Origin of the sequence: Campylobacter canis (genome assembly GCF_045504005.1) — a bacterium.
Lineage (GTDB): Bacteria > Campylobacterota > Campylobacteria > Campylobacterales > Campylobacteraceae > Campylobacter_A > Campylobacter_A canis.
This window is the reverse complement of record NZ_JBJJXH010000006.1, coordinates 115,343-173,013: the sequence shown is the minus strand read 5'-3', so window position 1 is coordinate 173,013 and position 57,671 is coordinate 115,343. Positions and strand designations below refer to the sequence as shown.

The 57,671-nt window shown below is 38.5% G+C and carries 54 protein-coding genes and 1 tRNA gene (2 of these 55 running past the window's edge); 16 read left to right on the top strand and 39 right to left on the bottom strand.

Annotated elements, in window-relative coordinates:
- The 4 genes in view from ACHJH3_RS07800 to thiE are tightly spaced (each overlapping or abutting the next) and all read left to right on the top strand, a layout consistent with a single transcriptional unit that may run on beyond the window.
- Window positions 1-129: the final stretch of a basic amino acid ABC transporter substrate-binding protein gene (locus ACHJH3_RS07800; protein WP_407064327.1), read on the top strand. 588 nt of this gene lie to the left of the window's left edge; 129 of the gene's 717 nt are visible here — the last part of the coding sequence; its start codon lies off the left edge, out of view; its stop codon occupies window positions 127-129.
- Complete coding sequence (locus ACHJH3_RS07795; RefSeq protein WP_407064326.1) at window positions 126-734, top strand: hypothetical protein; 609 nt, start codon at window positions 126-128, stop codon at window positions 732-734. The genes ACHJH3_RS07800 and ACHJH3_RS07795 overlap by 4 nt, the downstream gene beginning before the upstream one ends.
- The gene (locus tag ACHJH3_RS07790) at window positions 731-1,468 is read left to right on the top strand and encodes a hydroxymethylpyrimidine/phosphomethylpyrimidine kinase (protein ID WP_407064325.1); all 738 of its coding nucleotides are present in this window, start codon (window positions 731-733) and stop codon (window positions 1,466-1,468) included. Before ACHJH3_RS07795 ends, ACHJH3_RS07790 begins: the two co-directional genes overlap by 4 nt.
- Entirely contained in the window at window positions 1,461-2,063 is a 603-nt protein-coding gene (thiE, locus tag ACHJH3_RS07785; protein ID WP_407064324.1) for a thiamine phosphate synthase, read from the top strand. The genes ACHJH3_RS07790 and thiE overlap by 8 nt, the downstream gene beginning before the upstream one ends.
- A 264-nt stretch (window positions 2,064-2,327) precedes the next feature.
- Here thiE and ACHJH3_RS07780 read toward each other — a convergent pair whose 3' ends face one another.
- Window positions 2,328-3,440 carry a tetratricopeptide repeat protein gene (locus tag ACHJH3_RS07780; protein WP_407064323.1) on the bottom strand — a complete coding sequence of 371 codons (1,113 nt, stop codon included), beginning with the start codon at window positions 3,438-3,440 and terminating at the stop codon, window positions 2,328-2,330.
- 169 nt (window positions 3,441-3,609) lie between these two features.
- Window positions 3,610-4,929 carry an aminotransferase class V-fold PLP-dependent enzyme gene (locus ACHJH3_RS07775; protein WP_407064322.1) on the bottom strand — a complete coding sequence of 440 codons (1,320 nt, stop codon included), beginning with the start codon at window positions 4,927-4,929 and terminating at the stop codon, window positions 3,610-3,612.
- 282 nt (window positions 4,930-5,211) lie between these two features.
- On the opposite strand from ACHJH3_RS07775, the gene ACHJH3_RS07770 reads away from it, so the two are divergent.
- The 3 genes from ACHJH3_RS07770 to ACHJH3_RS07760 are packed head-to-tail and all read left to right on the top strand — an operon-like array spanning window position 5,212 to window position 7,555.
- A complete protein-coding gene (locus tag ACHJH3_RS07770; protein WP_407064321.1) occupies window positions 5,212-5,868 on the top strand; it encodes a DUF234 domain-containing protein in 657 nt (218 codons plus the stop codon).
- Window positions 5,861-6,859, top strand: coding sequence for a sensor histidine kinase (locus ACHJH3_RS07765; protein ID WP_407064320.1), 999 nt, complete (start codon window positions 5,861-5,863; stop codon window positions 6,857-6,859). Before ACHJH3_RS07770 ends, ACHJH3_RS07765 begins: the two co-directional genes overlap by 8 nt.
- Before the next feature lie 24 nt (window positions 6,860-6,883).
- Window positions 6,884-7,555, top strand: a complete 672-nt coding sequence (locus tag ACHJH3_RS07760) for a cysteine hydrolase family protein (RefSeq protein ID WP_407064319.1) — start codon at window positions 6,884-6,886, stop codon at window positions 7,553-7,555.
- Between the two features lie 49 nt (window positions 7,556-7,604).
- Here the strand turns inward: ACHJH3_RS07760 and ACHJH3_RS07755 are convergent, their stop codons facing one another.
- The 5 genes from ACHJH3_RS07755 to ACHJH3_RS07735 form a co-directional block, all read right to left on the bottom strand.
- Complete coding sequence (locus tag ACHJH3_RS07755) at window positions 7,605-8,111, bottom strand: GNAT family N-acetyltransferase (RefSeq protein WP_407064318.1); 507 nt, start codon at window positions 8,109-8,111, stop codon at window positions 7,605-7,607.
- 3 nt (window positions 8,112-8,114) lie between these two features.
- Window positions 8,115-11,726 carry a DNA polymerase III subunit alpha gene (gene dnaE / locus ACHJH3_RS07750; protein ID WP_407064317.1) on the bottom strand — a complete coding sequence of 1,204 codons (3,612 nt, stop codon included), beginning with the start codon at window positions 11,724-11,726 and terminating at the stop codon, window positions 8,115-8,117.
- A 43-nt stretch (window positions 11,727-11,769) separates the two neighbouring features.
- Complete coding sequence (locus ACHJH3_RS07745; protein ID WP_407064316.1) at window positions 11,770-12,681, bottom strand: glutamate--tRNA ligase family protein; 912 nt, start codon at window positions 12,679-12,681, stop codon at window positions 11,770-11,772.
- 91 nt (window positions 12,682-12,772) lie between these two features.
- The gene (locus ACHJH3_RS07740) at window positions 12,773-13,015 is read right to left on the bottom strand and encodes an RNA recognition motif domain-containing protein (RefSeq protein ID WP_172200173.1); all 243 of its coding nucleotides are present in this window, start codon (window positions 13,013-13,015) and stop codon (window positions 12,773-12,775) included.
- Between the two features lie 110 nt (window positions 13,016-13,125).
- Window positions 13,126-13,674, bottom strand: coding sequence for a DJ-1 family glyoxalase III (locus tag ACHJH3_RS07735; protein WP_407064315.1), 549 nt, complete (start codon window positions 13,672-13,674; stop codon window positions 13,126-13,128).
- A gap of 90 nt (window positions 13,675-13,764) precedes the next feature.
- Between ACHJH3_RS07735 and ACHJH3_RS07730 the strand changes: the two genes are divergently transcribed.
- Window positions 13,765-14,013 carry a SelT/SelW/SelH family (seleno)protein gene (locus tag ACHJH3_RS07730; RefSeq protein ID WP_407064314.1) on the top strand — a complete coding sequence of 83 codons (249 nt, stop codon included), beginning with the start codon at window positions 13,765-13,767 and terminating at the stop codon, window positions 14,011-14,013.
- Between the two features lie 329 nt (window positions 14,014-14,342).
- On the opposite strand, the gene efp is transcribed toward ACHJH3_RS07730, so the two are convergent.
- From efp to pheS, 9 genes are all read right to left on the bottom strand, one after another.
- A complete protein-coding gene (efp, locus tag ACHJH3_RS07725) occupies window positions 14,343-14,909 on the bottom strand; it encodes an elongation factor P (RefSeq protein WP_169940415.1) in 567 nt (188 codons plus the stop codon).
- 134 nt (window positions 14,910-15,043) lie between these two features.
- Window positions 15,044-15,274 carry a hypothetical protein gene (locus ACHJH3_RS07720; protein WP_407064313.1) on the bottom strand — a complete coding sequence of 77 codons (231 nt, stop codon included), beginning with the start codon at window positions 15,272-15,274 and terminating at the stop codon, window positions 15,044-15,046.
- A gap of 51 nt (window positions 15,275-15,325) precedes the next feature.
- Window positions 15,326-16,903, bottom strand: a complete 1,578-nt coding sequence (gene serA / locus ACHJH3_RS07715) for a phosphoglycerate dehydrogenase (protein WP_172200178.1) — start codon at window positions 16,901-16,903, stop codon at window positions 15,326-15,328.
- Window positions 16,900-17,382 carry a hypothetical protein gene (locus ACHJH3_RS07710; protein WP_407064312.1) on the bottom strand — a complete coding sequence of 161 codons (483 nt, stop codon included), beginning with the start codon at window positions 17,380-17,382 and terminating at the stop codon, window positions 16,900-16,902. The genes serA and ACHJH3_RS07710 overlap by 4 nt, the downstream gene beginning before the upstream one ends.
- A 6-nt stretch (window positions 17,383-17,388) precedes the next feature.
- A complete protein-coding gene (locus ACHJH3_RS07705; RefSeq protein ID WP_407064311.1) occupies window positions 17,389-19,062 on the bottom strand; it encodes a 30S ribosomal protein S1 in 1,674 nt (557 codons plus the stop codon).
- 185 nt (window positions 19,063-19,247) lie between these two features.
- On the bottom strand, window positions 19,248-20,081 hold the full coding sequence (locus ACHJH3_RS07700; RefSeq protein ID WP_407064310.1) for a 4-hydroxy-3-methylbut-2-enyl diphosphate reductase: 834 nt from the start codon (window positions 20,079-20,081) through the stop codon (window positions 19,248-19,250).
- Window positions 20,071-21,345, bottom strand: coding sequence for a 3-phosphoshikimate 1-carboxyvinyltransferase (gene aroA / locus ACHJH3_RS07695; protein WP_407064309.1), 1,275 nt, complete (start codon window positions 21,343-21,345; stop codon window positions 20,071-20,073). Before aroA ends, ACHJH3_RS07700 begins: the two co-directional genes overlap by 11 nt.
- A complete protein-coding gene (pheT, locus tag ACHJH3_RS07690; RefSeq protein WP_407064308.1) occupies window positions 21,342-23,675 on the bottom strand; it encodes a phenylalanine--tRNA ligase subunit beta in 2,334 nt (777 codons plus the stop codon). Before pheT ends, aroA begins: the two co-directional genes overlap by 4 nt.
- Window positions 23,672-24,664 carry a phenylalanine--tRNA ligase subunit alpha gene (pheS, locus tag ACHJH3_RS07685; protein ID WP_407064307.1) on the bottom strand — a complete coding sequence of 331 codons (993 nt, stop codon included), beginning with the start codon at window positions 24,662-24,664 and terminating at the stop codon, window positions 23,672-23,674. Before pheS ends, pheT begins: the two co-directional genes overlap by 4 nt.
- A 134-nt stretch (window positions 24,665-24,798) precedes the next feature.
- On the opposite strand from pheS, the gene ACHJH3_RS07680 reads away from it, so the two are divergent.
- Entirely contained in the window at window positions 24,799-25,152 is a 354-nt protein-coding gene (locus tag ACHJH3_RS07680; RefSeq protein ID WP_407064306.1) for a histidine triad nucleotide-binding protein, read from the top strand.
- A gap of 272 nt (window positions 25,153-25,424) precedes the next feature.
- Entirely contained in the window at window positions 25,425-25,757 is a 333-nt protein-coding gene (locus tag ACHJH3_RS07675) for an SMR family transporter (protein ID WP_407064305.1), read from the top strand.
- 81 nt (window positions 25,758-25,838) lie between these two features.
- Here the strand turns inward: ACHJH3_RS07675 and ACHJH3_RS07670 are convergent, their stop codons facing one another.
- Both ACHJH3_RS07670 and argH read right to left on the bottom strand, forming a co-directional pair.
- Complete coding sequence (locus ACHJH3_RS07670) at window positions 25,839-26,300, bottom strand: GNAT family N-acetyltransferase (protein WP_407064304.1); 462 nt, start codon at window positions 26,298-26,300, stop codon at window positions 25,839-25,841.
- 177 nt (window positions 26,301-26,477) lie between these two features.
- Window positions 26,478-27,866, bottom strand: a complete 1,389-nt coding sequence (argH, locus tag ACHJH3_RS07665; protein ID WP_407064303.1) for an argininosuccinate lyase — start codon at window positions 27,864-27,866, stop codon at window positions 26,478-26,480.
- Window positions 27,867-27,995: 129 nt separating this feature from the next.
- Here argH and ACHJH3_RS07660 point away from each other — a divergent pair, with 129 nt between their 5' ends.
- Entirely contained in the window at window positions 27,996-28,553 is a 558-nt protein-coding gene (locus tag ACHJH3_RS07660; protein ID WP_407064302.1) for a hypothetical protein, read from the top strand.
- A gap of 45 nt (window positions 28,554-28,598) precedes the next feature.
- Here ACHJH3_RS07660 and ACHJH3_RS07655 read toward each other — a convergent pair whose 3' ends face one another.
- The 8 genes from ACHJH3_RS07655 to ACHJH3_RS07620 form a co-directional block, all read right to left on the bottom strand.
- Window positions 28,599-29,972: a CAP domain-containing protein gene (locus ACHJH3_RS07655; RefSeq protein WP_407064301.1), complete on the bottom strand. Its 1,374-nt coding sequence runs from the start codon at window positions 29,970-29,972 to the stop codon at window positions 28,599-28,601.
- Window positions 29,941-31,518 carry a phosphoenolpyruvate carboxykinase (ATP) gene (gene pckA, locus ACHJH3_RS07650; protein WP_407064300.1) on the bottom strand — a complete coding sequence of 526 codons (1,578 nt, stop codon included), beginning with the start codon at window positions 31,516-31,518 and terminating at the stop codon, window positions 29,941-29,943. Before pckA ends, ACHJH3_RS07655 begins: the two co-directional genes overlap by 32 nt.
- Before the next feature lie 62 nt (window positions 31,519-31,580).
- Window positions 31,581-33,422, bottom strand: a complete 1,842-nt coding sequence (locus ACHJH3_RS07645) for a biotin/lipoyl-containing protein (RefSeq protein WP_407064299.1) — start codon at window positions 33,420-33,422, stop codon at window positions 31,581-31,583.
- A gap of 92 nt (window positions 33,423-33,514) precedes the next feature.
- A complete protein-coding gene (locus ACHJH3_RS07640) occupies window positions 33,515-34,945 on the bottom strand; it encodes a DUF4139 domain-containing protein (protein WP_407064298.1) in 1,431 nt (476 codons plus the stop codon).
- Window positions 34,946-35,039: 94 nt separating this feature from the next.
- On the bottom strand, window positions 35,040-36,362 hold the full coding sequence (locus tag ACHJH3_RS07635) for a TRAP transporter large permease (RefSeq protein ID WP_407064297.1): 1,323 nt from the start codon (window positions 36,360-36,362) through the stop codon (window positions 35,040-35,042).
- Entirely contained in the window at window positions 36,359-36,886 is a 528-nt protein-coding gene (locus ACHJH3_RS07630) for a TRAP transporter small permease subunit (RefSeq protein WP_407064296.1), read from the bottom strand. The genes ACHJH3_RS07635 and ACHJH3_RS07630 overlap by 4 nt, the downstream gene beginning before the upstream one ends.
- The gene (locus ACHJH3_RS07625) at window positions 36,887-38,227 is read right to left on the bottom strand and encodes a sodium-dependent transporter (protein WP_407064295.1); all 1,341 of its coding nucleotides are present in this window, start codon (window positions 38,225-38,227) and stop codon (window positions 36,887-36,889) included.
- A gap of 3 nt (window positions 38,228-38,230) precedes the next feature.
- Window positions 38,231-39,565 (bottom strand): sodium-dependent transporter, encoded by a 1,335-nt coding sequence (locus ACHJH3_RS07620; RefSeq protein ID WP_407064294.1) that lies wholly within the window; start codon window positions 39,563-39,565, stop codon window positions 38,231-38,233.
- A 292-nt stretch (window positions 39,566-39,857) separates the two neighbouring features.
- Between ACHJH3_RS07620 and ACHJH3_RS07615 the strand changes: the two genes are divergently transcribed.
- The 4 genes from ACHJH3_RS07615 (at window position 39,858) to ACHJH3_RS07600 (ending at window position 42,218) form a co-directional block, all read left to right on the top strand.
- Window positions 39,858-40,157, top strand: a complete 300-nt coding sequence (locus ACHJH3_RS07615) for a F0F1 ATP synthase subunit C (RefSeq protein ID WP_407064293.1) — start codon at window positions 39,858-39,860, stop codon at window positions 40,155-40,157.
- A gap of 49 nt (window positions 40,158-40,206) precedes the next feature.
- A tRNA-Leu gene (locus ACHJH3_RS07610) sits at window positions 40,207-40,291 on the top strand.
- A gap of 277 nt (window positions 40,292-40,568) precedes the next feature.
- Entirely contained in the window at window positions 40,569-41,885 is a 1,317-nt protein-coding gene (locus ACHJH3_RS07605; protein ID WP_407064292.1) for a sulfite oxidase, read from the top strand.
- A 3-nt stretch (window positions 41,886-41,888) separates the two neighbouring features.
- A complete protein-coding gene (locus ACHJH3_RS07600; RefSeq protein WP_172200231.1) occupies window positions 41,889-42,218 on the top strand; it encodes a cytochrome C in 330 nt (109 codons plus the stop codon).
- A 226-nt stretch (window positions 42,219-42,444) separates the two neighbouring features.
- On the opposite strand, the gene ACHJH3_RS07595 is transcribed toward ACHJH3_RS07600, so the two are convergent.
- The 12 genes from ACHJH3_RS07595 to ACHJH3_RS07540 all read right to left on the bottom strand — a co-directional run bounded on the left by ACHJH3_RS07595 (window position 42,445) and on the right by ACHJH3_RS07540 (window position 55,927).
- Entirely contained in the window at window positions 42,445-43,293 is an 849-nt protein-coding gene (locus tag ACHJH3_RS07595; RefSeq protein ID WP_407064291.1) for a universal stress protein, read from the bottom strand.
- A 17-nt stretch (window positions 43,294-43,310) separates the two neighbouring features.
- The gene (locus ACHJH3_RS07590; protein WP_407064290.1) at window positions 43,311-45,515 is read right to left on the bottom strand and encodes a polyribonucleotide nucleotidyltransferase; all 2,205 of its coding nucleotides are present in this window, start codon (window positions 45,513-45,515) and stop codon (window positions 43,311-43,313) included.
- Entirely contained in the window at window positions 45,500-46,210 is a 711-nt protein-coding gene (locus ACHJH3_RS07585; RefSeq protein WP_407064289.1) for a sodium:proton antiporter, read from the bottom strand. Before ACHJH3_RS07585 ends, ACHJH3_RS07590 begins: the two co-directional genes overlap by 16 nt.
- The gene (locus ACHJH3_RS07580) at window positions 46,210-48,378 is read right to left on the bottom strand and encodes an LPS-assembly protein LptD (protein ID WP_407064288.1); all 2,169 of its coding nucleotides are present in this window, start codon (window positions 48,376-48,378) and stop codon (window positions 46,210-46,212) included. Before ACHJH3_RS07580 ends, ACHJH3_RS07585 begins: the two co-directional genes overlap by 1 nt.
- Window positions 48,368-48,820: an RDD family protein gene (locus ACHJH3_RS07575; protein ID WP_407064287.1), complete on the bottom strand. Its 453-nt coding sequence runs from the start codon at window positions 48,818-48,820 to the stop codon at window positions 48,368-48,370. Before ACHJH3_RS07575 ends, ACHJH3_RS07580 begins: the two co-directional genes overlap by 11 nt.
- Window positions 48,817-50,070 carry a phosphoribosylamine--glycine ligase gene (gene purD / locus ACHJH3_RS07570; RefSeq protein ID WP_407064286.1) on the bottom strand — a complete coding sequence of 418 codons (1,254 nt, stop codon included), beginning with the start codon at window positions 50,068-50,070 and terminating at the stop codon, window positions 48,817-48,819. Before purD ends, ACHJH3_RS07575 begins: the two co-directional genes overlap by 4 nt.
- A 235-nt stretch (window positions 50,071-50,305) precedes the next feature.
- Window positions 50,306-50,941 carry a uroporphyrinogen-III synthase gene (locus tag ACHJH3_RS07565; RefSeq protein WP_407064285.1) on the bottom strand — a complete coding sequence of 212 codons (636 nt, stop codon included), beginning with the start codon at window positions 50,939-50,941 and terminating at the stop codon, window positions 50,306-50,308.
- Window positions 50,938-51,756: a PIN domain-containing protein gene (locus ACHJH3_RS07560; protein WP_407064284.1), complete on the bottom strand. Its 819-nt coding sequence runs from the start codon at window positions 51,754-51,756 to the stop codon at window positions 50,938-50,940. Before ACHJH3_RS07560 ends, ACHJH3_RS07565 begins: the two co-directional genes overlap by 4 nt.
- 21 nt (window positions 51,757-51,777) lie before the next feature.
- On the bottom strand, window positions 51,778-52,872 hold the full coding sequence (locus ACHJH3_RS07555) for an AAA family ATPase (RefSeq protein ID WP_407064283.1): 1,095 nt from the start codon (window positions 52,870-52,872) through the stop codon (window positions 51,778-51,780).
- Between the two features lie 77 nt (window positions 52,873-52,949).
- Window positions 52,950-54,464, bottom strand: a complete 1,515-nt coding sequence (locus ACHJH3_RS07550; RefSeq protein ID WP_407064282.1) for an ABC transporter permease/substrate-binding protein — start codon at window positions 54,462-54,464, stop codon at window positions 52,950-52,952.
- Window positions 54,461-55,186, bottom strand: a complete 726-nt coding sequence (locus tag ACHJH3_RS07545) for an ABC transporter ATP-binding protein (protein ID WP_407064281.1) — start codon at window positions 55,184-55,186, stop codon at window positions 54,461-54,463. Before ACHJH3_RS07545 ends, ACHJH3_RS07550 begins: the two co-directional genes overlap by 4 nt.
- A 99-nt stretch (window positions 55,187-55,285) precedes the next feature.
- Window positions 55,286-55,927: a cupin domain-containing protein gene (locus ACHJH3_RS07540; protein WP_407064280.1), complete on the bottom strand. Its 642-nt coding sequence runs from the start codon at window positions 55,925-55,927 to the stop codon at window positions 55,286-55,288.
- 237 nt (window positions 55,928-56,164) lie between these two features.
- On the opposite strand from ACHJH3_RS07540, the gene ACHJH3_RS07535 reads away from it, so the two are divergent.
- On the top strand, window positions 56,165-57,010 hold the full coding sequence (locus ACHJH3_RS07535; protein WP_407064279.1) for a restriction endonuclease: 846 nt from the start codon (window positions 56,165-56,167) through the stop codon (window positions 57,008-57,010).
- A gap of 76 nt (window positions 57,011-57,086) precedes the next feature.
- Here ACHJH3_RS07535 and guaA read toward each other — a convergent pair whose 3' ends face one another.
- Window positions 57,087-57,671, bottom strand: the 3' portion of a protein-coding gene (gene guaA / locus ACHJH3_RS07530; RefSeq protein ID WP_172200273.1) for a glutamine-hydrolyzing GMP synthase. It continues 951 nt past the right edge of the window; the window shows 585 of its 1,536 coding nt (coding positions 952-1,536); the start codon falls outside the window, past its right edge; the stop codon is at window positions 57,087-57,089.

Below are 57,671 nucleotides of genomic sequence, written 5' to 3'. Positions count from 1 at the left end.
GAAGGATTTTCTATAGCTTTTGATAAAGATAAAAATTTAGATCTGATAGAGAAGATAAATGCCGCTTTAAAAGAGCTTAAACAAGACGGCACTTACGATAAATTACTAGAAAAATACGATCTTAAATGATGACCTCTCACGCAATTTTTAAACTCAAATTTAAAAGTTGCGTGGCTCTTTTTGTTTTTTTATTTATTCCTACTTTCGCTTTAGCCGATCAAAAAGTAATCGCAACCTTTGTCAAAAAGATAAACGAGGATACTTTTGTTTTTAAGATAAATCCTATAAAATCAGCTCCGTGCAAGCTTTACGGTATCGAAATTTATAAGCCAAAAAAATGCATAGACGACGAAAAACAGCTAGAAGAATTTAATAAATTTTACGAAGATGAAATTTATAAATTTATAAAACCCGGAAGAAATTTTTACCTTGAAGCCAAACAAAATTTAGGCGATAGATGGCTTTGCGAAGTAAGCGATAATAGTAGAATTTTAAACAAAACTCTAGTAAAAAACGCTCTAGCCAAACCAAAAAACAAAGAATATAAGAAGATAAAGGTAACTTCAAACAAGATAAAGGATAAATTTCCCGAAATTTTCGAGTGCTTCCAAAGCGGCAAGAAGCCCGAAGCAAAACCAAAAGAAGATAGCGAGCAAGAGATATTGTGGGACGAAACACAAGAAGAAGAGGAAAAACCAAAAATTCAAATAGAGTTTAAAGAGGCAAATGAATGAAAAACATACTTATCATAGCAGGATCTGATAGCGTCGGAGGAGCCGGTATTCAGGCTGATATCAAGACCTGCGAAGCCTTTGGCTGCTACAGCGCAACGGCGATTACTGCTCTTACTGCGCAAAACACCGATGGAGTAAGCGCTATCAGTGAGGTTTCGGGCGAATTTTTAAACGCACAGCTTAAAATGATAACCGACGAGCTTAAGATAGATGCAATCAAAGTCGGAATGCTCTTTAATAAAGAGCTTATCTTGTGCGCTAAAGGCTGGATAGAGCGTCTTAATGTGCCAACGGTTATTGATCCTGTCTGCGTTGCAAAATCGGGAGCAAAACTACTTAAAGATGACGCAATAGGCGAGCTAAGAGAGCTTTTAAATCTGGCAACGATAGCCACTCCAAACATATACGAAGCGCGTGTTTTAAATATCGATACTTCAAATTTGCCATGCGACATCATCTTTAAAAGAACTGTAGCCGATGAAATTTGCCAAGATACCTTGCACACAAAAGCCGGCGAGATAATTAAATTCCAAGAGGAGTTGATAGAGCCAAAGATAATGCATGGAGCCGGATGCAGCTTTGCCAGTGCGCTTGCTTGCGCTCTTGCTTTAGGAAAGGGCACAAAAGAATCGATAAAGATCGCTAAAAAATTCATCTTAAACTCTATAAAATCAGCACACACAAGCAAATTTGGCGTGAGAATTTTAAATCACAAAGCAGGATTTAATGGCTGAAATTTATGCGATTAGCGATGATATTTTAACTCCCGATGATACTATCTTAGAGCAAACTCGTGAAATTTTAGAATGCGGGATAAAACATTTTCAATATAGAAGCAAAAAAGCCGTTAAAGATGAAAATTTAGCACGCAAGTTGCTAACGCTTTGCGATGATTTCGGAGCGAAATTTATCGTAAACGACGATGTGACTTTTGCTAAAAAAATCGGAGCAAAATGCGTTCATATCGGTAAAGAGGACGGCGACATAAAAGCCGTGCGAGAAATTTTAGGCAAAGATGCATTTATCGGTGTAAGTTGCTATGACGACGTAAATTTGGCTCTTAAGGCACAAGACGCAGGGGCAAGCTACGTAGCGTTTGGGAGCGTCTTTACAAGCTTAACAAAACCCGCTACTAAAAGATGCTCACTTGAAACGATAATGCAGGCTAAAGAAATTTTAGATATACCAATCTCCGTAATCGGCGGTATAAACGCTCAAAATATCGATAGAATTTTATCTCTTGAAATAGATCTTATCGCCGTTATCTCAGCCCTTTACAGGCCTGAAAGCATAAGCGAAAATTACAGAAATTTAAGCAGATTTTTGTAGTTTTAATCTTTAAACTAAAGTAACAAAGAAAGTTTTACCGATTTATGCATTAAGGCAAGCTAATTTAATTAGGCATTAAACGCAGTTTAGTTCAAATTTGGAGCGCGTTCGCAAGGTCAAAAAACCTTGAACATATATTAAAAAATCCCAAGAAGCAGTATTTTAAGCCGATATTTGCAAAACGATGATGCAAGCAAACCTATTTAACATCATTTTACCAAGCCGAATGTCAAATTTAGCAAACGGCTTGGAACGAGGTTAAATTTACCTACTTTGTTTCATCTTATCACGCCAACTGCAAATTTCTTTATTACCTTCCCTGCAAGCCTTTCCGACGATATCCTCAAAAGTAAAGCAAGCCTCTCTATTATTTAGCTTGCAAGCTTTATATATATATTCCATAATTTTATTGTCATATTTTTCCACAAGAGGCAAAGCCTGCAAGCAACCATTGCTATATCCGTATTCGCAAGCTTTATCATAATAATAAAGCATTTTTTTAGGATCGTTTTTATGAGCGTTCGCAGCCATATAGCAAGAGTGCGGATCTTTGTTTTCGCAAGCTATCTCCTCGCTTGTGGTTTTGCCTAGCTTTTCGCAAGCCTTGCTTTTTCTGTTGTGTTTGCAAGCGATAGAAAATAGCTCGCTTGCCTTTTTCTCATCTTTCATGCCGTATTTGTCGCTTTCATAAAGCTCTCCTAAGCTGCCGCAAGCTTCCGGATACTTATCAGGGCAAATTTTCTCTAAAACTTCTTTGCCTTTTTTGATATCTTTTTTCACACCTATACCATCGGTGTAAAAAAAGCTCACCGTAGGGCACATACCATACACTCCTCTTTCACACAAGCCGTTATAGACCTCAAACGCCTTTTCATAATTCTTCTCTACGCCCTGACCGTAGTAGTACATATAGGCAAGATATGTGCAAGCATCCTCGTCCTTGCCGAGTTCACAACCCTTTTTTGCGTACTTAAACGAAGCTTCAAAGTCCTTTTTGTCATACGCAGAGACTGCGAGCTTACCGCAACTTGCAGCGTCATTCGCCTTGCAAGCCGCTTCACGTTTTTCTTTAAGCTCTTTTACATAACCCTTTTCGCAGCACATTTTGTCTTGATCATTTAAGTCGCAACACAATCTATAATACATAATAGCCTTTTGCGGATCGCTTGCTATGCCCGGTCTTCCGAAATCATAATGAGAGCCAAGCTGTTTGCAAGACGACCAAACCTTATCCTTTACGCAAGCTTCGTGCTCAAACGGGATAGACTCTCTAAATTTACTGTCTATTCTTAACTCGTTTGCTATTGATGCGTTAGTTCTTGCATGAGCCGATAGTGCAAGAAGTGCGGCAAAAACGATAAAAACAACTTTTCTCATGACAGCCTCCTAGTATGAAATTTCTCTATCACAATTATACTAGACTTTGTCTAAAAATATTAATATAAATAATTTTTTTACCTAATTTTATATAGTTACATTAATTTTAGTAACAATATTTAGAGTTTGAAATTATCGTTATTATTGAGCGAATTTAAAATTTTTAGGCTTAAATTTTACCCGCAAATATCGAGTGAAGCGCAAGCTCCTCGCCCCAAACGTTTTTATGCTTCTCAATACTTTTTTTAATGGCGCTTATAAGATAAAACACATCGTCTTTAGTATGCGTATAGTGCAAGCTCACTCTAACCCAGCCGGGCTTTTTGTCAAATGTTTGATTGTCTTTTAAATTTAGCAAATCATGCCCGTAAGGTCCTGCACAAGCACATCCTGCTCGGGTTTGTATGCCATAGTCATTGCTAAGAGTTGCGGCAAAATCATAAGGCGAAACGCCTTTAACATTAAACGCAAATATCGGCACGCGAGCCAAATTTTTAGGCAAGTAGCATATCACGTCATCGATACTTGCAAGCTCTTTTGAAAAAAGCTCGTTTAATTCATCTTCACGCTCTTTAATGCGCTCAAATCCGATCTCGTTTCTAAGCTTATAGGCCAAATTTGCCCTTATCATCTGAATTATCCCAGGAGTGCCGCCCTCTTCTAACTGCTCGAAATTCTTTACAAACTGATGACTTGTCCTGCTTACGTAAGCCACCGTTCCGCCTGCTGCAAAAGTAGGCTCACAGCTATCTATGAGCGATTTTCTAATCGCCAAAAGCCCGCAGCTTCCGACCCCGCCAAGCAGTTTGTGCGGAGCCAAAAACAGCGCGTCAAAGTAATTGCAATCCACATTGGCATAAGCGCTAATGCTTGATGCATCAAGCGCAAGTACTCCGCCATGAGCTTTAATCATCTCATAAATTCTTTTGTAATCGCTAATAACGCCCGTAACGTTTGAAGCTGCGCTAAAAGAGGCGATGATCTCGCGGTTTTTATTCATCTCAAGCACACGCTCAAGCATTTTAAAATCAACTCCGCCGTCTTCATCAAGCCCTATTCTAAGGACATCGCACATCCCTTCGCGAAAGCTAACTTCGTTTGAATGGTGTTCGTAAGGCCCCACGATAACTAAAGGCAAATTTGAAATCGCTTTTATATTGTATCTTTTGCGAGTATTTGGCGGTATATAAAGCCCCATGATCTCTTGAAATTTCTTGATAGCAGCACTTGCTCCGCTTCCGCAACCGACGAGATAGAACTCATCGTTAAGAGCGAGTAAATTTTTAAGCTCGCTTCTTGCATTTTCGTATCTGCGCTGGGTTAAAATGGCGTTTGAGGAGCTGTCAGAATGTGTATTAGCATAGGTTTTTAGAAATTTTAAAACTTCTTTTTCAATAGGCTCATAAGCAAGCCCCGAAGCGGTATAATCAAAATAATAAATTCCGTCTTTTAAAATGATATTTTTTCTAACTTCATCCAAATTCAGCACACTATCGCCTTAGTTTTTAAAAGTGATTATAACCAAAAGTGTGCTAAAATGGGCTAAAAAGGAGAACAAATCCATACGTTAAAATCCTCTTATAAACGCTTCAAACACCTTGATATACATGAGCTTATAAATTTCCATTGCGTTTTTGACGCTTATGATATAAGCCCAAATTTTTACGATGTTTTTGAGGCGATTGAGGTTTGTATAGTAAGAGAATTTCAAAATTTAAAACCAAAATTTAGCTTTAACACTCCGCTTAAAAACGAACTTAGCCTTGCACTAATGCGCCTTGCAAAAAGCGATAGAAAGCGGTTTAATATCCATAAAATTTTCTCCCAACAAGTTGCCAAACGAGTTTATAAAGAGCTTTTTGAAAGAGAGCTTATAAGTGTCGAAAAGAGCCTTGAAAAGCCTATAAAAGCGCCAAAAGGACAGCTTTTAAAAAAGCATTTAAGAAGATATCAGGTAGAGGATAAAATACGTTTTAGCGATAACTTCACTAGATTTTGGTTTAGATTTATAGAGCCGAATTTAAGCCTGCTTGAAGAGGCTAAATTTGATAACGTTATGCGAGATACAAGGGCGAATTTCGATGATTATGCGAGCTTTGGGTTTGAGCTTGTTTGCAGGGAGCTTTTGGCGCACAAATTTGGCGTAGAATTTGATAGAGTAAGCAGCCTGTGGACAAGAGAGGTTGAGATCGATCTGTTTTTAAAAATCAACGAGCAGATCATAGTCGGAGAGGCGAAATTTAAAGAGCATAAGATATGCAAAAATGTGCTAAATTTGCTTGCTAAAAAATGTGGCAGACTGCAGCTTGAACCGTATAAATTTGCGCTTTTTTCAAAGAGCGGCTTTAGCAAAGAGCTTGAGAGATTAAAAGACGAGCGAGTAATGCTTTTTGATATGAAAGATTTTGAGGAGCTGATAAATGGATGAAAAAACAAGCATACAAGATGGGTTAAAAAGCCTGATAGAGCAGACTTATCTAATCGAGCAAGAGTATAAAAACCTCACGAATTCATACTCAAATTTGCAAAATTTCATAAAAGAGATCGTGGAAATTTTGCCCACCGCCATATGGGTCATAGACGAAAAGGGCGAAATTTTCTTGCAAAACTCAGAAGCGCTTAAAATTCCAAAACTTTTAAATTTAATCGATGAAAACAGCGAAGAGATAGAGCTACACGGTCAAATTTATCTCATAAAAACTACTCAAAAAAACGGCAAAAAAATCATCTCGGCAACAGACATCACTAAAGAAAAACGCACGGAACGACTAGCCTCTATGGGACAGGTTGCCGCTCACTTAGCTCACGAGATAAGAAATCCCATAGGTTCGATCTCGCTTCTAACCTCAACACTTTTAAAGCGAGCCGATGAAAAAACAAAGCCCATAGCAAGCGAGATTCAAAGAGCCATTTGGCGAGTAGAGCGTATCATCAAAGCAACCCTGCTCTTTACAAAAGGTCTTAGCATAAATCCTAGCGTGTTTAATTTTAACGAATTAAAAAGCGAATGCGAGGAAGCCATAGCCCATTACGCTTATTCCAAAGATATAAATTTCAACTTAAATTTTCCAAACGCTTACTATAATGGCGACAAAGACTTGCTTGCGATAGTCTTTCAAAACATGCTTTTTAACGCGATTGACGCTATCGAGCAAAGCGATGATGAAAGCGGGGAGATAAGGCTTGAATATGAAAAAACATCCCAGGAACATCGCTTCGTCATATTTGATAGCGGAGTAGATATAGCAAATGCGCAAATCGTCTTTGAGCCGTTTAAGACGAGCAAGCTTAAAGGAAACGGGCTTGGGTTGCACCTGTGCTTGCAGATCATAAACGCACACAAAGGAAGCATCGAGATCATGCTAAATCCGAAGCGATTTTGCATAAATTTGCCTATTTATAAGGCAAAAAGCGAGTAAATTTATAAAATTTGAAAGGCAAAAATGAAACTTGATAGAAAAATTTTAGACGAAATAGAAATTTGGCACGAAGAGCTAAAGCCACTTAAGATGAGCGAGCTTTTTAAAAACGGCGGCAAAAATATCGCCTTTATAAGCGTAGATATGATAAACGGCTTTTGCTGTGAGGGCGCGTTATCTAGTCCAAGAGTGGATGCTATAGCTAAAAATTTGGCAGATACATTTAAAAGAGCGCACGATAAATTTGGCTTTAAAAATTTCATCTTAATCCAAGATAATCACGGTGAAATTTCAAGCGAATTTGACGCTTTCCCGCCACATGCAATAGCAGGAACGAGCGAGGCTGAGACGATAGAAGAGATTAAAAATTTAAGCTTTTTTGATGAGATGAAAATTTATTATAAAAACTCGATAAGCTCGGCGTATTGCGACGGATTTAACCGCTTTTTAGAGCAAAATCCAAATGTGAATACTTTTGTCATCTTTGGCGACTGCACCGATCTTTGCGTTTATAACCTCGCCCTTCACATCAAGCTAAGCGCAAACGAAAAAAACATCAAACGCGAAGTCATCGTAGTAAGCGATCTGGTGCAAACCTACGACGCGCCTTGGCACAACGGCGATTTTTATCATCTAGTATTTTTACGACATATGCAAATAGCGGCAAATATAAAAGTTGTCAAGTCTCTTGAATAAATTTAGGTGAATCTAAACAAAACCGACCCGCAAGCCGCTTATTCTGGTCTTAAAGACGAATTTCAAAAAGGCTTACTTTAGCATTTTGATAATGAGCCGGTAAGCCTTTAGTATCCTTTATCTCGGTAAGTCCAAGGAAGCAAAATCCGCACTTTTGATAATGCTTAATAAGCCCTAAATTTTCACCTACCGTATCAAGCCTGATAAAATTTTTACTACTTTTTAGAGCATACTCTTTAGCCCAATTGACTATATGCAAAACTAAATTTTGCCCTCTAAAGCTAGGATTTACCGCTATACGATGTATATATATGGCGGCATCGGCACTTCTCTCTTGCCAAATTTGAGCGTCATCAAAGGCTATCGCCCAAACGCAAGCTATTGTGCCCTCTATTTTTATATTAAACTGCCTATTTTCTTTGATCTCGGTCTCTATAAACTCGCGACTAAATTTCGGCCAAGGAGCAGCACCTTTTATCTTTTGAAGCTTAACCGCCTCGTCATAAAGATATAAAATTTCGCCCACATCATCTTTTGAGCTATTTTGTATAGTCATTGTTTATCCTGCTAAGTTATTTACCTTTTCTTCAAAATTATCGCTTACTACAAATTCCGTGTTATAAACTAAAATTTGATTTTGCTCGGGGTTAGCTATCTTGATGATTAGACTTTTATTGTTCTTTTCAACCCCATTGCGGTGATCTTGCTGAGCTAGGCGGTAGATATTTGTTATCATATCCTTGCTAAGGCTTACCATGTCCAAATTTAGCTCAAGCGGGGTTAAATTTCTAGGCTTTTCTTTTAAATTTGAGCCGTTAGAGCCGTTTTGATAGCTTCCGTTGCCGTTAAAATTTCGCTTCTTAAAGGTTCGCGCCTTAAAATTCATATCCTTAGCGTCCTCAAGACTAACCATCTCTATAAGCCTTATGCGGTTAAACTGTCCGTCTCGAGAGAAATTTATCTTAAAGGCGTAAGGAGTCTCATAAACTGCATTTCCAAGCTTTTCAAGCTCGGCAAGTTCGCGATCAAATAGCGTTATTTCGATATTTCCGTGAAAATCAAGCACGTTTAAGGTGCCGATTTTCTTGCCGCTATTTTTAGCTATCCTCGTGCTGATATCTTCGATCTTTCCGACCACAAGTAGCTCCGCACTCTCGCCGACACTTTCAAATTCCGAGCTTAAAGTGTAGCTTATCTCGTCAATTTGCGCCTTAAAGTCCTGCAAAGGATGACCCGAAAGATAAATTCCTACGCTATCTCTTTCATATAAAAGCCTCTCTTTTAGCTCAAATTCCGTATCGTCCGCCAGCAAATTTACCTTCACGTTATTCATGCTCTCATCTTCACCAAAGAGGCTTTCTGCGCTATTTTTCTTAATCTGCGCAGCACTTTTGCAAGCTTCCATTATATTATCAAGGTTATTAAACATCATCTTTCTAGTAAAGCCAAAAGTATCAAAAGCGCCTGATTTTATAAGGCTTTCAACAACTCTTCTATTTACTCTAAAGCTGTCTATACGCGAAACAAAATCGTCAAGCTCTTTAAATTCTCCATTTTTACGCTCTTCAATAATATTTTCTATAGCTGCACCGCCAACACCCTTAATCGCTCCAAGACCGTAAATAATAGCGTCGCTTCCGTTTTCGCTAACAACGCTAAATTCTTGCATAGAACGATTTATGCAAGGCGGAAGTATGGATATGTTCATACGCTTTGTTTCGTCGATGTATTTTGCGATTTTATCCGCATTATCCTCCTCGCTCGTTAAAAGAGCCGCCATAAATTCGGCAGGATAATAGGTCTTTAGGTATGCAGTTTGAAAGATTATCATCGCATAAGCTGCGGCATGCGATTTGTTAAATCCGTAAGAGGCAAATTTCAAAATCATCTCAAAGAGCTCGTCAGCCTTTGTTCCGTTTAGCCCCTTTGTAATCGCACCTTCTACGAATTGCCCTTTAAGCCTATCCATCTCCTCTTTTATCTTTTTACCCATTGCACGGCGCACCAAGTCTGCACCTCCAAGACTAAATCCGCCTATGGTTTGAACTATCTGCATAACCTGCTCCTGATATACGATAACGCCGTAAGTAGGGGCTAAAATAGGCTCAAGTTCCGGGAAAATATATGTTATCTCGGCTTCTTTATGCTTCCTTGCAACAAAATCAGGAATAAGATCCATAGGCCCCGGACGATAAAGCGCAACCATCGCGATAATGTCATCAAAACAGTCAGGCTTTAGGCTAAAGCCAAGCTTACGCATACCCTCACCTTCCACTTGAAAGAGTCCTATCGCTTGTCCGCTTTGAATAATCTCATAAGTTTTTTTATCGTTTATATCAATCGTCTCCCAAATAATATCCTTACCAAAGCGATTTTTGATAAGCTTTATAGCGTTATTAATAACCGTTAGGGTTTTAAGTCCAAGGAAGTCAAATTTGATAAGATCCACATCCTCAAGATATTTTAGACTATATTGCGTTACGTAGTGATCTTCGGCACTATTTGGCTGGCGAAACAGCGGAGCTTTGTTCCAAAGCTCCTCGTTTGAGATAACAACTCCAGCTGCGTGCATGCCTGCGTTGCGGTTTAACCCCTCCAGATCAAGTGCAAATTTCCAAATTCTAGCCGCATTTGCGTTTTTATCGATGAGCTCTTTTATCTTTGGCTCTTTTTCAAAAGCACCCTCAAGAGTTATGCCAAGCTCATCAGGTATAAGCTTTGCCATCGCGTCAGCCTCGGCATAAGGCATATTGCAAACCCGCGCGACATCGCGGATGACGCCTTTGGCAAGCAATTTACCAAACGTTATAACCTGAGCTACGTTAAATTTACCATATTTTTCGATAACATAATCAATTATCTCGCCTCTTCTATCCTGACAAAAATCCACGTCAATATCGGGCATGCTTACTCGCTCGGGATTTAAAAACCTCTCAAAAAGCAGGTTATAAGGTATGGGATCGATATCGGTTATCCTAAGACTATACGCCACCAAGCTTCCGGCAGCCGAACCACGTCCCGGACCCACCGGCACGCCGCGCTTCTTAGCCTCCCTTATAAAATCCCAAACGATCATCATGTAGCCCGGAAAATTCATCTTATTTATGATATCTATCTCAACTTCAAGGCGCTTTTTATACTCTTCGTGCTTTTCTTCAGGCACAAATTTAAGCCGCTCGGCAAGACCGTTTCTACACTCATACTCAAAAAACACCGAGTCGTTTGCAAAGCTGTAGCGATTGTCAGGCTCCGGCAGACTTAGTCCTCGCTCGGCTGCGCATTCAAGAGTAAATTTAAAATTTGGCGGTGTCGCGTCGCCAAGCTTTATCTCAAGATTGCATTTTTCTGCAATCTCTTGCGTGTTTGCTATAGCTTCGGGAATATCGGCAAAAAGCTCGCTCATCTGAGCAGGAGTCTTAACGTAAAACTCATGCACGCTATGGCGCAAGCGGTTTGGATCATCAAGAAGTTTGTTCATCGCGATACACATGAAAACTTCGTGTGCGTCGGCTCTTTGCTGAAAAGTATAGTGTGTATCGTTAGTGGCGATTATCTTGATGTCAAGCTCTTTTGCTATACGCAAAATTTGATCATCAATCCTGCGCTGATCACCGATACCGTGGCGCATGATCTCAAGATAAAAGTCCTCGCCGAAAATTTCCTTATACTCGCGCGCCACTTCAAGCGCTTTTTCATATCCGCCCGCTCCGTAGCGCAAATTTCGTTCGCTTTCGTTTAGATGCCAATTCACCTCGCCTTGAAGGCAAGCAGAGCTACATATCACGCCTTCGCTATGCTCTCTTAATAGTTTTTTATTGATACGCGGATAGTAGTAAAAGCCCTCGATATAGCTCATCGAGCTTAGATACATCAAATTTTTATAACCGATCTCGTTTTTAGCAAAAAGACACAGGTGAAAGCGCTGCTTAGAGCTCTTATCTCCGACATCTTCGCTGTTGTGTATATAAGCTTCTATACCGATTATCGGCTTTATTCCCTCGCCCTTCATCGTCTTGTAAAAATCAATTGCACCAAACATATTTCCATGATCTGTTATTGCTACCGAGCTTACGCCTTGTTTTTTAAGCGTTTTGGCAAGCTCTTTTATCTTGTTGGCTCCGTCAAGCAAGGAGTATTCGGTATGCAGATGTAAATGTGTAAAATCGCTCATAATCATTCCTTTTATTAGGCTTGATTTTACAAAATAGTAGCTTTTAGAGCGCTTTTATATGGCTTATATTTTCTTTAAAGGCTTCGAGCAAATTTGATAAAGTATCGCATTTTGACTCGTTTAAGCCGAGTTTTTTAGATAGAAATTTATAGTGAATTTTTGCACCGTCTTTTAAATTCACAGCAGGCGCATTTGAAGTTTTTGATAGTTTTTTATCTCCGCTTTTAAGCAGGCTGTGATGGATGAAATTTGAGTTTTTGAAATTTAATCCGAGCAAATTTGCCGTATATTTTTGAGCGGCCGAACACTCAAGCAGATCATCTCCGCGCACGAGCAAATTTACTCCAAGCATCTCGTCATCAATAAGGCTTGCAAGGTTATAAGCGGCGGCGCCGTCTTTTTTATATATCATGAAATCACCCATGTCTTTAGCCAAATTGATACTTTTGCTTTGGTTTAGATTTGCAAGCCCAAATCTTGTGCCGTCATAGCCAACCTCTATCATCTCATCGCTATTTACGTGAAGTCTGACGCAGGTTTTACCCGGAGTAAATTTTAGATTTTTGTTTAGGCAAATTTGTTTATAGATGCCGTTTTCAAATGAATTTATCATCGAATGAGAGCACTCGCAAGCATAGCAAACTCCTAAATTTTTAAGTCTCTTAAGCGCGGTTTCGTAGTTTGAAGCTCTCAATTTGGAGCTAAATTTTGCCTCAAATTCAGCCACCGAACTAGCTCCGCCGTCAAAATCAATACCAAGCATATCAAGCACGCGAAAGATGTTTTCGGTATATTGGCTTTTGTATCTCACAAGATCGTAATCATCAATACGAAGGTGCAAAATTCCGTCAAAAGCACGTGTAAAAAGATAGGTTAAAAGAAAGTTATATACATTTCCGGCGTGAAGAAATCCGCTTGGAGTAGGAGCTATACGAGAGATAATTTGAGAATTCATATAGGATAGTCAAGACTTATGAAATTTTAAAAATAAAAAAGGAAAATTTAATCGCATAAATTCTAAAGCCGCCCAAGCGAGCGGCTAAATTTTAATCTTTCGGGCGAGCTTCATTGACTCTTAAAGTTCTACCGCCGATCTCTTTATCGTTTAGTGCCTCTATCGCTTTTGCGCCTGCAGCGTCATCCATCTCGACAAATCCAAATCCCTTTGAGCGATCCGTCTCGCGATCTCTTACTATCTTTGCGCGTTTTACTTCGCCAAACGGCGAAAAAGTATCCTTAAGCTCTGCCTCAGTCATGCGATATGACAAGTTACCGACGTAAATATTCAAAGTAACATTTCCTTAAATTCAAATTTCCGATAAAATCGGTTGTCTGATAATACCTGAATTTGCAAAAAATAGCTAGTAAATTTAGCCTTTAATATAAATTTCGTCAAATTTTACCCAACAAATAAAAGACCTTCTTTTACATCTTTGTAAATTTGCTCACCACAAAGATTTCTAACCAGCTCAAGAGTAAATTCCATGGCCGTAGCAGGTCCGCGAGAAGTGATGATGTTGCCGTCTTTTACTACATTTTGTGAGGTTATATAGCCGTCTTTGCCAACTTTTGTTTCAAAGCCGGGATAACAAGTGTAGCTTTGTTTTATAACGCCTGCTTTTGCCAAAGCCATAGGTGCTGCGCAGATGGCTGCTACAAATTTGCCGTTAAGATCAAATTCTTTTAAAATGGCTTTAAGCCTATCGCTATCAGCCAAATACTGAGCGCCTGGCAAGCCGCCCGGAAGCACTATCATGTCAAACTCACTCTCGGAAATTTTGTCTAAAGTAGTATCGGCATGAACTTTTACTCCGTGAGCTCCTGTTAAAATATCTGCATCAAGTCCTACAAATTTCGCCTGAACTCCGGCTCTTTTTAATATATCAATAATGGTTATCGCTTCTATCTCTTCAAAGCCATTTGCAAGCATTACAGCAACTTTTTTCATATTTACTCCTTTGAATTTTTGTGAAATTTTATATTATTTTATCAAATATATGTTACAATTATTCAACTTTTTACCAGAAAGGAATTCACAATGGAAGTAAAGATAACTTATTGTAACTCTTGAAACTACAGACCGACAGCTTCTCGTGTAGAAGAAAAAATTTTAGAACAAGTCCCTGACGCATCAGTAAATAAAGTCGTAGGAGATAGCGGAAATTTCATCATCGAAGTCGACGGTAACGTGTTATACTCCAAAAAAGACTTGATAGGAACATCGGTAAATGCGCTTCCGAACCATGACGAAATAATGGAAATAGTAGAGCGTATAAAGGCGCTTTGATAAGTCATTAGTCAAAGTCAAATTTGGCTTTGACTATTTTGTTTTTGCGATATCTTAATTTATTAGAGAACTCAAAAAGATTTTAAATCTTATTTTGTTTTCTTATTATTGTATCTTCGAATTTGATTCAAAAATTTTCTTTAAAAATACAGTAATGATTAAAATAGTCTTTTGGTAAGAATTTCATAATTTTAGAATTAATATTGTGGTACTATGGAGGCTTAAGTTAATAGGTTTTTCTAAAAGCAGAAGCGATTTTAGAAAAACCAAATTATTTTAAGTGGTGCCTTTTGATAATTTTATAAAACACCAAAAGGCTATTTGTAAATTTATTTATTAGCTCGCTCGATATACTCGCCTCTAACAGTATCTACGCGGATAACTTCACCTTCAAGCACGTGAAAAGGAATTTGCACAACAGCGCCGCTTTCAAGCGTAGCCGGCTTCTTACCGCCTTGTGTATCTCCTTTGAAATTTGGTGGAGTTTCAACTATTTTTAGCTCAACTACTTGAGGAACTTCCACACCGATAGCCTTGCCGTTATGAAAGAGGATATCAACCATCATTCCGTCTATCATCCATTTTTTCACATCGCCCACATCATCATCGCTTATAGCCACCTGCTCGTAAGTAGCGGTATCCATAAACTGGCAATACTCACCGTCGTCATAAAGATATTGCATCTGTTTTTCTTCTAAATTCGGCTGATCGGCTTTATCTCCGGCGTGAAATGTCTTTTCAAGTACTTTACCGTCTATAAACGACTTAATCTTAGCTCTTACAAAAGCCGCTCCCTTGCCCGGTTTTACGTGTTGATATTCAACCACCTTGTAAGGAATACCGTCTAATTCGATCTTTAAGCCCTTTTTTAAATCGCCCATTGAATATGTCGCCATAAATTCTCCTTATAAATAAACTTGGCGATTATATCAAATTTACAATTATAAAATTATTATTTGAAGCGGAAATTTAGTAGTAAATTTTATAAATATAAAAAGCAAGAAGTGAAATTTAGCGCCAAATTTTAGTTCTACTTGCTACCGAATTTAAATTTTCCTTCTTTTTTCTTACTGTGATCCATCTGAGAATAAATCTCTCTTGTTAATTGTTCGCCAACACTTGGCTCATCCTCGGGCATTTTTTGAAATTTCTTTTTCTCGACTAAAATTTTCTCAAAATTTTGAGCGCTTTTTTTACGCACTTCACTTTCACAGCCCGCAAACAAAACCGCCAAAAACGCAATATAAAAAAATTTAATCAATAAAAGCCTTTAAATTTAAGATATGACCCCTCAAAAGAGGGGTTGGAATAATCAAATAACAGCGTATTTTGCCCAAACGCAAACATCAAGCTCGTTAAGCTTGCCAAGAGTCTCTTTGGAAACTTTTTCATCCACAAGCACTACCGCGAGTGCAAATCCATGATCGTCGCGTCCAAGACGGAAGTCTGCGATATTTATCTTCTCTTCGGCTAAAATTGCACTTATCTTAGCAATAACGCCAGGAACGTCTGAGTTTTTAAAGATTATCATCTTGCCTTTTGGTTTAAAGTCAGTCTTAAAGCCATTGATATTTACTATGCGCTGCTCGGCTTCGTTAAATACCGTGCCACTAACTGACGTGATGCCTTGATCGGTGGTTATTTTAACTGTGATTTTGTTTTTATATCCGCTCTCAGGCACGATAGTAGTATCTGTTAAAATTCCTTTTTCATCGGCGATAAATTGCGCATTTACATAGTTTATCTTGTCTCCTAAACTCTCTTTTAAAACACCGACTATAGCAAACGTAAGCATTGATTTTATATAGTTGCCCACCTGCCCGTTAGCTTCAACCTTAATAGCCTTAACAGGAGCCTGAGTAAGCTGTGCTCCTAAAAACGACATCTTTGAGATAAGCTCGATGTAAGGCTCTACAAAAGGCGGCAAATCCTCTGTTTTGATAGGTAAATTTAAAGCGTTTGGATAGCTTATGCCTCTAGCTGCGCTTATGGCTTGCTCGGCTGCAGCAACTGCGATATTGCTTTGAGATTCAAGAGTGTTTGCGCCAAGATGAGGAGTAACGCTTACATTTTCAAGATCAAGCAAAGGATGATCGGTAGCCGGCTCGCGAGAGAATACATCAATGCCGGCAAAGGCTATCTTGCCGCTTTTTAGTCCGTTATAAAGCGCTTCTTCGTTGTAAAGTCCTCCACGAGCGCAGTTGATAAGCCGCACACCATCTTTCATCTTCAAAATTTCATTTTCGCCGATGATATTTGCGGTTTCTTTCGTCTTTGGTGTGTGGATAGTAATAAAATCGCAAGCTAAAATATCATCAAAATCTCTTGTATAAACTCCGCCCATATCGGTTACTTTTGACGGATCGATATACGGATCGTAAGCTATGATCTTCATACCAAAAGACGCCGCCCTAATGGCAACTCTTGAGCCGATATTTCCAAATCCTATGACACCTAAAGTTTTATTAAAAAGCTCAACTCCATACCACTTCTCGCGCTTCCAAATTCTATCCATTTTAAGGTCGTTATGAGCATAAGGAAGGCTTCTTGCAGCGGCCAGCATATGAGCCATAGTTAGCTCAACGGCAGCTATCGTGTTTGCTGTAGGAACGTTCATAGCGATAATGCCTCGCTTCGAGCAGCCGTCTATATCGACATTATCTACGCCAACCCCTGCTCTAACGAGAGCTTTTAAATTTTTAGCAGCATTTAAAAATTTCTCATCAATCTCCGTTGAGCTTCTAGTAATAGCCACATCAGCTTCTCCAATGATATTTAAAAGTTCATCTTTTGGCACCGAAGTAGCATCTATTACTTTTATATTTTCTTCTCGGTTTAAAATTTCAAAACCTATTTTATGAATAGCATCGCATACAATTATCGTTTTCATAACCTGATCTCCTTTATGCTTGAGTGTATATCGTAAGTTTTAAGTTCGTTTATAACACGGTTTAAGATATCTTTATCTTGTGTGTTTAGATAGATTAAATTTGTTGAATTTTGCTTGACTATACTAAAGTCAACCGAAACGCTATCAAGGGTTTGGCTAAGACAAAACATAGAGTATATATCGTCTTTATCGATAATCAGTTGATATACACTCTTGGTTTTAGGAATTGCTTTGTCTTTAAACTCTATAAATATCTCGTTAGTCGCTAAAATATACTCTTTTTGAGGCAAATTTGCAAGCTCATTCACCCACAAATTTACCTGTTTATTCTCATTTTTTATCTCTGTTTGCTGAATTATCTCGCTACTTAAATCGCCTTGAGCCAAATTTGAATTTGCATATCTCCAAAGCATGAAGCCCGAAGCGCAAACAAAAATCAACAAGCAGACGACGACAAAGGCAAACAGATGCCGCTTCATTTAAATTTACGACAATTGTTCTTTAATGATATCGCCTAAAGTTACCTTGTCGTCACTATTTATCTCATTTAGCACTTCGCGCTCTTTTTGCTTAGCAAGACGTCTGATGCTTAGGCGAATTCTATTCTTTTTCTCGTCAATAAATGCGATTGCAGCTTCGATATTATCGTTGATATTAAGCTCTTCGGCTTTTACATTGCCCATATCTTCTTTACGAATAAGAGCATCGATATTATCGCCAAGCTCTACAAAAATTCCAAATTCTTTAATATCGCGAATTTTGCCGGTCACGATATCGCCGACATTGTATTTTTTAGCGTATTCTTGAACAGGACTTTGCTTTAGATCTTTTAAGCTAAGCGAAATTTTTTGCTCGGTATTGTCGATCTTAACGATCTTAACTTCAACCTCATCGCCAACTTTAAACATATCTTTGCACTTATCATTTCTATCCCATGAAGCATCTTCGTTGTGAAGCAATCCTTCAACCGCTCCTATCTTAATAAACGCTCCAAAATTTGTAACCGTAGTAACGGTACCTTTTACCACATCTCCTTCTTTAAATTTAGCTTTAAATTCATCAAAAGGTTTTGGTAAAAGATTTTTTAAACTTACTCTTAAGCGGCGATCTTTTACGTCTATTTCGATAACTTCGACATCAAGCTCTTCGCCTTCGCTTATATGATCTTTTGGATTTTTGATATTTTTATCCCATGAAATTTCAGAGATGTGCAAAAAGCCCTCTATGTCATTTCCAAGATCAACGAATGCGCCGTATGGTTCGATATTGCTAACGATTACTTTTATAGTATCGCCGACTTCTAGTCCATCTTTGATCTCATCCCAAGGATCAGGCATTGCAGCTTTAATCGATAAAGAAAGATGTTTTTTATCATCATCGTATTTGATAACTTTAACTAAAACCTTATCGCCTTCTTGATAAAGCGAACCCGGATTTACAGGACCTTTGTAGCTGATTTCGCTATAATGAACAAGTCCATCGACTCCGCCGACATCTACAAACATACCGTAGGTCGTGATCTTTTTAACCGTTCCTTCTATAACTTCTGGATTATCTACTATTGAGGAGATAGCCTCTTTTTTCTTGCGACGATTCTCGTCAAGTATTCTCTTTCTTGAAACGACTATGCTTTGCTCTTCTTTATCAACTTTAATAACTTTTACTTTGTAAGTTTTTCCGATAATTGAGCCGGCATCCTTAAAGCCGCTTTGAGATTTCGGCAAGAAAAATTCTATACCGTCGTTATTTTGAGCTACGAAACCGCCTTTGTTCTTACTTACGATTTTTACATCAAAAATATCTTCGCTATCTTCGTTGTAAGCATCTATATAAGCTTTAACCTTCTCTTTTCTTAAAGCTTTTTTGTGAGAAACTATAGGCCTTCCGCCTCTTGAGCCCGTAATCGCAACTTTTAATGTATCGCCGACATTAAATTTAAGATTTCCATCCTCATCGCTAATCTCAGAGATATTTAAAATACCCTCCGATTTTTTACCGACATTAACAAAAACCTCATCGCCTTTTATATCAACGATAATTCCGTCGCTATCTTCTTCGGTCTTTTTAAAAGACTCCTCTAACATCGCAGCAAAGTCTATATCTTCGATATCTTCATCCTTTGCCTTATTTATTTGAACATTTTTGTTCACCTCAGCCATCTTGGTCCTTTTGAGTATATTTTATCTGCGCCTACAAGAGGGCAAATTGAATTTATTATACTTAAAATATCTTATTTGCAGATTAACTATCTGAATTTTGGGTACAAATTTCAATTTAAATCTAAAATTTAATTTCAAATTTTCACAAATTTTAATTTCGTTTTAAAATTCAGATAGTATAAATTTCAATCAGGCTTTAGCTCTTTAATTTTATTTATAACATCTTGGATAATCCAATCAGGAGTGCTTGCTCCCGCGCTTATTCCGCAATGACTTTTACCTTCAAACCATGCGCCTTCAAGCTCGCTTTCATTTTCTATGAGGTAGCTATCGTCGCAAAAATTTTTAGATATCAGATAAAGCTGTTTTGTGTTTGAAGAATTTTTTCCACCTATTATAACCATAACATCGGCTTTTTGAGCTAAATCCTTCACGGCTTCTTGATTTTCAAGAGTAGCATTACAAATAGTATTAAAGACCCTTACTTCTTTAGTTTTTAACATTAAACAATTTACAATCTGCATAAGTTTTTCGACTTTACGAGTAGTTTGACTTACGACGGCAACTTTTTGAGATAGCTTTATGCCGTCTAGCTCGCTCTCTTCAAGTATCACATAAACTTTTCCCGCTGCGTATGATTTAACACCCTTAACCTCAGGGTGATTTTCATCGCCAAAGATAACGATATCATAGCCTTCTTTACTCATCTTTTCACAAATTTGCTGAGGCTTAGTCACAAAAGGACAGGTTGCGTCTATAACATTTACATTGCTGCTTTTAAGCCTTGCAAGATCGGTTTTGGTTATGCCGTGAGTACGGATTATAGCTTTTTTTTCTTCGCTTAGCTCATCAATTCCCTGTAAAGTTTTAACGTTAAAATTCAGCTTTAATCTATTTATCTCCTCGTTATTATGTATAAGAGGCCCTATAGTTGCCGCATCTTTAGCGTTTTCAGCTATTTTTATAGCTCGCTTAACTCCAAAGCAAAATCCGTAACTACTAGCAAGCTCAATCTTCAACGCTAGCTCCAAGCTCTCTTAATATAGAGCCAAATTTAGGAAAAGAGGTAGATATAAATTCGCTCTTTTCGATAACCATTCCGCATTTAAGACCCAAAATAGCAAAGCTCATAGCTATACGATGATCGCCGTGGCTATCTATGATCGCACTATTTGCCTGCGCACCCTTGACGCTAAAACCGTCTTCGAATTCACTTACTTCAAGCCCGCACTTCCTAAGCCCTTCAACCATAACGGCGATCCTATCGCTCTCTTTTACTCTGAGCTCTTTTGCGTTTCTTATGACGCTTACTCCGCTTGCATTGGCAAAAGCCACCGCAAGAGCAGGCACTTCATCAATAAGCCAAGAGATATTTTCGCTTACTTCAACGGCTTTAAGAGGAGCGTATCTTATCTCGATCTCGCCTATGCTCTCGTATTCGCTGCTAGTCTCTTTAAATTTTATATCTGCACCCATTTTTTCAAGTACTCTGTAAGCCTCTATGCGTGTTTTATTTAAAAGCATATTTTTAAGCACTAAGTGTGAATTTGGGATGATCGCCGCCGCAACCGCAAAGAAAAATGCAGAGCTTGGATCGTTCGGCACAAAAATTTCAAGGGGCTTAAGAGGATTTTGAATCGGTTTTATAGATACCTCCGTGCCGTTTCGCTCTATTTGCGCGCCCATTCCTTTTAGCATTCTCTCGGTATGATCACGACTTAGCTCAGGCTCATTTATCACACATCCGTTTGATTTAAGACCCGCTAAAAGCAAAGCGGACTTAACCTGAGCCGAGGCTATTTTGCTATCAAATTTAAAATACTCAAGCTTGTTTCCTCGTATCGCAAGCGGGGCTCTATCGCCGTTATTTGCGCCGTCTATCTTGGCTCCCACGCCAACAAGAGGCTTTGCTACCCTTGCCATCGGGCGGCGATTTAGATATTCATCTCCGCTTAGCACGAAAAATCCTTCGCTTGCAGCTAAAAATCCCATGAGCAGTCTCATTGCCGTGCCAGAGTTTCCGCACTCAAGCACGACTTCGGGCTCTTTTAAATTTTTAGGCGGTATTATCGTTAGCTCATCATCATTTTGAGAAATTTCAGCCCCCAAAAACTTAACGATATTTAAAGTATTTAGAGTATCTTCCGCTTTCAGATAGTTTTTTATGCGAGAAGGCTTATCAGAAAGCAACGAAAATATCGCACACCTATGAGATATCGATTTATCAGGAGCGATAACCTCTAAATTTGCATCTATCTTGTCTCTTAAAGCAAAAATTTTCATCTTATCGTAATACCTAAATTCGTATTTAATGCACTTAAAATTTTATCCATTATAAGCGCGATATCATCGTCTTCAAGCGTCTTTTGATCATCTTGAAACGTAAATTTGACCGTTAAACTAGAATTTGATCCTAAATTTTTATCCCTATAAATATCAACAGGCAAAAACTCTTTTAGGCACTCGATCTTAAGAGATTTTATGCACTCTTTTATCTTTTCAAATCTCATATCCTCAGGCACGATAAGGCTTAAGTCCCTACTTATCGCAGGAAATTTAGAATAAGCTTTCGCTACCGTTTTTCTGCATTTTAGCTTATCAAATTCCACTTCGCATAGATATGTTTTTGGCAAGTCGCGACTGTTTTCAACTCTTATATCAACTCTGCCGATGTAGCCTACGCAAATATCGTTTTGATAAATTTTAGCCTGCTCAAATTCGCTTAGATAGCCCACATCGCCGCTTGGCTTAAGCTCAAAATCACCGATTACATTTTTAATAGCTAACGCAAAGCTTAAGAAATCAACCTCGGCAGGCTTTGCGGAATTTAGCAAAGTAGGCTCTTTAACAAGTCCGCTTGCGATAAAGCCAAATCTCTGTTCTTGATCGCCGTTTTCGTTAAATACGCTACCTAATTCAAAAATTTTAACCGATTTTTTATAATTTTTGATATTTCTCTCGGCAGATTTTAAAAGATGATTTATAAGAGTCGGCCTAAGCGTATTTAGCTCGCTTGTGATAGGGTTTGCAAGCTCAGCCTTGCAAGGCTTAAACCCAAGCTCGCTTAATTCTTTTGCATCATCAAAGACATAGTGAACCGATTCAAAAAACCCTACATCGGCAGCTTTTCGCCTTAAGTTAAGAGCTCGTTTGTAGTCTTTGTAAGTATCGTTTATCCTGCTTTGCTCACTGAATTTCAGAGGTTTTGAAGCTATGTTATCAATACCTATCATTCGCACTATCTCTTCGCAAACATCTTGTAAATTTAGCGTATCATGACGAAATTCCGGAACCTTTACATTTACGCTCTCCTTTTCGGCGTTTAAATTTACTTCAAATCCAAGCTTTTTAAGTATCCCAACAACATCGTTTCTAGCGATCTCTTGCCCTATCATCTTATTCATTTCGCTCATCGTAAAGCTTACGAATTTAGGCTCTTTTGTAAGCAAAGTCTGCTGCGAGCCTGCATAAAGAATAGCATTTTTGAAATTTGCAAGTAGTTTAAACAGATAATCCGCTCCAAAATCGATATTAGGCTCAGAGCCCCTAAGCGAACGATAAACTTGCGTAGAGCGAGGAATTTGCTTATCTTCAAATATGGTCGTAGCTATAACTTCAGGATCTGTATAATTAGCCTCAACAATGATCTTTTTGCTATCTTTTTCAAGAGCCGCCGAGTCGCTTTGATATATGCCCGCAACTCCTAAAATTTGACCGCCTACAAGAATTTTGCTGGCAAGAAATTTATCTTTTTCAAGATCAAAAACAACCCTGTCTTCATCCTTTTTAAGCTTATCATAATCATACGCGTTAAATAGCACTCCAGTTGAATGCGTAGCATATTCCAAAAGTCTTTCCACGCAGTGTTCTTTGCCGCATTCGATGAGTGCTAATCTAATCTTCATAAGCAAATTTTCATTAATAGCATCTTTTAGCTCAAACACCCTATATTGAAAGCTGCTTTTTAAATTTTCCTCTGCATGAATCGCTAAAATTCGCCCGATTCCAAGCAAATTTTCAGCTTCGTCGTATTTGCTTGCATTTTTTAAAGGCAGATCAAGAGCTGCCGAAACATCCCTAGCGATACCGTAAACGCTTAAGCAATCGCCCCTGTTTGGCGTTAGCTCTATCTCTATAAAAGTATCGTTTAGTATCGGATACTCGTTAAGCTCTTTGCCGAGTTTAAGCTCTCCGATACTCTCATCAAGAGGCATAATGCCGTCATTTGTTTTTACTAATCCAAGCTCGCTGGAAGAGCAAATCATGCCGTTTGACTCTACGCCTCTAAGTTTAGCGCGCTTTATCTCAAGCCCGCTTGGAATAACCGCCCCCACAAGTGCTACAGGCACAAACTGTCCCGCTTCGACGTTTTTAGCACCGCAAACTATCTGAAGAGTTTCGCTTCCCACATCTACTTGACACACACTTAGCTTCTCGGCATTTTCGTGCTTAGCCTTGCTTTTTACATACCCTACTACGATTTTTTCAGGAATTTTTATCTCATTAAAGCTATCAACCTCAAGACCTATCGAATTTAACGTCTTTAAAAGAATTTCGTTGCTAGTGTTTGATATATCTATCCACTCATTTAGCCAATTTCTTGAAATTATCATTTAAACTGCTCCAATAATCTTAAATCTCCCTCAAAAAGCGAGCGCAAATCAGGAATTTGATGAAGTAGCATTGCAAATCTCTCTACTCCAAGCCCAAAGGCATATCCGCTTACGTTTTTATAGCCGACCGCCTTAAATACGTTTGAGTCAACCACTCCGCATCCAAGCACTTCAAGCCAGCCTGTCTGCTTGCACACTCTGCACCCTTCGCCCTTACAAAAGATACAGCTTATATCAACTTCGGCCGATGGCTCCGTAAAAGGAAAGAAGCTTGGGCGGAAACGAACCTGCACATCGCCAAACATATATCTTAAGAAATTTTCAAGCATACTTTTTAAATTTGCAAAGCTAACCACGCCCTCATCTTCAACCACAAGCCCCTCGACCTGATGAAACATCGGAGTATGCGTTAGGTCCATATCGCGTCTAAAAACGCTTCCCGGAGCTATCATGCGAATAGGCGGCTTAGTGCTCATCATAGTTCTAACTTGAACCGGACTAGTATGCGTACGAAGCAGCTTAAAGTCCTTAAAGTAAAACGTATCTTGCATATCTCGCGCAGGGTGATATTTAGGCAAATTTAGCGCCTCAAAGTTATGAAAATCATCCTCGATGAGAGGTCCTGTCTCAAGAGAGAAATTTTGCATCATAAAATACTCTATGATCTTATCCATAGTAGCCATCACAGGATGAAGAGCGCCCGTTGAATTTGGCTCGTTAAAGAGCGTCACGTCTATAGCGCTTGCTTTCATCTTAGCCTTTATTTCACTATTTTCAAGCTCTGATTTTTTGCTTGCAAGCAGGGTTTCAAACTCATCCCTTAGCTTATTTAAATTTGCCGCAAATGATTTTTTTTCATCATCGCCCATGTCTTTTAATTTCGCAAATTCGGATGTGATAAGACCTTTTTTGCCAAGTAGATCAACTCGAATTCTGTCAAGTTCGGCTAAATTACTACACCTACTTATACTATCTTTATACTCTTGCAAATTTCTTACCTCGTGTTAAATTTTTTGTTCTGATTGTAGTCAATTTTTAATAAAATCTGCATAAAAGGTCTTTTTGCTTTATAAAATTTAGTTTTGAATTGTTATAATTTGAAAATTTTAAACAGGAGAAAGAAATGACAATTTTTGAAAAGATAGTAGCGGGCGAAATTCCTTGCAACAAAGTGCTAGAAAACGATAAATTTCTAGCTTTTAACGACATAAATCCAAAAGCGCCGATTCATATCCTCATAATTCCCAAAAAACACTTTAAAAATTTCCAAGAGATGGACGCTGCGCTCATGGGCGAGATGACTAAATTTATCCAAGAGGTCGCAACTCTTATGGGGCTTGATAAAAGCGGTTATCGCCTAGTAACAAACAACGGCGAAAACGGCGGTCAAGAAGTTATGCACTTGCATTTTCATATGCTTGGCGGCGCCAAACTCGGCTGGGTTGATGCAGCTACCGATCCGCAAAGTACATTTTAAATTTAATCTATTTTAATATTTACCAAAAGCGAAATTTGGCTTCATGGCTTGAATTTCGCTTAAATTTTTGCTTGATTGATATCCGCACCGATACTTCTCATAAACTTCACGTAACCAAGTAAAATAAAAATATATTTTATCTCCAAAAAAAGAATCGTAACTCGCTAGCAATCGTATCTAAATTTAAGATTTGTTTATAATTTATTAATTTTAGGATTTAATGTTTTTAATTAAAATCACGCTTTAAATTTTACAACAAAAGGATCAAAACAATGAAATATTGGGTATTGCTGTGTATCACAATTATATTAGAAGTCATCGCGACTTCGCTTTTAAAATTAAACGATGGTTTTACGAAGCCGATTTACGCCATTATCTCTTTGGCTATATTTTGCGTGCTGTTCTACTTTCTTTCTATAGTTTTTAAGCAAATTCCCATAGGTATAGCATACGCCATATGGTCGGGAGTAGGTATAGTTCTTATATCTCTTATTGCGTATTTCTTTATGGGTCAAAAGCTTGACGCACCCGCTATTATAGGCATCTTACTAATTATAGCCGGAGTTGTGGTCATAAATTTATTTTCAAAAAGCGCTTCACATTAATCAAATTTGTAGCCTAAACTCCAATCTCTCATCTTGCGCGTATCTTCATTAAATTTAGCGTATCAAAAACGCCTAATTTAATTACTTTAAAGATTTAAGCCTCATATACAAAAGCGGATATGGCGCACCCTGATCGTCAAACGGCGTTCGCTTATAGACTTCAAAGCCCATCTTTTCATAAAATCCTCTAGCGTTTGGGTTTTGCTCATTAACGCAAACCTCATTTACTCCATATTCTTTAATGGCTACTTGAAGCAGGGATTTTCCAATGCCTTTTTTAAAATTTTCAGGTGCTACAAATAGCATTTCAAGTTTGTTTTTATTAGTCCCTGCAAAACCTGAAGGCTCGCCGCCCGTTCCAACCGCCACTAATAAATTTTGTACCTCTTTTAACGCTCTTGGAACATACTCGGCTATCTTTTTTATCTCCTCTTCACTTAAAAACAGATGGGTTTTGCCAACTGATTTAGACCAAATTTCAAAAATTTTTTCTAGTAAATCCTCATCTCTTTTTGCAACTTTTACGATTTTGATCTCTTGCATTTTATATCCTTAAGTCCTGCAAATTTAACTGCACTTGAATTATGTTTAACTTCGCCTTTGTCATAAACCACGGCAAAAGCATAAGCGATACCGCACCGTCATATTGCAAGCTTAAAACTGTTTTACTAAAGCTAGTGTATCATGCCCGCCTTATAGGCTTGTTTTTATCTTTGTACTCTATCTTGACTCTTTCAGCCACTCGCTAATCAAATTTATCTGCCTTTGCACGCTAGAATTTGCCGTGCCGCCAAGCGACGTTCTGGCCTCTTTTGAGGCGTGCAGATCTAAAAATTTAACCGCATTTTCGTCCAAATTTTCATCGACTTCTTTTAACTGCTCAGAGCTAAGCTCGCTTAGATCAACGCCCAAACTCTCAGCCTTTGCCACAGCCTTACCCGTGATAAAGTGAGCGGTTCTAAACGGCACGTTTTTTTCTCGCACCAAAAAATCAGCCAGATCGGTTGCGCTTAAATGCCCTTTTTTAGTAGCTTCAAGCATATTTTTTTCATTAAATTTAGCCTCTTTCATCATCTCATTTAAAATATGAACCGATGTAAGCGCAGTATGTACGCTATCAAAAACACTTTCTTTATCCTCTTGCATGTCTTTGTTATAGGCTAACGGCAAGCCTTTCATAGTAGTTAAAAGCGCTATCAAATTTCCATTTACGCGACCCGTCTTTCCACGGATGAGTTCGGCTACGTCGGGATTTTTCTTCTGAGGCATGATAGAGCTTCCCGTAGAGTAAGTATCGCTAATAGTTACAAATCCAAATTCTTGCGAACTCCAGAGTATCAACTCCTCGCAAAGACGCGAAGCATGAGTCATCAAAACGCTTATGTTAAATAAAATTTCCATAGCAAAATCACGATCCGAAACGCTATCCATCGCATTTTGCGTAACGTCGCTAAATTTAAGCTCTTTCGCCACAATCTTTCTATCTATAGGATGTGGTGTGCCCGCAAGTGCAGCTGAACCAAGCGGACAGAGGTTATTTCGCTCATGCGAGCTTGCAAATCGCTCATAATCGCGCTTAAACATAAAAGCGTAAGCAAGCAAGTGATAAGCAAGGCTTACCGGCTGAGCGTGCTGAAGGTGCGTAAAACCGGGCATTAGCGTATCAAGATGCTTGCTTGCGATAGAGCTTAAAGTAGAAACAAAAGAGTAAATTTCATTCATGATTTCAAGCGAGCTACGCTGCACATAAAGTCTAAAATCAAGAGCGACTTGATCATTTCTGCTACGTGCCGTATGCAGTCTTCCTCCAAGCTCTCTTCCGATGATCTCGCTTAGGCGCTTTTCAACAGCCATGTGGATGTCCTCATCCTCGATTTTAAACTCGAATTTATTATGCTCTATCTCGCCCAAAACTATATCAAGTCCTTTTATGATGGTTTGTGCCTCTTCTTGCTTTAGTATCCCGCACTCGCCAAGCATTTTTGCATGAGCTTTGCTACCTACGATATCTTCCCGGTAAAGGTTTTTATCAAATCCTATAGAGGCGTTAAACTCTTCAAGTAATTTACTGCTTTCGTTTTTAAATCTGCCCGACCACATCTTTTTCATGATTTTTCCTTTTGATTTTAAATTTAAGCGATTGTATTAAATTTTGGCTAAAATAACGACAAATTTAGCTTAAATCTTAAAATTTGGGCGCTAAATTTCAACCAAATATGCGTGAGTTTAGGAGATAATATGGATTATTTTAAACCACTCATCGTCAAAGTCGCCAAAAACTGCAACGACTGGGCGCATGTAAGCGCGCATGACAAAGTCATCAAGCCGCTACTAGAAAATGCACTTGAAGCGTATGTTTATAAGGGGGCTAGTCATGAAGCACAAAGCGTAAATCTTGCAGGCGAGCTAACCAAAGTAATCTATCGACCGCTAAATTTGAGCGAATTTGAGTTTTTAAAAGCACGACAAGGTAAATTTTGCTTTGATAGGACGCGCGAATGCGTAATCGGAGCTGAAAATTTATGGAATGCAAGAGGGTTTGCCAGAGGCTCTATCATTATTTTGCTTAGCCTGGAGTTTGACTTTGAGCCTATTTTAGAGCATTGCGGGGATGTTGATATAAGCATGTCGCCAAATATGGGCGAAAGCATAGCTGCAACAAAGCTTGCCAAACAGGCAATGAATGAAGGCAAAATAGCCGTGCTATTTAGTGCGAGTAACGGGATTGAGTGGATGCAAATTTACGCGCCAAGTTCTAAGTATGAACATATCCACAAGATAGCGAAAAAGCGTTAAATTTAAAGTGCAAACTAGCTATAAATCACTTAAATTTAAGCTCAATTACCCGCGAAATCTCCTGCTTAAAAGCACGAAAACTACTACGACACCAAGTATCATGAAAGCCGATTTTATCAGATATTCCCTGCGTTCGCTTTTGGCTTTTGGCGAACTTTCGCTAAGGCGAACTTTGACCTCATCTCCACCGCTTGTCTTTATCGTAAGTATATCGCCCTCCAAGCCGCTTAAATTCACGCTTAAAGTGTTTGTTCCGCTTTGTTTAACCTCTGAATTTAAAAGAGCGGATGAATTATAAGAGTAACTTGTAAGCAGGTCGTTGCAGTCCTTTGGACGAAAGAAAATTTCATATACGGTATCCGGTTTTACGCTCAGCACATCGCCGTCTTTTGCATCAAAATAAGGAAATTTAAGCGTTTTGGTCTTGAAATTCCACTTTATCTGTTTAGGTTCATTTTCTTGCGTGTAACTAAAAATAGCCGTATAATCTGCGCCAAATTCAAAAACATCTCTTGAAAATGCAGCAAACTGATAAGATGAAAATTTGCGGTTTATGTCGCTTTTTTGATCTAGAATTTTTAAATTTCTAAGCTTCTCATCGCCTTTATAAATTTCAAAATTCAGAAATTTTATATCTTTTAAGCTCTCGTTAAACTCTATACTTACAGGGTTTGCAGTGATCTTGCACTCAGGAAACGGATCTGGAACTTCGCCGCTAAAATAAGGCACAACAGGAGCTTTATCAGGGAATTTTACATACTGTTTGGTTGATTTTAAAAACCCCTCAAGCCTAGTGTCTTTTACTTTGATATCTTTATTCGCGCAGACATTTGTGTAGAATTTACCAGAACCGTTATCACTCGCACCTCTTTTGCAAAAGCCATTAAGATTTGAGTTGCCCATCAAAAAAACATAAGCGCTAAATTTATCAGAAGTTGCCGTGTCAAAACCTACTTCATTTACGCTTAAATTTAAAAAGGCAAACCGATGATAAATCGCCGAAAAAAGCCCGTCTATGGAGGTTATAAAGTCACTCTTATAAGCTATATTTTCAAGCACATGCATAGAGTTATAGCCTGCAAATTTTGCTCTATCGCCCGGAGTTACGCCTGTAAATTTAGAAAGCCCGGCACTTTCGTCATGCCCCATATATGAGTTGGCCACGCTGTATTCGGCGTGATTTTTAGAAGCCAGACTTAAATTTTCGTTGAATTTAAGCGCAAACAGTCCCGAACCTCTGCGATAGTCGTTTAAATAGCTAAGCGCATCGCTATCTATTATGTAAGAAATTTGAGGTTGGCTTGCCTCTTTGAGTCTTGCGGGATCATAGCTATTTTTGTAGTCGCACCCCGCAAGAAAAATAAATCCGAAAGCAATCAGCCCAAATTTAAGCTTTTGGGCCTGCTTTTGCGTATTCAACGCCCTCTTTCACATCTTCATATCGTTTGAAATTTGCTTCAAACATCTTAGCCAGCTTATCTCTCATGGCTATATATTCGTCTTTATTTTCCCAAGTATTTATCGGATTTAAAAGCTTTGTTTCCACACCCGCAAGCTCTCTTGGGATAGATAAGTTAAATTTCTCAAAATTCTCAAACTCGCACTCTCTTATGCTTCCGTCAAGTATGGCATTTATGCAAGCGCGAGTAGCTTTTATGCTCATTCTTTTGCCGACCCCGTAAGCGCCGCCGCTCCAGCCGGTATTTACAAGATATACATTTACGTTGTGCTTATCTATTTTTTCACCTAAAAGCTTAGCATATACGGTTGGATGAAGTGGCATAAAAGGCTCGCCAAAGCAAGCGGAAAATGTCGCTACAGGCTCGGTTATACCGCGCTCGGTTCCTGCAACTTTAGCCGTATATCCGCTTAAGAAATAATACATCGCCTGCTCTTTTGTAAGCTTTGCAACCGGAGGAAGCACGCCAAACGCATCCGCCGTTAAAAATATAATATTTTGCGGATGTCCGGCACTTAAGCTTGGCTCGTGATTTTCAATATGCTCGATCGGATAGCTTACGCGCGTATTTTCGGTCTTGCTTCCGTCTTTATAATCAACCACTCCGTTTGCATCCGCCACGACGTTTTCAAGTAGTGCGTTGCGCTTAATAGCTGCATAAATTTCAGGCTCGCTCTCAGGATCAAGGTTTATACATTTTGCATAGCATCCGCCTTCAAAGTTAAACACGCCATCATCGTCCCAGCCGTGCTCATCATCGCCTATTAGCTTTCTTTTTGGATCTGTTGAAAGAGTGGTTTTGCCTGTTCCGCTAAGACCGAAGAAAAGCGCCGTGTCGCCACCTTTGCCTACGTTCGCAGAGCAGTGCATGCTTAGCTTGCCTTCAAGAGGAAGCCAGTAGTTCATCATCGAAAAAATACCTTTTTTCATCTCTCCGCCATACCATGTTCCGCCTATAACGGCAACGTTTTCTTCGATATTAAATATAACAAAAACTTCTGAATTCAGACCGTCTTCTTTGAAATTTTCATTTGAACATTTACAAGCGTTATAAACTACAAAATCCGGGCTAAATTTCGCCAAATCCTCTTTGCTCGGGCGAATAAACATATTTTTTACGAAATGCGCCTGCCAAGCAACCTCTGTTATAAATCTAACCGATTTTTTACTCTTATCGCTAGAGCCGCAAAATGCGTCTTGCACGTAGATATCTTTACCGCTTAATCTATCCTTGGCCTTTTTAAGAAGTTTGTCAAAAAGCTCTTTTGAGATAGGCTGATTTACCTTTCCCCAAGCGATGTATTTAGCGCTTGGATCTTGCTTCACGAAATACTTATCCTTAGGGCTTCTGCCGGTAAAAATACCCGTATCGACCATAAAGGTTCCGTTGCTGCTTACCCTTCCTTCGCCGTTATTTTTCTCATGTTCAAAAAGCTCATCATAGCTTAAGTTATGATAAATATTTTTGATACCCTGCAACCCCAACTTATCGAATTCATTTACCATTGTTGTTCCTTTTTATTTATATCATCTGATTTTATTTTTATAAAGCATAGATCAAAAAAATACTAAATTCTAGCTAGAATTTGACCGTTTTTGACCGTTTGCCCCTGTTCTACTTCGATTGAACTCACTACGCCGTCTTTTGGCGCAACTACCTCTATCTCCATTTTCATAGCTTCTAAAATAATAAGAATTTGTCCCTTTTTAACCTTATCTCCCACTTTTGCTAAAATTTTAAATACATTTCCCGGCAAGCTGCTTACCACGGCTTCGCCGCTACCGTTTTCATTGGTAGCCTTTCTTCCTGCAGGCGAAATTTCAGGAGGCATCAGCATAGCGTCACCTACGGGCTTTATGCTTTTAACCTCTACTTCTGCGTTTTGGCTATCGTAAATTTCAACTTCGAATTTTTTACCGTTTACGACAACGCTATATTTTTCATTTACGCCGTCCTTGCTCTCTTTGGCAGTGCAAATTTGCTCTTTTGCCTTAGGCATTTGAGAAATTTTGCGCACATTTACCTTGCCCTCTCCTTTTAAGAAGGCTATGCCTTTTTCCTTGCATGCGGCTGCTATAAAGATATTTTCTTCTGTTGCTTCAATGCCCTCTTTTTTAAGTAGCTCTTTTGTAAATTTGATTGATTTTGTTTCGTCACGATCTGCGATATCTATGGCGTTTTCTTTGGTAGGTTTAAGTCCAAGCTGCTCACTTGCAAGCTTGATGACCTCTTTATCAGGTTTTGACGGGGTCTTGCCGAAGTAGCCAAGCACCATCTTACCGTAGCCTTCGGCGATCTTTTTCCATTTACCAAACATCACGTTATTAAAGGCTTGCTGGAAATAAAACTGACTCACCGGAGTTACGCTAGTGCCGTATCCACCCTTTTGAACCACCTCTTGCATAGCGTCGATTACATCGGGAAATTTATCTAAGATATTATTATCTCTCATCATTTGAGTATTTGCCGTAAGCGCACCGCCCGGCATAGGAGAAAACGGTATAAGAGGGCTAACTTCGGTAGCTTCAGGCGGTATAAAGTAGTCTTTAAGGCACTCTTTTAAAACTCTTTCGTATTTTAAGACTTTTTGAGTATCAAGCCCGCCAAGATCGTAGTCCTTGCCTTTAACGGCGTGAAGCATAGTAAGTATATCAGGCTGGCTTGTGCCTCCACTTACGGGACTTGCGGCTAGATCAATACCGTCTGCGCCCGCTTCAAGTGCGGCTAGATAGCACGCCACGCTAACGCCTGCGGTTTCGTGAGTATGAAGCCTGATGTGAGTTTTTGCAGGAAGCAGTTTGCGAGCCATTTTGATAGTTTCATATACTTTTTGCGGACTGCTTGTACCGCTTGCATCCTTAAAGCAAACGCTATCGTAAGGAATTCCCGCATCTAAAATTTCTCTTAAAATTCTCTCGTAAAACGCCACATCATGAGCGCCTACACATCCGGGAGGCAGATCCATCATCGTAACCACAACTTCGTGCTTAAGTCCGTGATGAACTATCCGCTCGCCGGAGTATTTTAAATTCTCAACATCGTTAAGCGCATCAAAATTTCTAATGGTAGTCGTGCCGTGCTTTTTAAACATCTTAGCATGCAGATCTACAAGCTCCCTGCTACCAGTATCAAGAGTTACGGTATTAACGCCTCTGCTTAGGGTTTGCAAATTTGCGTCTTTACCCGCTATCTCTCTAAATTTATCCATCATAACAAAGGCGTCTTCATTTAGATAAAAATAAAGGCTCTGAAAGCGCGCGCCGCCACCGAATTCAAAGTGTGTGATACCCGCTTCTTTTGCTGCGCTCACGGCAGGCAAAAAGTCATCCATCAAAACTCTCGCACCAAAAACAGACTGAAATCCGTCTCTAAAGGTGGTATCCATTACATCTATGAATTTTTTCGCCATAAGTCGCCTTTCCGTCGTAGTTTAAATTTGCTCAACGAAGCTAATTTTATCTTTATTTGCTTTAATTAATAATTATAAAAATGCAAATTTTATTAATTATTTGTTGGCTTTGTAAGCTCGTAAGTAAATTCTACTTTTTTGTTCTCGTTTGGTTTAAGCTCAAATTTCCAGCTTACTTCGCCCTGCTTGCTTATCTCACTCTCTTTTGGCGTATTTTTAACGGCTACGCTTATACTCTCATGCGTTGAAACGGGAACTTTTTCTATAAGAGTTATATCCCAAGGCTTATCTGAGCCGTTTTTTATCTCGTAGCTAAAGCCGGTTGAAATTTTCTTTTTGTTACCGAAAAAGCTCTCTTTAGTAAAATTAACAAGACTCTCTTTTTTAACGCTTATGAGATCATTTTTACCAAAATATACGAAATTCTCTTCATTCGGCTTTAGGCTAAAGCTTGAGCTCTTGCCCACGCTTATGCCGTCTATCTTCATGGCCGTGCTTGCATACTCCATGCTTTTTATAGGAGTAAAGATAGCCTTGATATAGCCGTTTGAGCCGCTGTATCCGTCTATGACTATCTCAAATTTAGCCTTTACGCTTTGTCTATCATAGACAAATTTATTATCCTCGCCCGCTTTTAAATTTACGTTTGAAATTCTCCATGAATTTGATAGGGTATTTTGAACGTTTTGTCCGCTTACTTCACTTGAAGTCATCTTAGCGCTTCTCATCTTAAGGCTTGCGGCATCAGCCATCTCCATCATCGGCGCAGCCATGCTATTTACAGGGATAGGCTCGGGCTTGCCCTCATACCACGGATAAAAATGCGGCGGGATCAAATTTGACGAGTAACTAAAAGGATAAAGCGCGATATCGAGGTTCTTTATATCTTTTGCAAACGGGCTAGTTAAGCTTAAGCCCTGAATGATATCTACTTGCGATTTTGAGGTGTCGGCTGAAATTTCATTTTGCAGATTAAGTTTTACATTTACGGGATATGAAATTTTTACGAATTTAGGCTCGCACTCAAAGCTTAGATCAAGCTTTTTAACTTGTTTTACTTTAAATTTATTAAGTTCTAAATTTAGCTTTTCAAGCCCTTGTTGAGTGTCTGAAATTTCATCTAAATTTTTTAACACAACATCATAAAGCTTATCACTCTCATCTTTTAAACTATCAGCCGTCATCTTATCGCTTGGAGTGAAGTGCGATAAAAAATTTGACTTTGAGTTGAGCGCGGATAGTTTGTTATTAAGGTTTTTAATACGTTTTGAAAGCTCCTCATGCAAGCTATACTCATCGTCTTTTACGAACTCGGCATCATTTAAGGTTAAATTTTGCACTTCACAGCTTGCCGAAATGTCGATATCTCTTATATTTATGGTATTTGGAACCTCGATAGAAAAAGAGCTTTTAGCATCGCTTAAATTCTGATGAAAGAATGCCCTGTTTTTATAAATTTCAAGCAAGCTTGAATCAGCCAAAACAAAAACCGCAGGGATAGAAATAAAACTTAAGGCTTTCATAAATTCTCCTGTTTTAAATTTATAAAATTATAACGCCTAAATGTTAATGCTCTATTTTAATCAAACTCTCCTTGCAAATTTGCAAGGAGCGGTTTTAAAGTAGTATTATGGTAAATATTATAAGTATGGAAATTTGAAGCAGAATAAACGGCACTACGCCTTTATAAATATCTATCGTGCTAACTTCAGGCGGTGTAACTCCCTTAAGATAAAAGAGACTAAAACCAAAAGGCGGAGTTAAGAATGAAGTCTGTAAATTCATGGCTATTATAATGGCAAAATATAGAGGATTTATACCTAAATTCATAGCAATAGGCACCAAGATAGGAAGTACGATGTAAGAAATTTCAACAAAGTCTATAAAAAATCCAAGCACAAAGATAGTAATCATAGCTAAGATTATAAAGCCCCATTTTTCACCAGGCAAATTTGACATAAAGGCTTCTACGACCTCATCGCCTCCGGTGTAGCTAAATACCATAGAAAAGGCTGTTGCGCCTATTAGTATAGTAAAGATTATGGCGGTGGTTTTAACGCTTTCTTCAAGTGCTTCTTTTAGAGTTTGAAATGAAAAAGTTCTGTAGCAGACAGAAAGTATTATCGCACCCACACAACCAAACGCCGAACTCTCAGTCGGTGTGGCAATACCGTTAAAGATAGAGCCAAGAACGAGCAATACAAGCACAAGAGGCGGCAAAATAGCCTTAATCGCATTAAAAATTTGCTTGCTTTTTGGTATCCCGCTCTCATCAATCACCGGCGGAGCGTAGTCTTTATTCATATAAGAAACAAATAAAATATAAGCTATATAAGCTCCTACAAGAGCAAGTCCAGGCACTATCGCTTCACGAAATAGATCTCCAACAGGCACGGTAAAGACATCACCCAAGATGATAAGCACGATAGAAGGCGGGATGATCTGCCCAAGTGTACCTGAAGCGCATATGGTGCCGCACCCTAAGGCTTTATTGTATCTGTACTTTAGCATGACAGGTAAACTCATCACACCCATAGCAACAACGCTTGCCCCCACAACTCCGGTTGAAGCCGCAAGAAGAGCGCCGACTAAGACGGTGCTGATAGCCACACCTCCGCGAATTTCTCCAAATAAAAACGCCATGCTTTCAAGCAAACGCTCAGCAAGCTTGGTCTTTTGTAAGATTATGCCCATAAAGACAAAAAGCGGAACGGCTATTAGGATTTTATTTTCCATGATGGAATAAATTCTATAAGGCATAAAAGCAAACATCTCTTTAAAAATTTCAAGCCCGCCCACAAAGCCGTCTCCTTCACCAAAGCTCTCTACCATAGCCCCTATAAGACCAAAGATAACAGAAATCGCGCCAAAAGTAAATGCAACCGAAAATCCTATCGCAAGCATAAAAAGAGCCGCTAAAAACATCACAACGCCGGTCATTTTCGCTCCTCTCTTTTGCACGCTATATATAAATTTAGGTATTTGATAAAGTAGCCTATGCTAAAAAATATCAAAAGATAGAAAGAAAACGGTATAAAAGCTTTTATAATCCAGCGGTAAGGAAGTCCGCCCGGATCTGCGCTTCCTTCGTTTGACTCATAAGCTTCAACCACATAATCAAAGCTAAGCCAAGCCACAAGAAGCGCTAAAGGAAGGATAAAAAACACAACTCCAAGCATATTTATAATCGCCTTTGTTTTAGGCTTTAATCCCTCATAAAAGACATCAACTCGCACATGAACGTCCTCTTTAAGCGCATAACTCATACCAAGCATTATAATAACGCTAAAAAAGTGCCACTCAAGCTCTTGAAGCCCTACGTTGCCGTATTTGAAAAAATATCTAGCAGTAACGTTAAAAAACACATCGGCTATCATCAAAAACATCACAAATATACAGATATATCCGATAATATCTGCTAGTTTATTAAAAATTTTCTCTATCTTTAGTAATTTTTGCTCCATCTATTGCCCCACAATCTGCCTAACCATAACGAGCACGACGCAAGTCGGCGCTACGTATCTAAGCAAGAAATACCAAATTTTAAACACAATTTTACCCATATACGGCAAAAACAGCTCTTCTAACATCTCTTTTTTCATAAAAAATCCGACAAAGACGGCTATAACTATACCGCCAAGAGGAAGCAGGATATTTGAGCTGATATAATCAAGTATGTCAAAAAATCCTTTGCCAAAAAACGTTAGGCTCTCTTTAAACATATTCGTATTTGAAAGCGCACAAAGCACGCCAAGCACATACACGCAAATTCCTACGATCAAGATCGCTTTAAAGCGCGAAATTTTATACTCTTTTACTATGTGAAATATAAGCGGTTCGACCATAGAAATAGCCGAAGTAAGCCCTGCAAAAACAAGAGCGGTAAAAAAGGCAAAACTCAGTAAATTTCCCATAGCTCCAAGCTTGGCAAAAAGCGTCGGAAGCGAGATAAACGCAAGCCCAACACCTTGACTAGGCTTTTCTCCAAACTCAAATACAAATGTAAATACGATAAGCCCTATAACTATGCTAAAAACTATGTTTAGGATAACGACATAAAGAGAAGATGTAAATAAATTTGTCTTGCTATCAAGGCTAGTTGAATAAGTGATGATAGCGCCTATGCCAACGCACATCGTAAAAAACGCAAGTCCAAGCGCCATAAACACGGCTTCACTCGTTAGTTTTGAAAAATCAAATACAAGCAAAAATTTAACCGCCTCGCCAAAGCCCTTCATCTGCATAGAATAAACAAGCATCGCAACAAGAAGCAGCGAAAACATAGGCAGCAGCCATAAATTTATGCGTTCAATTCCTCTTTTTACTCCACGTGAAAGTATAAAAAAGTAGGCAAAAAAAGCGATAGAAAAATAAATAACCTGCCCTAAGATATCAGTTGAGATGAAGTTGTTAAAATTCTCGCCCGATTGGCTTATCTTAACAGGCAAAGTTCCTAAAGACGCAACCGCATACTTGATAACCCAGCCTATGATAAGCGTGTAAAAAGAAGCCACAAATACGCCCGTAATCATCATGACGCCCGCAAAGCTCCATAAATTTGAGTGTCTTGGAGCAAGTATCCTAAAGGCATTTACCGGATCTGCGTTTGAAATTTTACCCATCGCCATCTCGGCAAAAAATATACTAAGCCCCACAACTACGGCGAACACAAGATACAAAAGAACAAAAGCCGAGCCGCCGTTGCTACCGACCATATATGGAAATTTCCAAGCGTTTCCAAGTCCGATAGCAGCACCTACGATTGAGAGTATAAAGCCTATTTTAGAAAATTTATCGCTTGGCATAAACTAGCTCAAAATGGCGTTTACGGATATGACGGCTATGGCAATCGGAGCAATGTATCTAATCATAAAATACCAAAGATCAAACATAAATTTACTCATATAAGGACCGTAAAGCTCACGTAATGCCTCTTTTTTGATTACAAATCCGACAAAAACCGATACCGTGATACCGCCAATAGGCATGATGATATTTGAAACCAGATAATCAAGGCAGTCAAATAGGCTCTTTCCGAAAAATACTAAATTTTCCTTAACGCCTTCGATATTTGAAAATATACATAAAATTCCGGCGATATATACGAAAGCGGCTATGCTGATAAGAGCTTTTTTACGTGTAAAGCCAAATTCCCTTATAAGATAATATGTAAAAGGCTCAAGCATAGAGACAGCCGAAGTAATGCCTGCAAATATAAGAGCGGTAAATAACGCAAAAGCAAATATATGCCCAAATGTGCCTAGCTTAGCAAACAATGTAGGCAAGGAGATAAACACAAGCCCTACTCCCTGACTAGGTTCGGCGCCAAACTCAAACACAAAAGTAAATATGACAAGGCCTATTAAAATTCCCATTATTACGTTAATGATGACGATGATTATGGACGAGCTTACCAAATTCGTATTGTTTGGCAAATTTGCAGAATAAACTATAATGACGCCCACGCCTAAAGAAAGAGTAAAAAACGCCAGTCCAAGTGCGGTAAGAACACTATCAAAGGTTATTTTGGTAAAATCGGGCACTAGCAAAAATTTGGCCGACTGCATAAAGCCGTCCATAGTAACGGAGTATGCAAGCATAGCTATCACAAGCACCAACAAAGACGGCATAAGCCACACATTTACACGCTCTATCCCACTCTTGATACCTTTTGAAACAATGTAAAAACAAATTATATTCGTGATAGTAAAAAATAGAATTTGAGACGATGTATCTTTTGAGACAAAATCGGTAAATATAGCGGCCGAAGTCTCTATATCAGCTGGCAAATTCGTTAAAACCATAAAAGCGTATTTAAATATCCAGCCTATAACGACGGTATAAAATGATACGAGAATGATCGCTCCAAGCATAGTAAAACCGGCAAATTTCCAGCTGTTTTTATTCGTGGTCGCAAGCTTTTTAAAAGCATTTACAGGATCTGATTCTGAAAGTTTTCCTATCGCTACTTCACCAAAAAATATGGTAAGTCCGATAAAAAACGTCAAAAACAAATACAAAAGAACAAAAGCCGAGCCGCCGTTTTGTCCGACCAAATATGGAAATTTCCAAGCATTTCCAAGACCTACCGCACTTCCTGCAACGGCTAATATAAAGCCGATTTTAGAGAACTTATCCTGCACTTAGCAAACCTTAATTTTATTTAAAATCATTAAAAAATCTTAAATTAGCATAAAAAAGCTTTTAAATTTCTAAGCTTAAAAATATTTCATTAATTTTGTTAATAAATTCGTATAAAATCGAAACAGCTTAAAAATATTTTGTAAATTTGTAGCATTTTTAGATACAAGCAAATTTAGTTGATAAATTTTTCAAAATTTAACTAAATCAAAGCAAATTTTATATAAAATGCGCCACAAAGTTTCAAAGTAGGGGTCTGATCCGAACTGGCTTAAATTCATCAAAGGAAATTTCATGAAAAAGATTCTTTTTCTTATGGCTGCATTTGCTTCATTCGCATTTGCAGGTGACGGCGAAATGCTAAAATCATACTCAGTTCTTGCGGCTGCTCTTGGTCTAGGTCTTGCGGCACTTGGTGGAGCTATCGGTATGGGAAGCACTGCTTCTGCTACAATCTCAGGAACAGCTAGAAACCCTGGCGTTGGTAGCAAACTTATGACAACAATGTTTATCGCTCTAGCGATGATCGAAGCGCAAGTTATCTACGCACTTGTTGTTACACTAATTATTCTTTACGCAAACCCAATGTTTTAATATTTCAGCCCAACTTCGGGCTGAATCTCTTTAATTTTTTACTTCTGTTGCGATCATGGTGGAATTGGTAGACACGCTATCTTGAGGGGGTAGTGCCGGTAGGTGTGCGAGTTCAAATCTCGCTGATCGCACCATACTTCAAAACTCAAATCTTAAAATGTATTAAATTTTATTTAAATTAAATATAAGTTTAAATTTATACACATTCACAATAAATACTATCTATAGTATAGGATTTTTAATTAAGACTGCAAAATCATACTTTAAATATAAGATAATTTATTTATAACTATAAATATTACTTTAGTAGCGAAATTGCTTAAACTTTAAATATTAATTCGTTTTTATATTGTTTCTAAAATATTATTATCTTAAAATTTCTTCAATCAAACATCAAAACAAGGAGATGAGATGAAAAACAAAAAAGAGTTAGGTTTCTTTGAGGCTTACAAACAAGATCCTATCAAAGCCGATCTTGATATATTCGGAAGAAAGACCGATGAGAGCAGAAGAGGATTTTTAAAGAAAAGCTCGCTTCTAGCGTTTGCTGCGCTAGTTGGAGCAAACATCCCTTTTGCGGCTAATTATCCAAGCGGACTTATACCTGCAGCACTTGCCGCAGTAGATGAAAATTTCAAAATAGAGGGTAAAAACGGACTTCTTTACCACAATGACAAGCCTATAACGGCAGAAACTTTACCTCAATTTTTTGATTCGGAATTTGTAAAACCTGAGCATTTTTTTGTTAGAAACAACGGTTTAGCGCCGGAGATAAAAGATCTCGATCCTAAAAATTGGAAACTTGTAATTGACGGAGAGAGCTGTCTTAAGCCTACTACTTTTACACTTGAAGAGCTAAAAAAGAAATTTAAACACTATACTTACGCTCTAACAGTCGAATGCGGTGGAAACGGCAGAGGCGAGATCATACCTGCCACAAGCGGTACTCAGTGGGGAGTTGGCGCTATAGCTTGCGGAAGATGGACAGGCGTGAGAGTAAAAGACGTGTTAGAAAGTTGCGGTATTAAAAACGATGCGGTTTACGTAGGCTACGAAGGTATCGATATCCCGCTTGACGGAGATGCTAGTAAAAAGCCGATTAGTAGAGGAATTCCTATCAAAAAAGCTCTTGAAGAGGAGACTCTTATAGCATGGGCTTACGAAGGAGCCGATATTCCATTTATGAACGGCTATCCGTTGAGACTTGTTGCTGGAGGTTTTCCTGGTTCCGTTTCAGGCAAATGGCTAACTAAACTTTCCGTTAGAAATATAGTTCATGACGGACCAAAAATGTCAGAATCGTATAAAGTGCCTGTTAATCCGGTAGCTCCAGGAACAAAAGTAAGCAAAGATACCGAGATGAAGATAATTGAGTCAATGCCTGTAAAATCAGTCATATCTCATCCTGTTACAAATTTCAAAATGGATCTTGACAAGACACTTGAAGTTCGCGGCAAAGCATGGGCAGGAGATCTAGAAGTCAAAGAGATGGAGATAAGCATCGATTTTGGCGAAACATGGCAAAAAGCAACCGTAGAAAAACCTCTAAACAGGCTTGCGTGGCAGTCATGGAAAGCTTCGGTCAAATTCCCTCAAAAAGGATACTATGAAGTTTGGGCAAGAGCTACGGATACAAACGGCAAAAAGCAGCCAATGGTTCTGCCTGCATGGAATCCAAAAGGCTACCTGAACAACAGTTGTCATAGAGTAGCCGTATATGTGGGGTAGACTATGAAAAAATTACTCGCACTGCTGCTTGGGCTTAGCTTTGCACTAGCAAGCGAGCCTAAGATCGACCCTGAAACAGGGCTTAAGATAGATGAAGGCTGGGAACTTATCGTGGGAAACTGCATGGCATGTCATAGCTTAACGCTCGTAACCAAACAAAAAGGCGATAGGCAAACATGGAAAGACTTGATAAGATGGATGCAAGAAACGCAAGGGCTTTGGGAATTTGATCCTGAAAGTGAGAATTTGATCCTTACTTACTTGGCTAAAAACTACCCTAACGATTACACTACAAGAAAGAGAATTCCTTTAAAAAATACTCTTAAAAATTAACATTAAAGAGGGGCGATTCCCCTCTTTTGATCTCATTATTTATACTTGCTAAAACTAAGCTATCTAATTTTGTTTTGTATTTAATTTTTACCATTCAAACCAACCGCTGCTAGATTTTGATATTTAAATAGCTTAAATTTTGACTATTTAATAAAACATTTAAAAATGCGAAATCAATTTTAAATCATTGGATTTTAGCTAAAAAGGGCATATGCGCCCTTTCTTATTACATAAATACCGGAATTTGAGTGTGTTTTAAAAAGTATCTCGTAGTTCCGCCAAGGAAAATTTCTCTAAAGCCGTTTTCTCCATACCTGCCTGCAACTATAAGATCAAAATTCCCTTCTTTTGCCGATCTTAAAAGCGCTTCTCCTGGAACGGAAGTAGTCTTTACGATTTCAAAAGTCGCGTTTATATCGTGTATCTTTAGATACTCTTCAAGCTTTTTTAAGCTCTCTTCGGCAGATTCGTCAGGATGAGCTTTGCAAGTGATACAATGAACCTTTTTTGCTTTTTTAAGCAGTTCTATCGAGCTTGAAAGCGCGCGCGAATTTTGAGTAGAACCGTTCCAGCTAACAAGGATATTATCCGTGCCAAATTTCATTAGTTTTCTTGGTATGGCTATTGCCGTCTTGCCGCTTTTTAGCACCGCAGCCTCAAATGTGCCAGTAACCCTACCGTCAAGCGGAGCTGCGGCTACAACCATATCGCAAAATTTTGACTCATGCTCCACTACAACGCTTCTTTTGCCACTTTTGGTAACAAATTTTGCGCTTGCCTTGCCCGTAGGAGTATCGCTTATCTCCACGCCAAGTTCGGCACAAATTTTCTTAAACAGAGCCTCGTTTTGTTCGTGCTCCACGCCAAGCTCCGCCTTTGCAGCTTTTAAAAACTCTTCATACAAAACTCCGCCGCGAAGAGTCATTTTCATATTATAAACCGCGCTTGGATCAAGCTGACTGGCTAAAATTTCAATATGTGTATCAAAATGCTTAGCCACGAGCAAAGCCCCGTAAATTCGTTCTTTTACATCATCCCCCGCACCGATTGGGAAAAGCAACTTCTTATACTGCATGATACTATCCTTTTGAATTATTCTGCTAAAACAAGGGAAATTTTATGCCCTTTTTGCTCGCTTACTTTGACCTTTACTCTATCGCCCTCTTTTAGCGGTGTTGAAATTTTTGAGATATGAAGCAAGCCGTCAACTCCGCCCTTGAGTCCTACAAAAGCTCCAAATTCGACTACTTTTTTAACCTCGCCTTCAAATTCATCGCCTATATTAAAAGTAGGCTTTGCTCTATCTTTATCTCTGCCGTCTCTTCTTTTTCCACCAAATCCGTTTTTAGAGCCGTCTTTTGAAACTATTTGGATGATATAATCTTTGGCTGCATCAACCTTTGTCTTTTGAGCTCCCGCAATTTTTACTTCGCCTTTTTCTCTATCAAGATCAATAGAAACTTCAAATTTCTCTATGATCTCTTTTATGGTCTTGCCGGCTTGTCCGATGATATCTACTATCTTGCTAGGATCAACGCTAAACAGCTCAAGTTTAGGTAAAATTTCATCATTTACAGCTATCTCTTCGTTTGCTTTTTCCATCAAATTTAAGATATGAAGTCTTCCTTCGCGAGCTTGATAAAGAGCCTCTTTTAAAACATCAAGGCTAATTCCTCCAAGCTTTATATCCATTTGTAGCGCAGTTATACCCTCGCTGCTTCCGGCAACTTTAAAGTCCATATCGCCGTCATGATCTTCAAGTCCCATTATATCGGTTAAAACCGCATGCTTGTCGCCTTCAAACACAAGCCCCATAGCAACACCTGCTACAAGTTTTACAGTATCTACTCCTGCCGCACGCAGAGCAAGAGAGCCTCCACACACGCTTGCCATAGAACTTGAGCCGTTTGATTCTAAAATTTCAGAAACCAGACGAATCGTATAAGGCGAATCTACATCTACACTTGGAGTAAGAGCGCGCTTAGCCAAGTTTCCGTGCCCAAGCTCTCGTCTGCCAGGAGCCTTTAGAGGGCTAGCTTCACCTACGCTAAAGCCGGGGAAGTTGTAGTTAAACATAAATTTATCCACGATTGCAGATTTTTCGGTAAGCATATCATACATCTGCGCATCCGTATCCGTTCCAAGCGTAGCTACCACAAGCGCTTGAGTCTGTCCGCGCGTAAAGAGACAAGAGCCATGTGCATTTGGCAGTATATTTGTCTCTATACTTATAGGGCGCACATCCTTAAGTCCTCTGCCGTCGGCTCTTAAGCCTTCGTTTATGATCTGGTTTCTAACGATTTTTTTCTTATACTTGCCAAGAACGTTCATTATCACGTCCTCTTCCCAACCCTCTTTTTGCGCGACTTCGTCGGTTAAAACCTGCTTGGCTATCTTATTTAGCTCGCTTGCACGCTCGCTCTTTGCCATCTGATTGATAGCGAATTTCACATCGTCTTTATAAAATTCATCAAGATATATCGCGATACTTTCATTTTCTATCTCAGGTTTTAGTTCAAGCTCGGCGTCAGCCTTTTTATGCGATTCAAACGCCTCTTCATAAGCGTTTGATGCTCTAAGTATCGCTTTGCCGGCTTCGGCTATAGCCTCTACGATAAGATCTTCGCTAAATTCATTCATGTCTTGCTGTAAAATAATTCCGTCGTTTAAATTTGGATCCATAATCGCATCAACGGCTATCATAGGCATAACTTCGCCTCTTGCTTGAGCGATACTTCTCATCTCTATCATCAAAAGCTCATCCTTAACACCCGCTACATACAAATCAAGAGCGCTACTTTTTAGCTCCGAATTGCTTGGGTTTATAACAAATTTATCGTCTATATACCCGACTCTTACACCACACACAGGAGAATTCACAGGAATATCGCTTAGATAAAGGGCGACGGAAGCTGCATTTAAAGAAACTACTTGCAAATCAACTTCAGGATCGGCAGAAAGTACCATAACTACGATTTGCGTAGGATACGCATAACCCTTTGGAAAAAGAGGTCGCAAGGAGCGATCTATGATGCGAGCTGTTAGAGTCTCAAAGTCACCCGGTTTAGTTTCGCGCTTAACATATCCGCCGGGAATTCTGCCTGCGCCATAAGCTTTTTCTATATATTGCACCGTTAGCGGTAAAAAATCCTCACTTACTTGAGTATCCTCTCTTGCGACGGTTGCTAAAACGACCGTATTTTTCACTCGCAATAAAACGGCTCCGCTTGCTTGTTTTGCGACTTTGTTTATATCATAAATTTCAATTTGGTTATTAACTTCTATTGAATATTGCATGCTTTAATATCTCCTTGTTTTTGTAGTGGTATGTAAAATGGACTCTCTTCCAATATAGAGAGTATAACTGACGGCTTTGGTTCGATCTTGTTCTTGTAGTAAAAATCCACGTCGATAAAATTTGCGATCTTATGCACGGCATAAATTTCATCTACAAGTTGAGTTAATTGACTTGCTACATTCGTAGCTATAAGCGGAGTAGCGTATCTAACGGATTTAACGCCCTCTTTCATAAGAGTTTTGATGCAAATAAGAGCGGTTATGCCCGTCTCGCAACCCTCGTCAATCAACAAGATATTTCTATCTTTTAAATTTCCTATTAAATTTCCTTTTCTATACTTATATACGTTTTTTAAAATTTTCTCCTCATACTTTCTTTGAGCTTCGCCGTATATGAAGTCATAGCTTATCCCAAACGACTTAACAAGCTCATCATGCACAAGTATCTCATCGGTTTCGCTTACCATAGCAATCTCGCACTCGGGATTGTTCGGAGCAAAAACTCTTTCCGTAAAGAGCATTTCGTAGCTTAAATTTAGCCCTCTTGATACTACGTCCGTTAATATAACTGAGTCGATAGAAGAGCAGACAATAAGATAGTTGTTTTCCACAAGCTCTTTTTTGGGCAAAATTTCAAGTAGCTTAGCTGCGGCTTCAAGCTGGTTTTCAAACATTAGATCTGATAATTCAGCCATTAAGCTCTAGCTCCCGGACCATATTCTTTATCTATAGAAAAATCATAATTAACCCCGCCTACGGGGTAAAAGTTGATCGTAAAATAAAACCCGTGCGTTTTTTTCGTAGCCGGACCTTTATGTGTAGTTATAGGCTCGTTATCTTTCTGGTATGTAAAAGCATAATTCCAGCATTTTCTTCTATGCAAAATTCCTAAATTCCACTGCTTAGTATATCTTTTTTGTATATCATACTTTAATCCGCCATAAAGCTTATTATCTCTAGGTAAAGCTATAGCAAATGTTCCTGTAAAATAGCTTTGTCTATCTTGCTCTTTTTTGATCTGTACGGTGTTTTGTAGATTGGTAGAAAAATGCTTATTGGAGTATGTTAAACCTGTTTGAATCTTTTCAAATCGCTTACGCTTATGGGAATATTCAAAATTATTATAAACATATAAATTAGTATAAGGATATAGACTAATACTGTTTTTAAGGTTTGAATATTCGCTTTTATCGGTATAATATCCTTGCGATATATAGTGTTTTAGTATTTTTCTTCCTTGGCTAGAGAAAAAATACTGAGAAAGACTTCCCACTGCTTCATTTTGCGTATACTGAGAACTTATAAAATTTTGAAATTTATTTCCTTCCATATCATAGACAAAAATATCATCATTATCATCAGGGACACTTCCTGAGCTATATCCCCTAAAAATATAATTAAGACCAAAATTTAGGCTATGGTAAAATTTATCATACGCCTTTGCTACGTCACTATACATAGATATCTTATGTCCACTCTCTATATAGCTTGCGCTCTTGTCTTTTTTACCTGTAGGCTTATACATTTTGTTTGAAAAATTAACCTGAGTAGCATATATATTTTGATAATATGATAAAGTTGCGTAATCATTAAACAAAGGAACATGTAAGGAAACAGGCATTTTAAATTCATACTGGATCGCCTTAACGCCTATTTTCCTAGTATAATTATGAGAGTGCATATCAACAGAATATAATAAATTAGGCAAAACAAAAGAGTCTGTGTATTTATGATATTGGATGCTTGGATACTCTTGAAGAACATCTTTGTTTTCATTTTTGCTACCTACTTTTGCAGTATCAACATAGTATCTAGCATATGCTCCTACATAATGCTTATCGCTACTTATAAAGTAGTTTATTTTTGATGCTACAAGAGGATTTTCTCCTTCGTTATAACTTTTTCTTGTTTTTAAATTTATATAATCTATATCGTTTAATTTAGTAGCGTCAAGCCACAATCCCTCTTGCAAATCTCCACCTATCAAGTGTTTTACGAGCCTATCGCGTTCATACTTTATCTCTATCCCTTGATGAGTTTTGTTTTTTAAAGGTAGCTTATTTGAATTTTTAGAAATTTGTCTTTCTCTATAGCTTGTCTTGTCCCAAAATTTGCCCACGCTAACAGAGCCTTTAGAATAAGCCGAATCCACAAATCTAAATGTTCCATATACTCCAAAACCGCGTAGTGTTCGAATTTGAGGATTTAGCTCTATGTCCCAAGAGTTGTATTCGGCTATATATATAGGTTGGCTATAAAAAATTCCTGTACTCTTGCTATATCCTAAATCAGGCGGAAGCAGTCCGGTTCTGCGTCTAGTATCGGTTGAAAATCCAAAATAAGGAAGATAAAAAACAGGGACTTTACCCAGATAAAAAACCGGATTATAAAGGTGTAAAAATTTACTCTGTTTATTTAGCTTTCCACTACTAAATTTGATACTCCAATCAGGATCTTGGACATTGCAACTTGATACGATAGAGCCGCTTGTTTTGTAGTATTTCTCATTACTCTCGCTCTCATCGCTTTGCATCCAAACTTCCATATCGCGATTCATCATAAATAGCGCTTCATAGCTACTATCCTTGCTATTTAGATCGATTTTAGCATACCCGCAGCGAGATACTTCATCCTCTCCACGCATTACATTTACGTTGCCAAATAGCTCTAAGATACGTTTTTGCTGATCATAAACAGCCTTGTCCGCGCTTATCAGATACTCTGAAGAATAAACAAGTACGTTTTTTTCAGCCGTTACGATATCTCCTTGACGATTTACGTCATCGGCTAAAAGCTCAAAATCCTGAGCGCTTAAAAGGGCTGAAACAAAAAAAATAAATATAAAAAATACTCTAATAAACATCGATCACCACTGTCTTTGCGGCCAAATCATGCCACGTTTGAAGGGTTTGGTTTCCAAGAGCCCAAGCAAAGCCAAGGAAAAAGCAGTTTTCGCTAATGATCCTAACGATACTTCTTGTGATGGAAGCAGTTAAATTGGGCTTATCTAAAAGTGCTAAATCTACACAAACTATCTTCATGGCGATTTTGCCAAGAGTTGCGCCGCAATACCAGATAAAAAACGCTTGATACAAAACCTTTAGCATCACAACTTGAGGAATCAAAGAGTAAGTTATATTCATCACTTCTTCATAGCTGCTCGTCTCTGCGAATTTGCCCCAGTAAATCACGGTAAACAAAACAGATATCAAAAGCTCATCTATCAGATAAGACATGGCACGCTTTTTGGTAGAAGCTAGGCGAATACCTTCTCTGTCAAGCCTATCTAGGATATTTTCGCTCATCTAAGAGCCTGCCAAGCGATATCTTTACGATACTGCATACCGTCAAATTTTACATTTTCGCAGAGTTTATAAGCCCTATCTCTAGCCTCTTTTACATTTTTTGCGCTTGCTACACACACTAGCACTCTACCGCCGTCAGCGTAAATTTCACCACTCTCTTCGCCAACTCCCGCATAGGCTATATGAGAGCCTTGGGGAACATCTTCTACGCTTATTTTGGCTTTAGGGCTATTTTTATAAGGATAGTTTTTGCTAGCAACTACGACTCCGACGGCAAATTCATCCTTTATCTTAACGTCTATTTCGCTAAGCTTTCCGCTTGCTGCCTTATATAAAATTTCACTCAGATCAGACTCAATCAAAGGCATCAAAACCTCACACTCGGGATCACCGAAACGAACGTTAAATTCAAGCACATAAGGCTCGTTTTCAACTACCATGAGCCCCACAAAAAGCACTCCGCAAAACTCACTTCCCTCAGCTTTCATGCCTCTTAAAGTAGGCTTTACTACTTTTTCTTCAACTTGTTTTATAAGCTCTTTCGTAGCTAGAGGACTTGGTGCATACGCTCCCATACCGCCAGTGTTTGGACCCTCGTCATTATCAAGCAGTCTTTTGTGATCTTGAGCCACCGGCAAGCTTACGAAATTTTCGCCATCGCATAGAGCAAAAAAACTAAGCTCAAATCCGTCCAAAAACTCCTCTACAACTACTCTTTTACCGGCCTCGCCAAAGCTTTCGCCGCTTAACATCTCTTTAGCAGCTTCAAAAGCCTCTTCATGAGTTTTTGCTATTATTACACCCTTGCCTGCACATAGTCCGTCTGCCTTTACCACGATCGGCGTTTTTAAGGATTTTATAAATTCATTTGCTTTATTTACGTCATTAGTATTTAGATATTTAGCCGTTTTTATAGCGTGTCTTGCAAGAAAATCTTTCATAAAAGCCTTTGAGCCCTCAAGCCTAGCGGCACTCTTGCTTGGTCCAAAGACAGTTAAGTCATTTGCCTTAAAGATATCTACTATCCCTTCGCTAAGCGGCGCTTCAGGACCTACGATAGTTAAATTTATACCTTTGTCTTTAGCAAATTTTGCAAGTTCTTCGTAATTTTTATATTTGATATTTTCGCCAAGTTTTGAAGTGGCTCCATTGCCCGGAGCAAAGTAGATTTTACCGACGTTTTTTTCGCTTTTAAGCTTTAAGCCTATGGCGTATTCGCGCCCGCCGCTACCGACTATTAGTATATCCATGCCGTCTCCGTAAATTTAAAACACCCGAGCGAGCGGTGCGTAAGTAAGCGGCCCTAAATTAAAGCCAACCTTGCAAATAGGCGACATCCCTTAGGTTGCAACTTCTCGCGCTTTTAGGCGTTCAGGCAAAGCCACATCACACAGATATCGCACATCTTCGCCCATACTAATGTGTTGGACCCAAAAAAATACGCTGCCAAATCACTCAGGCAAGTAAATTATATAGTGATTTTGCTTAAAGTAATGTTTTAGCAAGCCTTATACAAGACTCTACGCTTTGAATTTCACTTGTGGTAGCAGTTGTAAATTTATCCAGCTCTTTGCTTGTCGTTTGTCCTATGCTAACAGCCTTATAGCTATCATCCCAGCCAAAATTCGAGATAAAATTCTTAACCGCCGAAGGAGCGGTAAATATGATCACGCTTTTTGGTTCAGGCTTTAGCCCTATTTCCGCCTTCAAGCAGACATTTTCGTAAGCTACTATCTGAGTTATATTAACGCCTGCGGTTTCTAAAATCCCGCCTAAATTTGAAACCGTTTTTTTAGCTCTTAGATAAAGCGTTTTTTTATCTTTTAAAAGCGGTAAAATTTCGCTTGCAAACTCTTTGCCGTGCGAGTTTTGTCCGATATAAATTCTATCAAATCCTATCTGCTTTGCCGCGTTTGCACTTGCGTCGCCTATGGCGTAAATTTGCAAATTTTTATCGATTTTGATTTTATTAAATTCTAACGCTTTTATAGAGTTTTTAGAGGTTATGATAAGCGCTTCAAATTCGTTTAAATCAACTTCAAATTCGCTAAATTTAATCTCATTTAGCCTAAGCGTCTTTGCGCCCTCATAATCCAAATTTGAACCGACTAGATAGATCATTTTAGACTTCCCTTCTTTTGAAAATAGGCTTTTGCTCTATCTTTTAAAATCGTATATATCGTAACTCCATCGCCGCTGCCGTATTTTTTTATAAGTGCGTTATGAAACTCCAAAGTGTTCTTACTTTCTCTTGCTATCTTTTTTATCTCCTGGGAATTTTTGGATAAAAGATTGTTTGTCTCGGCATTTTTTATTGGGCTTAATTGATCTTGTTTGGTTTCATAATCCAAATTTGAGCTGTTTTTAGACTCCTTAGGCAGAGTTTTTATTTTAGGTGAAGCAAGCATTTTGGAGGCATAAATTTGTCTTGCTTTTTGTTTAAAAGTTTTATATATAACCAGCCCCTCATCATTGCCGTAAGCACTTTTTAGCATGATATGAAGCTCTTGAAGATTTGAAGATTTTAACAAAATATTTTCAACCTCTTTGCTTCTATTCTCGTCTATTTTTAAACTTACATCTTTTTGTAAAGTTATTTTTTTAAATTTCTCCCTTTTTTCGGCTCTTAAAGCGTTAAAAAATCCTATTACGCTATCGTAAAATTTATCATTGCTAACTACGCAAATTTTACCCTTCTTATCAAAAAATTTTCCCATTAAAAAGACTATTATCTTATCGGCAAAATCTCTATCCGCATCGCTTATCATAAAAATTTTAAACTTTACTTTTTTAGAGTTTAAAATTTTTAAAGTCTGCATGGATATCTTTTTTCTTGCATTTGTAACTATATAAATCCTATCTTTTTTCTTCGGGTCTATTATCTTAAAGATATTATCAACACCTATGTTTTCATCATCTATTATAAATCTTTTCAATTTTCTCTCCAAATTTAGAGTTTATCTATGCTTAAAAACCCTCTCAAGCCAAAAGCCAAATGTCGTATCGGGGATAAAAAATTCCCCATCTTGCTTATCTATTATCTCTTTAGCAAAAAGTTGTTTAAGCGCCGCTTGCAAGGACGTTTTGCTTATGTTAAATTGCGACAAAACGCCCAGTGAAAAATACTCTTTTTGTCCTTTGATGATGATCTGAAGAGCTTTTTTTTGATTGCCTGTAAATGTATCAAAAACCAGCCTATAAGCGCCGTCTTTGCTTTGTAGCACTGTATCAAGTGCGCTTAAAACCGCTTTTTTATCAATTGTTTTTTCATTTTCATAGATAAAATACAAAACATTTTGTATAAGCTTCGTATCAAATTTGCATATAACGGCAAGCTCGTTTATCTGAGCTTGAGTTGTTTTTAAGAAATTTTTAGCGTATTTATAAATTTCATTTTGCTTTAAGAAGCCAAGTTCAAAATGAGTAGCCATCTCAAAAAGAGGCATTTTATGGCTAAAAAGTGAAGTTAATATATGGCGCTTTGAGCCAAGAAATATAAACGAGATATTTTTACTGGTCTGCATAAATTTACGCAACCTCGCATCTATCTTAAGCTCGCTAAACTCGGCTATTTGCTGAAATTCATCGATGATAAAAACTACTTTTTTCTCTTTTGAAATTTCATCAAGCATATTAAACAGATCATCCATCGCCTCGTCAAAGCTTGCGTTTTTTATCATCGGGCTTGCCGAAAGTTCGTAAGTAAGTGGATCAAGCGTGATCTCAAAGCTTATTCTTTTGAGTTTGGCAAGGATAAACTTAAATGTACTTTGAAAATTCGCTTTTTGTGATTTGGCGACATTTTTAAGCAACTCTTTTACAAAATCCTCTCCGCAAGTCATATCAAAGATGTCGCTATATATACAGACAAATTCCTCTTGATGACGGCGCATAAACTCCTTTATGAGCGTGGTTTTACCCATGCGTCTTTTTGAATAGATAAGCAAATTTGAAGAGTTTTTCGCAAATTTATAAATTTTATCAAGTTCGTTTTGCCTACCGTAAAATGTCGAGCCGTCAGCTAAGGTTTCAAATGGAAACGGATTTTTCATAGAGCGCCTTATATTGTTTGGTATGTAGATATTATACCATTATTTTTATACTAAAACTAAAATTTAAAAGATACTTTTTATTTTAAAAGTCCGTTTTTAACTAGATATTCTCGCGCGACATCATTGGCGCTACGCTTTAAAACCCGCACGGCATAGTTCATATCGCTCATCTGCTCACTACTTATCTTGCCGTTTAATTTACTCAGGGCATGCCCTATCTGCGGATATTTATCAAGAGTATCTTGTCTCATCAAAACAGCCGCTTCATAAGGCGGGAAAAGCCTCTTATCATCCTTAAGCGTTACAAGATCAAATTCTCTTATCTCGCTATCGGTCGAGTAAGCATCTATCACCTGAACTTCTCCGCTTAAGATAGCCTTGTACCTCAATGCAGGCTCAACGGTTTTAACATTTAAATTTAAACCGTAAAGAGATTTAAGACCCAAATTTCCATCTTCCCTGTCGTTAAATTCAAGAGTAAATCCGGCAGCTAGACCGCCTTGAACGGACTTTAAATCAGATATGCTTTTGATATTGTTTTCATGAGCAAATTTACGCAAGACCGCAAGCGCATAAGTGTTTTCAAACCCAAGCGGATCAAGTAAAACAAGATTATCCTGTTTTGCCAAACCCTCTTTTGCAGCCGCATAAACCTCTCTTGCGTCATTTGACAAATTTGCGGGCGGATTTTTAAGAAGGCTTGATAAAATAGTACCCGTAAATTCGGGATAGATGTCAATATCTCCCGCCTTTAACGCCTCGTATAAAAAGCTTGTCTTACCAAAATTCGCTTTAAGCTCGACCTTTAAATCAGTCTCTTTTTCTATGAGCTCTTTAAATAAATTGATTAAAATTTCAGGTTCGGCACCAAGCTTGCCCGCTATCACGATACGATCCTTTTGCATGCTAATATTTGGCACAAAAGACAGCGCAAGAGCGAGTAAAAGCGTTGCAAGAGCAGTTATAACGAGCTTAAGCTTTTGTCGCTCTAAAAATTTAATGCCCGCACTAAAAACTATCGCCAAAAGCGCAGATGAGATCGCTCCTATCAGAATTAGCGAAGTATCGTTCCTGTCAATACCAAGAAGCACAAACGTCCCAAGCCCGCCCGCTCCTATAAGTGCTGCCAAAGTAGCGGTTCCTATGATCATAACCGCAGCCGTTCTAATGCCTGAGATGATAACAGGCATAGCAAGAGCCAGCTCAAATTTCTTTAGGCGCTCAAATTTACTCATGCCAAACGCCCTAGCGGCTTCTTTTAGCGCAGGATCTATCTCACGAAGACCCGTAAGGGTATTTTGCACGATAGGAAAGAGTGCGTAGATGACAAGAGCTATTATGGCCGGTATCGCACCGATACCAAAAATCGGTATAAAAAGCCCCAAAAGAGCAAGCGAAGGTATAGTCTGAAAGATCCCTGCAACCTGCAAAACAAACTCACTTATACGCTTGTGATTTGAGATAAAAATCGCAAGAGGAATTGCTATAAAGATAGCCAAAAGAAGCGAAGAAAGCGAAATTTGCAAATGCTCAAGAGCAGCTCGCACAAGCTCATCTTGCCTCTCATAAAGCGTAGAAAAAAGCTCACTCATACTTGCGTCGCCTGGAAAAATTTAGCCACAAACTCATTAGCGGGCATATCTTTAATCTCCCCTGCGGTTCCCACTTGCACGATCTGCCCGCTATTCATCACACAAATTCTCTCTCCGACATTTTGCGCTTCGTTCATATCGTGAGTAACAAACACGACAGTCATGCCAAGATCTTTATGAAGCTCCTTAATAAGCTCTTGAAGTTCGGCTCTTGAGATAGGATCAAGCGCGCTAAAAGGCTCGTCCATAAGCAAAATTTTAGGCTCGGTTATGATGGCTCTAAGGATGCCTACTCGCTGCTGCTCTCCGCCAGAAAGCTCGGCAGGATAGCGGTGCAGATAGGTATCCGGCTCAAGCCCTACTCTTTGAAGCAAATCTTTAGCTAATGACACACGACGCTTTTTGCCGTATTTTTTCATTTCGGCTATAAGGGTGATGTTTTCGCAAACGTTTAAATTCGGAAAGAGCGCTATTTGCTGTAAAACATAGCCGATATTTAATCTAAGCTCGCGCAGATCGTAGCTTGTGATATCTGCGCCGTCTATGCTAATCTTTCCTGATGTCGGCTCTATGAGGCGATTTATCATCTTTAGCGTAGTCGTCTTGCCGCTACCGCTTGATCCCGCAAGAACAAAAAATTCGCCCTTTTTTATGTTTAGAGTGAAATTTTTAATTACTTCAGTATCGCCGTAAAGCTTGCTAACTCGCTCAAAGCCGATCACAGCATTCCTTTAAATTTGCTTTAATTTTTGATAGTAGTTTATCATAAAAGCTTTAAAGCAAAATTTTATAAGAACGGCAACCGGCTTGATATAAAAATTTTATTTATCTCTTGTTACTATTAAAAGCATTTTAAATTTATCTTTTATCTTTAACCCGTGCGGGATCTTGCCCGGCATCACGATACTATCGCCTGCTTTGATATTAAAATTCTCATCTCCTATCGTAAGCGCAAGCTCTCCTTCAAGCGCAACTAGTAGCGCATCTCCCGGCGCAGCGTGTGTGGAAAGCTCCTGCTCGCCATGAAAACTCATAAGCGTCATCGTGCCGTTTTCGTTTTTGACAAGAGTCTTGCTTACGACTTTATCCTCTTGATACTCTATCGCATCCGTAAGAGCGAAAATTTCAGCCTTTGGCAGGTGGTTTATCATTGTATTCTCCTTAAAGTCTATTAATATCATCTTTGTCTTTTCTTTGCTCACGACCTTACGCCACGTCTCTTTTTCTATAATAAAAGCTTCATTTTGTTTAAGGCTAAATTTCTCATCTTCACAAAATAGCGAAATTTCACCTTCTAAAATCCATACTAACGAATCGCCAAATCGCTTCTCCTTGTCAAGCTCTTCGGTCACATCAAGCGCGTAAAGATCAAGGTCTAAATTTTTATTTGAAAACAGTCTTTGGCTTACTATACCGCCACTTTCAAAGCAGATTTCGTCTTTGATACTATAAATTTTACTCATTGTTTTCCTTTGTCAACTTATATCAATTATCAAATTAACAAAGGAATTTTAGCAGGTTTAATTGGAAACAATCTTGATATGGATTATCTTTTGAGAGTTTATAAAATCAACTTTGGCATCTTTATCTTAAAAAATAACTTTTGTATCATAAATAAATACTTTTGCATAAAACAAATGTTTTAATATATAATGATACAAAGAATAAATAGTTAAATAATAAGGAGTTTAAAAATTATGATGCAAAATGATATGCCAAATTATCCAGACTTGATTGAAGCAACTTTTTCAGCACTTCATGAGCTAGGCGGCTCTGGAAAAAATGATGAGATAAATAAAAAAGCAATCGAAATATTAGAGTTGTCTGATAGGGTATTAGATGTTATGCATACCAACACAAATATGACAGAAATCGATTACAGATTGGCATGGGCAAGAACTTTACTAAAAAATTTCGGTGCAATAGATAATAGCGCTAGAAGTGTATGGTCTATTAGCACTAATTTCACACAAATTCTGACTATAGACGGTATGGAGGTTTATAAAAAGAAAAACATAAATCAAATTTCTGAACCATCATCTTCTGTGTCAAACTCTCTAGATATAGAAGATAATACTCCTGAAGAAATACGCAGCTGGAGGCAAAGATTACACGAAGTACTCCTAAAAATGAATCCTTACGGCTTCGAGCGATTAGCGCAAAGACTGTTACGGGAATGCGGTTTTTCTCAAGTTGAAATTACAAAAAAATCAGGCGATGGTGGTATAGATGGCACTGGAACACTAAAGATTAACGGTATGGTAACTTTTAAAATCGCATTTCAATGTAAAAGATATCAAGGCTCTATAGGCTCTCCTGAAATACGTGATTTTAGAGGTTCTTTAACTACCGATATTGAAAAAGCAGTATTTATAACTACTGGAACTTTTTCTAAATCTGCGATAGAAGAAGCTGAAAAAGCTGGTAAGCAACAAATAGACTTAATGGATGGCGAAGCATTTATATCAAAAATTGCCGAATTACAAATTGGAGTAAAAGAAGTTACTGATTACTTAATCGATGAAGACTTTTTCTTTAACATGTAAATACATTGTTTACTAAAATAACCAAAAAACAATCCTCGAAAACGATACATTCCAAAGCTTTCGAGGATTTATTTATCTACTCCCACTCGATCGTTGCAGGCGGCTTAGAGCTTATATCATAAACCACACGATTTATGCCGCTAACTTCGTTAATGATACGGCGTGAAACGTTTTCAAGTAGATCGTAAGGAAGTCTTGAAAAACTTGCCGTCATGCCGTCGCTTGCATCCACCACGCGGATACAAACGGCATTTTCGTAAGTGCGGTTATCGCCCATTACGCCGACTGAATTTACGTTTAGAAGTACGCAGAACGCTTGCCAAGTTTTGTTATACCAGCCTGTTGATTTAAGCTCGTCACGAAGTATCACGTCAGCTTTGCGAAGCAGCTCTAGGCTAGGAGAATTTACCTCACCCATGATACGTATCGCAAGTCCCGGACCGGGGAATGGATGGCGAAAAACAAGATCTCGAGACAAACCAAGCTCAAGCCCAAGCTGTCGAACCTCATCTTTAAAAATATCTTTTAAAGGCTCTATCAGCTCAAAGCTCATCCAGTCAGGCAGCCCGCCTACGTTATGATGACTCTTTATCGTCTTGCTTGAGCCTACGACCGAGCTTTCTATGATGTCGGTATATAGCGTGCCTTGAGCTAGGAATTT

Bases quoted from the DNA above. Each gene is read 5' to 3' on its own strand.
- ACHJH3_RS07550 (WP_407064282.1), bottom strand. From the start codon at position 54,464: ATGAGTGAGCTTTTTTCTACGCTTTATGAGAGGCAAGATGAGCTTGTG.
- thiE (WP_407064324.1), top strand. From the start codon at position 1,461: ATGGCTGAAATTTATGCGATTAGCGATGATATTTTAACTCCCGATGAT.
- ACHJH3_RS07660 (WP_407064302.1), top strand. From the start codon at position 27,996: ATGGATTATTTTAAACCACTCATCGTCAAAGTCGCCAAAAACTGCAAC.
- ACHJH3_RS07795 (WP_407064326.1), top strand. From the start codon at position 126: ATGATGACCTCTCACGCAATTTTTAAACTCAAATTTAAAAGTTGCGTG.
- ACHJH3_RS07580 (WP_407064288.1), bottom strand. From the start codon at position 48,378: ATGTTTATTAGAGTATTTTTTATATTTATTTTTTTTGTTTCAGCCCTT.
- ACHJH3_RS07540 (WP_407064280.1), bottom strand. From the start codon at position 55,927: ATGAGTAAAATTTATAGTATCAAAGACGAAATCTGCTTTGAAAGTGGC.
- ACHJH3_RS07780 (WP_407064323.1), bottom strand. From the start codon at position 3,440: ATGAGAAAAGTTGTTTTTATCGTTTTTGCCGCACTTCTTGCACTATCG.
- ACHJH3_RS07675 (WP_407064305.1), top strand. From the start codon at position 25,425: ATGAAATATTGGGTATTGCTGTGTATCACAATTATATTAGAAGTCATC.
- ACHJH3_RS07670 (WP_407064304.1), bottom strand. From the start codon at position 26,300: ATGCAAGAGATCAAAATCGTAAAAGTTGCAAAAAGAGATGAGGATTTA.
- ACHJH3_RS07745 (WP_407064316.1), bottom strand. From the start codon at position 12,681: ATGAATTCTCAAATTATCTCTCGTATAGCTCCTACTCCAAGCGGATTT.
- ACHJH3_RS07735 (WP_407064315.1), bottom strand. From the start codon at position 13,674: ATGAAAAAAGTTGCTGTAATGCTTGCAAATGGCTTTGAAGAGATAGAA.
- ACHJH3_RS07590 (WP_407064290.1), bottom strand. From the start codon at position 45,515: ATGCAATATTCAATAGAAGTTAATAACCAAATTGAAATTTATGATATA.
- ACHJH3_RS07595 (WP_407064291.1), bottom strand. From the start codon at position 43,293: ATGCAGTATAAGAAGTTGCTTTTCCCAATCGGTGCGGGGGATGATGTA.
- ACHJH3_RS07705 (WP_407064311.1), bottom strand. From the start codon at position 19,062: ATGGCTGAGGTGAACAAAAATGTTCAAATAAATAAGGCAAAGGATGAA.
- ACHJH3_RS07625 (WP_407064295.1), bottom strand. From the start codon at position 38,227: ATGCCAAGCGATAAATTTTCTAAAATAGGCTTTATACTCTCAATCGTA.
- pheT (WP_407064308.1), bottom strand. From the start codon at position 23,675: ATGATAATTTCAAGAAATTGGCTAAATGAGTGGATAGATATATCAAAC.
- ACHJH3_RS07765 (WP_407064320.1), top strand. From the start codon at position 5,861: ATGGATGAAAAAACAAGCATACAAGATGGGTTAAAAAGCCTGATAGAG.
- aroA (WP_407064309.1), bottom strand. From the start codon at position 21,345: ATGAAAATTTTTGCTTTAAGAGACAAGATAGATGCAAATTTAGAGGTT.
- ACHJH3_RS07710 (WP_407064312.1), bottom strand. From the start codon at position 17,382: ATGAAGCGGCATCTGTTTGCCTTTGTCGTCGTCTGCTTGTTGATTTTT.
- dnaE (WP_407064317.1), bottom strand. From the start codon at position 11,726: ATGAGCGATTTTACACATTTACATCTGCATACCGAATACTCCTTGCTT.
- ACHJH3_RS07680 (WP_407064306.1), top strand. From the start codon at position 24,799: ATGACAATTTTTGAAAAGATAGTAGCGGGCGAAATTCCTTGCAACAAA.
- ACHJH3_RS07535 (WP_407064279.1), top strand. From the start codon at position 56,165: ATGCAAAATGATATGCCAAATTATCCAGACTTGATTGAAGCAACTTTT.
- ACHJH3_RS07755 (WP_407064318.1), bottom strand. From the start codon at position 8,111: ATGACTATACAAAATAGCTCAAAAGATGATGTGGGCGAAATTTTATAT.
- ACHJH3_RS07770 (WP_407064321.1), top strand. From the start codon at position 5,212: ATGCGCCTTGCAAAAAGCGATAGAAAGCGGTTTAATATCCATAAAATT.
- argH (WP_407064303.1), bottom strand. From the start codon at position 27,866: ATGAAAAAGATGTGGTCGGGCAGATTTAAAAACGAAAGCAGTAAATTA.
- ACHJH3_RS07635 (WP_407064297.1), bottom strand. From the start codon at position 36,362: ATGACCGGCGTTGTGATGTTTTTAGCGGCTCTTTTTATGCTTGCGATA.
- ACHJH3_RS07555 (WP_407064283.1), bottom strand. From the start codon at position 52,872: ATGAAAAATCCGTTTCCATTTGAAACCTTAGCTGACGGCTCGACATTT.
- ACHJH3_RS07790 (WP_407064325.1), top strand. From the start codon at position 731: ATGAAAAACATACTTATCATAGCAGGATCTGATAGCGTCGGAGGAGCC.
- purD (WP_407064286.1), bottom strand. From the start codon at position 50,070: ATGGATATACTAATAGTCGGTAGCGGCGGGCGCGAATACGCCATAGGC.
- pckA (WP_407064300.1), bottom strand. From the start codon at position 31,518: ATGGTAAATGAATTCGATAAGTTGGGGTTGCAGGGTATCAAAAATATT.
- ACHJH3_RS07645 (WP_407064299.1), bottom strand. From the start codon at position 33,422: ATGGCGAAAAAATTCATAGATGTAATGGATACCACCTTTAGAGACGGA.
- ACHJH3_RS07605 (WP_407064292.1), top strand. From the start codon at position 40,569: ATGAAAAACAAAAAAGAGTTAGGTTTCTTTGAGGCTTACAAACAAGAT.
- ACHJH3_RS07585 (WP_407064289.1), bottom strand. From the start codon at position 46,210: ATGGCTGAATTATCAGATCTAATGTTTGAAAACCAGCTTGAAGCCGCA.
- ACHJH3_RS07630 (WP_407064296.1), bottom strand. From the start codon at position 36,886: ATGGAGCAAAAATTACTAAAGATAGAGAAAATTTTTAATAAACTAGCA.
- efp (WP_169940415.1), bottom strand. From the start codon at position 14,909: ATGGCGACATATTCAATGGGCGATTTAAAAAAGGGCTTAAAGATCGAA.
- ACHJH3_RS07575 (WP_407064287.1), bottom strand. From the start codon at position 48,820: ATGAGCGAAAATATCCTAGATAGGCTTGACAGAGAAGGTATTCGCCTA.
- ACHJH3_RS07760 (WP_407064319.1), top strand. From the start codon at position 6,884: ATGAAACTTGATAGAAAAATTTTAGACGAAATAGAAATTTGGCACGAA.
- ACHJH3_RS07640 (WP_407064298.1), bottom strand. From the start codon at position 34,945: ATGAAAGCCTTAAGTTTTATTTCTATCCCTGCGGTTTTTGTTTTGGCT.
- ACHJH3_RS07615 (WP_407064293.1), top strand. From the start codon at position 39,858: ATGAAAAAGATTCTTTTTCTTATGGCTGCATTTGCTTCATTCGCATTT.
- ACHJH3_RS07600 (WP_172200231.1), top strand. From the start codon at position 41,889: ATGAAAAAATTACTCGCACTGCTGCTTGGGCTTAGCTTTGCACTAGCA.
- ACHJH3_RS07565 (WP_407064285.1), bottom strand. From the start codon at position 50,941: ATGATCTATCTAGTCGGTTCAAATTTGGATTATGAGGGCGCAAAGACG.
- serA (WP_172200178.1), bottom strand. From the start codon at position 16,903: ATGAAAACGATAATTGTATGCGATGCTATTCATAAAATAGGTTTTGAA.